Annotated in this window: 49 protein-coding genes (1 of these 49 running past the window's edge); 28 read left to right on the top strand and 21 right to left on the bottom strand. The window is 60.8% G+C overall.

The window, feature by feature from the left end; translation table 11 throughout:
- The 4 genes from BMY45_RS25470 to BMY45_RS25455 form a co-directional block, all read right to left on the bottom strand.
- Window positions 1-802 carry the beginning of a PqiB family protein gene (locus BMY45_RS25470; protein ID WP_092402958.1) on the bottom strand. 857 nt of this gene lie to the left of the window's left edge, so only the first 802 of its 1,659 coding nucleotides appear in the window; it begins with the start codon at window positions 800-802; its stop codon lies off the left edge, out of view.
- On the bottom strand, window positions 783-1,442 hold the full coding sequence (locus BMY45_RS25465; RefSeq protein ID WP_092402956.1) for a paraquat-inducible protein A: 660 nt from the start codon (window positions 1,440-1,442) through the stop codon (window positions 783-785). Before BMY45_RS25465 ends, BMY45_RS25470 begins: the two co-directional genes overlap by 20 nt.
- The gene (locus BMY45_RS25460; protein WP_092402954.1) at window positions 1,439-2,035 is read right to left on the bottom strand and encodes a paraquat-inducible protein A; all 597 of its coding nucleotides are present in this window, start codon (window positions 2,033-2,035) and stop codon (window positions 1,439-1,441) included. The genes BMY45_RS25465 and BMY45_RS25460 overlap by 4 nt, the downstream gene beginning before the upstream one ends.
- A gap of 70 nt (window positions 2,036-2,105) precedes the next feature.
- Window positions 2,106-2,546, bottom strand: a complete 441-nt coding sequence (locus tag BMY45_RS25455; RefSeq protein ID WP_092402952.1) for a CBS domain-containing protein — start codon at window positions 2,544-2,546, stop codon at window positions 2,106-2,108.
- Between the two features lie 310 nt (window positions 2,547-2,856).
- On the opposite strand from BMY45_RS25455, the gene BMY45_RS25450 reads away from it, so the two are divergent.
- Window positions 2,857-5,220 (top strand): DNA polymerase II, encoded by a 2,364-nt coding sequence (locus BMY45_RS25450; protein WP_092402950.1) that lies wholly within the window; start codon window positions 2,857-2,859, stop codon window positions 5,218-5,220.
- A gap of 192 nt (window positions 5,221-5,412) precedes the next feature.
- Here the strand turns inward: BMY45_RS25450 and BMY45_RS25445 are convergent, their stop codons facing one another.
- Together BMY45_RS25445 and BMY45_RS25440 are read right to left on the bottom strand one after the other, a co-directional pair.
- Window positions 5,413-6,234 carry an aldo/keto reductase gene (locus tag BMY45_RS25445; protein ID WP_092402948.1) on the bottom strand — a complete coding sequence of 274 codons (822 nt, stop codon included), beginning with the start codon at window positions 6,232-6,234 and terminating at the stop codon, window positions 5,413-5,415.
- 108 nt (window positions 6,235-6,342) lie between these two features.
- On the bottom strand, window positions 6,343-7,494 hold the full coding sequence (locus BMY45_RS25440; RefSeq protein WP_092402946.1) for an aldose epimerase family protein: 1,152 nt from the start codon (window positions 7,492-7,494) through the stop codon (window positions 6,343-6,345).
- Window positions 7,495-7,790: 296 nt separating this feature from the next.
- Between BMY45_RS25440 and BMY45_RS25435 the strand changes: the two genes are divergently transcribed.
- From BMY45_RS25435 to BMY45_RS25425, 3 genes are all read left to right on the top strand, one after another.
- Complete coding sequence (locus tag BMY45_RS25435) at window positions 7,791-8,540, top strand: hypothetical protein (protein WP_092402944.1); 750 nt, start codon at window positions 7,791-7,793, stop codon at window positions 8,538-8,540.
- 102 nt (window positions 8,541-8,642) lie between these two features.
- The gene (locus BMY45_RS25430; RefSeq protein ID WP_047227884.1) at window positions 8,643-9,428 is read left to right on the top strand and encodes a sulfite exporter TauE/SafE family protein; all 786 of its coding nucleotides are present in this window, start codon (window positions 8,643-8,645) and stop codon (window positions 9,426-9,428) included.
- Between the two features lie 280 nt (window positions 9,429-9,708).
- Window positions 9,709-10,257, top strand: coding sequence for a DUF4174 domain-containing protein (locus BMY45_RS25425; RefSeq protein ID WP_092402942.1), 549 nt, complete (start codon window positions 9,709-9,711; stop codon window positions 10,255-10,257).
- Between the two features lie 21 nt (window positions 10,258-10,278).
- Here the strand turns inward: BMY45_RS25425 and ampC are convergent, their stop codons facing one another.
- Window positions 10,279-11,427, bottom strand: coding sequence for a class C beta-lactamase (gene ampC / locus BMY45_RS25420; RefSeq protein ID WP_092402940.1), 1,149 nt, complete (start codon window positions 11,425-11,427; stop codon window positions 10,279-10,281).
- Window positions 11,428-11,679: 252 nt separating this feature from the next.
- On the opposite strand from ampC, the gene BMY45_RS25415 reads away from it, so the two are divergent.
- Window positions 11,680-12,558, top strand: a complete 879-nt coding sequence (locus BMY45_RS25415; protein WP_092402938.1) for a Dyp-type peroxidase — start codon at window positions 11,680-11,682, stop codon at window positions 12,556-12,558.
- 89 nt (window positions 12,559-12,647) lie between these two features.
- Window positions 12,648-13,394, top strand: a complete 747-nt coding sequence (locus BMY45_RS25410; protein ID WP_092402936.1) for an SDR family oxidoreductase — start codon at window positions 12,648-12,650, stop codon at window positions 13,392-13,394.
- A gap of 150 nt (window positions 13,395-13,544) precedes the next feature.
- Here BMY45_RS25410 and mapR read toward each other — a convergent pair whose 3' ends face one another.
- The 3 genes from mapR to BMY45_RS25395 all read right to left on the bottom strand — a co-directional run bounded on the left by mapR (window position 13,545) and on the right by BMY45_RS25395 (window position 17,022).
- Window positions 13,545-14,954, bottom strand: a complete 1,410-nt coding sequence (gene mapR, locus BMY45_RS25405; RefSeq protein WP_092402934.1) for a GntR family transcriptional regulator MpaR — start codon at window positions 14,952-14,954, stop codon at window positions 13,545-13,547.
- Window positions 14,955-15,109: 155 nt separating this feature from the next.
- On the bottom strand, window positions 15,110-16,522 hold the full coding sequence (gene ccoG / locus BMY45_RS25400) for a cytochrome c oxidase accessory protein CcoG (protein ID WP_092402932.1): 1,413 nt from the start codon (window positions 16,520-16,522) through the stop codon (window positions 15,110-15,112).
- 263 nt (window positions 16,523-16,785) lie between these two features.
- Complete coding sequence (locus tag BMY45_RS25395) at window positions 16,786-17,022, bottom strand: DUF3203 family protein (protein WP_092402930.1); 237 nt, start codon at window positions 17,020-17,022, stop codon at window positions 16,786-16,788.
- Window positions 17,023-17,158: 136 nt separating this feature from the next.
- Here BMY45_RS25395 and BMY45_RS25390 point away from each other — a divergent pair, with 136 nt between their 5' ends.
- Entirely contained in the window at window positions 17,159-17,659 is a 501-nt protein-coding gene (locus BMY45_RS25390) for an MgtC/SapB family protein (protein ID WP_047227772.1), read from the top strand.
- A 61-nt stretch (window positions 17,660-17,720) separates the two neighbouring features.
- On the opposite strand, the gene BMY45_RS28235 is transcribed toward BMY45_RS25390, so the two are convergent.
- Window positions 17,721-17,885 (bottom strand): hypothetical protein, encoded by a 165-nt coding sequence (locus BMY45_RS28235; protein ID WP_177193391.1) that lies wholly within the window; start codon window positions 17,883-17,885, stop codon window positions 17,721-17,723.
- 221 nt (window positions 17,886-18,106) lie between these two features.
- Here BMY45_RS28235 and BMY45_RS25385 point away from each other — a divergent pair, with 221 nt between their 5' ends.
- The 3 genes from BMY45_RS25385 (at window position 18,107) to glgB (ending at window position 25,895) form a co-directional block, all read left to right on the top strand.
- Window positions 18,107-20,104, top strand: coding sequence for an alpha-1,4-glucan--maltose-1-phosphate maltosyltransferase (locus tag BMY45_RS25385; RefSeq protein ID WP_092402928.1), 1,998 nt, complete (start codon window positions 18,107-18,109; stop codon window positions 20,102-20,104).
- A 200-nt stretch (window positions 20,105-20,304) separates the two neighbouring features.
- Window positions 20,305-23,649 (top strand): maltose alpha-D-glucosyltransferase, encoded by a 3,345-nt coding sequence (treS, locus tag BMY45_RS25380; protein ID WP_092402926.1) that lies wholly within the window; start codon window positions 20,305-20,307, stop codon window positions 23,647-23,649.
- 11 nt (window positions 23,650-23,660) lie between these two features.
- Window positions 23,661-25,895 (top strand): 1,4-alpha-glucan branching protein GlgB, encoded by a 2,235-nt coding sequence (glgB, locus tag BMY45_RS25375; RefSeq protein WP_092402924.1) that lies wholly within the window; start codon window positions 23,661-23,663, stop codon window positions 25,893-25,895.
- Window positions 25,896-26,044: 149 nt separating this feature from the next.
- On the opposite strand, the gene gudD is transcribed toward glgB, so the two are convergent.
- Entirely contained in the window at window positions 26,045-27,388 is a 1,344-nt protein-coding gene (gene gudD, locus BMY45_RS25370; RefSeq protein ID WP_047227776.1) for a glucarate dehydratase, read from the bottom strand.
- Between the two features lie 302 nt (window positions 27,389-27,690).
- Between gudD and BMY45_RS25365 the strand changes: the two genes are divergently transcribed.
- Window positions 27,691-28,404 carry a FadR/GntR family transcriptional regulator gene (locus BMY45_RS25365; RefSeq protein WP_092402922.1) on the top strand — a complete coding sequence of 238 codons (714 nt, stop codon included), beginning with the start codon at window positions 27,691-27,693 and terminating at the stop codon, window positions 28,402-28,404.
- A gap of 799 nt (window positions 28,405-29,203) precedes the next feature.
- On the opposite strand, the gene BMY45_RS25350 is transcribed toward BMY45_RS25365, so the two are convergent.
- From BMY45_RS25350 to BMY45_RS25340, 3 genes are read right to left on the bottom strand one after another with little or no spacing between them, the layout of a single operon-like run.
- A complete protein-coding gene (locus BMY45_RS25350) occupies window positions 29,204-30,385 on the bottom strand; it encodes an acetyl-CoA C-acetyltransferase (RefSeq protein ID WP_092402916.1) in 1,182 nt (393 codons plus the stop codon).
- 11 nt (window positions 30,386-30,396) lie between these two features.
- The gene (locus tag BMY45_RS25345) at window positions 30,397-31,062 is read right to left on the bottom strand and encodes a CoA transferase subunit B (protein ID WP_092402914.1); all 666 of its coding nucleotides are present in this window, start codon (window positions 31,060-31,062) and stop codon (window positions 30,397-30,399) included.
- Between the two features lie 33 nt (window positions 31,063-31,095).
- Window positions 31,096-31,794 carry a CoA transferase subunit A gene (locus BMY45_RS25340; RefSeq protein WP_092402912.1) on the bottom strand — a complete coding sequence of 233 codons (699 nt, stop codon included), beginning with the start codon at window positions 31,792-31,794 and terminating at the stop codon, window positions 31,096-31,098.
- Window positions 31,795-32,043: 249 nt separating this feature from the next.
- On the opposite strand from BMY45_RS25340, the gene BMY45_RS25335 reads away from it, so the two are divergent.
- Window positions 32,044-32,946, top strand: coding sequence for a LysR family transcriptional regulator (locus tag BMY45_RS25335; protein WP_092402910.1), 903 nt, complete (start codon window positions 32,044-32,046; stop codon window positions 32,944-32,946).
- Window positions 32,947-33,062: 116 nt separating this feature from the next.
- Here the strand turns inward: BMY45_RS25335 and BMY45_RS25330 are convergent, their stop codons facing one another.
- Window positions 33,063-33,890, bottom strand: coding sequence for an NAD-dependent protein deacetylase (locus BMY45_RS25330; protein WP_092402908.1), 828 nt, complete (start codon window positions 33,888-33,890; stop codon window positions 33,063-33,065).
- A 191-nt stretch (window positions 33,891-34,081) separates the two neighbouring features.
- Between BMY45_RS25330 and BMY45_RS25325 the strand changes: the two genes are divergently transcribed.
- The 7 genes from BMY45_RS25325 (at window position 34,082) to BMY45_RS25295 (ending at window position 40,020) form a co-directional block, all read left to right on the top strand.
- Complete coding sequence (locus BMY45_RS25325) at window positions 34,082-34,345, top strand: hypothetical protein (protein ID WP_092402906.1); 264 nt, start codon at window positions 34,082-34,084, stop codon at window positions 34,343-34,345.
- A gap of 41 nt (window positions 34,346-34,386) precedes the next feature.
- Window positions 34,387-34,581, top strand: a complete 195-nt coding sequence (locus BMY45_RS25320; protein ID WP_092402904.1) for a metallothionein — start codon at window positions 34,387-34,389, stop codon at window positions 34,579-34,581.
- 279 nt (window positions 34,582-34,860) lie between these two features.
- Window positions 34,861-35,175, top strand: coding sequence for a con-10 family general stress protein (locus tag BMY45_RS25315; RefSeq protein WP_092402902.1), 315 nt, complete (start codon window positions 34,861-34,863; stop codon window positions 35,173-35,175).
- Window positions 35,176-35,506: 331 nt separating this feature from the next.
- A complete protein-coding gene (locus BMY45_RS25310) occupies window positions 35,507-36,388 on the top strand; it encodes a manganese catalase family protein (RefSeq protein WP_092402900.1) in 882 nt (293 codons plus the stop codon).
- A gap of 109 nt (window positions 36,389-36,497) precedes the next feature.
- Window positions 36,498-37,427: a ZIP family metal transporter gene (locus BMY45_RS25305; RefSeq protein WP_047227786.1), complete on the top strand. Its 930-nt coding sequence runs from the start codon at window positions 36,498-36,500 to the stop codon at window positions 37,425-37,427.
- A 50-nt stretch (window positions 37,428-37,477) separates the two neighbouring features.
- Window positions 37,478-38,884: a saccharopine dehydrogenase C-terminal domain-containing protein gene (locus BMY45_RS25300; protein WP_092402898.1), complete on the top strand. Its 1,407-nt coding sequence runs from the start codon at window positions 37,478-37,480 to the stop codon at window positions 38,882-38,884.
- Window positions 38,885-39,000: 116 nt separating this feature from the next.
- Window positions 39,001-40,020, top strand: a complete 1,020-nt coding sequence (locus BMY45_RS25295) for a hypothetical protein (protein WP_092402896.1) — start codon at window positions 39,001-39,003, stop codon at window positions 40,018-40,020.
- A gap of 8 nt (window positions 40,021-40,028) precedes the next feature.
- Here BMY45_RS25295 and BMY45_RS25290 read toward each other — a convergent pair whose 3' ends face one another.
- Window positions 40,029-40,223 carry a hypothetical protein gene (locus BMY45_RS25290; protein ID WP_092402894.1) on the bottom strand — a complete coding sequence of 65 codons (195 nt, stop codon included), beginning with the start codon at window positions 40,221-40,223 and terminating at the stop codon, window positions 40,029-40,031.
- Between the two features lie 279 nt (window positions 40,224-40,502).
- Here BMY45_RS25290 and glsB point away from each other — a divergent pair, with 279 nt between their 5' ends.
- Window positions 40,503-41,411, top strand: coding sequence for a glutaminase B (glsB, locus tag BMY45_RS25285; protein ID WP_092402892.1), 909 nt, complete (start codon window positions 40,503-40,505; stop codon window positions 41,409-41,411).
- Window positions 41,412-41,464: 53 nt separating this feature from the next.
- On the opposite strand, the gene BMY45_RS25280 is transcribed toward glsB, so the two are convergent.
- Both BMY45_RS25280 and BMY45_RS25275 read right to left on the bottom strand, forming a co-directional pair.
- Entirely contained in the window at window positions 41,465-41,794 is a 330-nt protein-coding gene (locus BMY45_RS25280; RefSeq protein WP_092402891.1) for a hypothetical protein, read from the bottom strand.
- Window positions 41,795-42,500: 706 nt separating this feature from the next.
- Entirely contained in the window at window positions 42,501-44,447 is a 1,947-nt protein-coding gene (locus tag BMY45_RS25275) for a DNA topoisomerase III (protein ID WP_092402889.1), read from the bottom strand.
- 241 nt (window positions 44,448-44,688) lie between these two features.
- Here BMY45_RS25275 and BMY45_RS25270 point away from each other — a divergent pair, with 241 nt between their 5' ends.
- The 4 genes from BMY45_RS25270 to BMY45_RS25255 all read left to right on the top strand — a co-directional run bounded on the left by BMY45_RS25270 (window position 44,689) and on the right by BMY45_RS25255 (window position 49,267).
- Window positions 44,689-45,096, top strand: coding sequence for a response regulator (locus BMY45_RS25270; RefSeq protein ID WP_092402887.1), 408 nt, complete (start codon window positions 44,689-44,691; stop codon window positions 45,094-45,096).
- Window positions 45,097-45,209: 113 nt separating this feature from the next.
- The gene (locus BMY45_RS25265; protein ID WP_092402886.1) at window positions 45,210-45,731 is read left to right on the top strand and encodes a sigma-70 family RNA polymerase sigma factor; all 522 of its coding nucleotides are present in this window, start codon (window positions 45,210-45,212) and stop codon (window positions 45,729-45,731) included.
- On the top strand, window positions 45,728-46,687 hold the full coding sequence (locus BMY45_RS25260; RefSeq protein WP_092402884.1) for a FecR domain-containing protein: 960 nt from the start codon (window positions 45,728-45,730) through the stop codon (window positions 46,685-46,687). The genes BMY45_RS25265 and BMY45_RS25260 overlap by 4 nt, the downstream gene beginning before the upstream one ends.
- Window positions 46,688-46,789: 102 nt before the next feature.
- Window positions 46,790-49,267 carry a TonB-dependent siderophore receptor gene (locus BMY45_RS25255; RefSeq protein WP_092402882.1) on the top strand — a complete coding sequence of 826 codons (2,478 nt, stop codon included), beginning with the start codon at window positions 46,790-46,792 and terminating at the stop codon, window positions 49,265-49,267.
- Window positions 49,268-49,308: 41 nt separating this feature from the next.
- Here BMY45_RS25255 and BMY45_RS25250 read toward each other — a convergent pair whose 3' ends face one another.
- Together BMY45_RS25250 and BMY45_RS25245 are read right to left on the bottom strand one after the other, a co-directional pair.
- Entirely contained in the window at window positions 49,309-50,931 is a 1,623-nt protein-coding gene (locus tag BMY45_RS25250; protein WP_092402880.1) for an MFS transporter, read from the bottom strand.
- 205 nt (window positions 50,932-51,136) lie between these two features.
- The gene (locus BMY45_RS25245; protein ID WP_092402878.1) at window positions 51,137-52,780 is read right to left on the bottom strand and encodes a GMC family oxidoreductase; all 1,644 of its coding nucleotides are present in this window, start codon (window positions 52,778-52,780) and stop codon (window positions 51,137-51,139) included.
- A gap of 129 nt (window positions 52,781-52,909) precedes the next feature.
- Between BMY45_RS25245 and BMY45_RS25240 the strand changes: the two genes are divergently transcribed.
- From BMY45_RS25240 to BMY45_RS25225, 4 genes are all read left to right on the top strand, one after another.
- A complete protein-coding gene (locus tag BMY45_RS25240; protein WP_092402876.1) occupies window positions 52,910-53,794 on the top strand; it encodes a LysR family transcriptional regulator in 885 nt (294 codons plus the stop codon).
- Between the two features lie 294 nt (window positions 53,795-54,088).
- Window positions 54,089-54,460 (top strand): c-type cytochrome, encoded by a 372-nt coding sequence (locus tag BMY45_RS25235; protein ID WP_092402874.1) that lies wholly within the window; start codon window positions 54,089-54,091, stop codon window positions 54,458-54,460.
- Between the two features lie 115 nt (window positions 54,461-54,575).
- Window positions 54,576-55,874, top strand: a complete 1,299-nt coding sequence (locus tag BMY45_RS25230; protein WP_177193393.1) for a D-arabinono-1,4-lactone oxidase — start codon at window positions 54,576-54,578, stop codon at window positions 55,872-55,874.
- 74 nt (window positions 55,875-55,948) lie between these two features.
- Window positions 55,949-57,157, top strand: coding sequence for a DSD1 family PLP-dependent enzyme (locus BMY45_RS25225; RefSeq protein ID WP_177193392.1), 1,209 nt, complete (start codon window positions 55,949-55,951; stop codon window positions 57,155-57,157).
- The last annotated feature ends 103 nt before the right edge of the window (window positions 57,158-57,260 follow it).

Below are 57,260 nucleotides of genomic sequence, written 5' to 3'. Positions count from 1 at the left end.
CGTTGGGGCTGTATTCCGGTGCCCGAAACGCGATGCCGCCCACCAGCAGCGCCGAGAGTGATTCGGTCTTGACCGCAAAACCGTTGGCCCCGACGTTCACATCCACGCCGCTGACGTTCCAGAATCGGGTGTTTTCGGTGACGTAGACATCGTTGGGCGCATTGACGAATACGTCGATGTTGACCCCTTTGCCATCGGCATCCAGCGCATAGGACACTACTTGGCCCACCGGAATCTTGCGCAGGTACACCGGCGAGCCAATGTCCAGTGAGCCGAGGTCCTGGGAATGCAGGGTGAAGCGCTTGCCCGGTTCACCGTAGGTGATCGGTGGCGGGGCTTCCAGGCCGGTAAAGGACTTGGCACGAACCTTCGACTGACCGGCGTCGGCCCCGATGAAATCCCCCGACAGCAGGGTATCGATCCCGGAAATGCCGCCAGCCCCGATGCGCGGCCGTACGACCCAGAACACCGAGTCCTCATGCGTGAAGGTATCCGCCGTCTTGGCCAGCTTGACCGTAGCGGTGACGTTCTTCTGGTCGTCGCTCAACTGCACGTCGGTGACCTGGCCGATGACCACGTTGCGGTATTTCACCGGTGTCTTGTTGGCGGTCAGGCCCTGGCCGGTCTTGAAGGTAATGGTGATGGTCGGACCTTCCTGCAGCCAGTTATTGACCACCAGGGACAGCCCTACCAGCACCGCGATGATCGGCACTATCCATACCAGCGACACCGTCCAGCGGCGGCTGGTGACGTGGGCGCGACCGGGTGCCGGTTGCTGCCCGTCAGTGGCTTGCGACTTCATCCATGGCCTCCTCGGATGGTGGGGTGTCCCAGATCAGGCGCGGGTCGAAGCTCATGGCCGACAGCATGGTGAACAGCACCACGAGGCCAAAAAACAGGATGCCCGGTCGCGGTTCGATATCGCTCAGTGCCTGGAACTTCACCAGCGCCGCCACCAGCGCCACGACCAGCACGTCGAGCATCGACCAATAACCGATGACTTCCACCAGCCGATACAGTTTCGCCCGCTGAACCTGGGCCCAGGTGCTGCGCCGCTGCACGGTGACCAGCAGCAAGGTCAACACCACGAACTTGATGCCTGGCACCGCGATGCTGGCGATGAAAATGATCAGGGCGATGTCCCAGGCGCCGCCTTGCCAGAATTCGATGACACCACTGATGATGGTGCTGTCGGCGCCATCCCCGAGCATCTGGGTATTCATCACCGGCAGCAGGTTGGCCGGAATGTAGAACACCAACGCCGCCAGCATGTAAGCCCAGGTACGAGTGAGCGTGTCGGGTTTGCGCCGGTGCAGCGGGGCGTCGCAGCGGGGGCAGGTTTCGGGCTCGTCGCTCATGTCACAGGCCAGGCCGCAGCTGTGGCACAGGCACAGGTTCAGGTCGCGGGCCAAGGGCGGGGGAGGCAACGGTTCGCGGTTCATAGGTTGTCCCACAAATCGCGCACGTCGCGTCCGGCGATGCGGATCATCAGCAGACTCAGGGCGGCCAGGGCAAACAGGCCGATGCCCGGCAGCACGTCCAGCAGCCCGGCGAGTTTGATCACCGCCACTAGCGCACCCAACAGGCAAACCTCCAGCATGCTCCACGGCCGCAGGGTTTCCAGGCCGCGCATGCACAGGCTGAACCCCGGCGCTCGTTGGTTGGCGTAGGCATAGGCCAGCACCCAGATCAGCAGAGCCAACTGAAAGACCGGTGCGATGATGATCGCCACCGCGGCCACCAGGGCGATGAAGGTGATGGGGCCCTGGCTCAGCGCCACGATGGAATCCCACAGCGTCGCGCTGTTGCTCAGGCCCTGGAGACGGATGCTCATCACAGGATAGATGTTGGCGAAGGCCCATAACACCGCTGCCGTTACGCTCAAGGCCAGGCGCTGTTCAATGGTCAGGCCGTTGTAGCGCTGGATCACCGCGCCACATCGCACGCACGAGGCTTTCTGATGCGCAGCGAGCACCATCGGCTCGTACACCGCATCACAATGTTCGCAAATGATCAGTCGGTCGGTATCGGCCATCGGGATGCTCGGCAGGAACAACTCCTTCAATATAGAAGGCGGTTGAGATTGAGCAACCCGCCCGAGCGGGTCATTCGCCGCGAATGTATTGCTCCAGTTGTCGGATCAGGTCCGCCTGCTCGGCAATCGCTTCCTTGACCAAGTCACCAATGGACAGCAGACCGACAAGCTTGCCGTTTTCTACCACCGGCAAATGCCGCAGATGCTTTTCGGTCATGATGCTCAGGCAGGCTTCGACATTCTGGTGGGGGTCTATCGTGATCACGGGTGACACCATGATGTCGCTCACTTTCGTGCCGACTGAAGAGCGGCCATGCAGGACCATTTTGCGTGCGTAGTCGCGCTCACTGATGATCCCCAGTACTTCGCCGTTCTTCACCACCAGCAAAGCACCGACGTTTTTCTCGGCCATGCGCATCAGGGCCTGCAGCACCATGTCGTCCGGTGAGATGGTGTGCACTTGCTGGTTTTTCTCGTCTTTGATCCGGAGCAACTGCGCGACGGTTTTCATGGGGAAGCCTCAGGTGTTGTTTTTGCGGGTGGTTTAAGAATCGTAGACCCAACGGCGCAGAGCAAGCGCTAAAGCGGCAGTCAGTCGTCCAAAAGCGTCATTGCCGGTGAGTTCACCACCCAAGTGAGGCCATACACTGTTGGGGCGAGGGGATTTTTCGCCACTGTGGGAGCAAGGCTTGCCCGCGATGCGGGCGCCTCGTTTCCCTGGGAGACTGCGCCGTCTTCATCGCGGGCAAGCCTTGCTCCCACAGATAAATCCCCGCGCCACAGGTAGAATCGCAACTTACGCAAAATTCGAGGTTGCAGCGGTGGATTTACAGCAGGGCTTCGTCCTGACCCGGCATTGGCGCGATACCCCGGCCGGCACCGAAGTCGAATTCTGGCTGGCGACCGACGCCGGCCCCCGTCGCGTGCGCCTGCCGGTGCAACCGTCGGTGGCATTCGTGCCGCAGATTCAGCGCGGTCAGGTCGAAGCCTTGCTGCAAGGGGAGAAGGACGTTGAGTTGCGTCCCCTGGACCTGCTGGATTTCGCGCATCGACCAGTGCTGGGCCTGTATTGCCGGCAACATGCCCAACTGATGCGCCTGGACACAACCTTGCGTCGCGCCGGCGTGGATGTGTTCGAAGCTGACATCCGTCCGCCGGAACGCTACCTGATGGAGCGTTTCATCACCGCGCCAGTCTGGTTCGGTGGCACCGAGGCCGCCGATGGCCTGCTGCTGGACGCCCAGATGAAACCGGCGCCCGATTATCGTCCGCCATTGCGTCTGGTGTCCCTGGACATCGAAACCACCGCCCAGGGCGATTTGTACTCCATTGCCCTTGAAGGCTGCGGCGAACGTCAGGTGTATATGCTCGGCCCGCCCAATGGCGACGATACTGCCGTGGATTTCCAGCTCGAATATTGTGAATCGCGCACTTTGCTGCTCAAGAAACTCAACGATTGGTTTGCCCGTTTCGACCCCGACGCGATCATTGGCTGGAACCTGGTGCAGTTCGATTTGCGCGTGTTGCATGAGCACGCCCGGCGCCTGGCCGTGCCGCTACGCCTGGGGCGAGGCGGGGAGGAGATGCAGTGGCGTGAGCATGGCGCGCGCAACAATCACTTTTTCGCCTCGGCGGCCGGCCGGCTGATCATCGACGGCATTGAGTCGCTGCGTTCGGCGACCTGGAGTTTTCCTTCGTTCAGCCTGGAAAATGTCGCCCAGACGCTGTTGGGAGAGGGTAAGTCCATCGACAACCCGTACCAGCGCATGGACGAGATCAACCGCATGTTTGCCGAGGACAAACCGGCCCTGGCCCGTTACAACCTCAAGGACTGTGAGCTGGTGACGCGGATCTTCGCCAAGACCGAGCTGCTCAAGTTCCTGCTGGAGCGGGCCAGCGTCACCGGTCTGCCGGCGGACCGCAGCGGTGGTTCGGTGGCGGCCTTCACCCACTTGTACATGCCGCTCATGCACCGCCAGGGTTTCGTCGCGCCGAACCTAGGCCAGCGCCCGCCCGAGGCCAGCCCGGGTGGTTTTGTCATGGATTCCCAGCCGGGGCTCTACGAGTCGGTGCTGGTGCTGGACTACAAGAGCCTGTATCCGTCGATCATCCGCACCTTCCTGATCGACCCGGTAGGCCTGATCGAAGGCCTGCGCCACCCGGACGAAAGCCAGTCGGTGCCGGGCTTTCGCGGGGCACGTTTCTCCCGCACGCGGCATTGCCTGCCGGCCATCGTGGCGCGGGTGGCCGAAGGCCGGGAAACCGCCAAGCGTGAACACAATGCACCGCTGTCCCAGGCACTGAAAATCATCATGAACGCCTTCTATGGCGTGCTCGGTTCCAGTGGCTGCCGTTTCTTCGATCCGCGGCTGGCGTCATCCATCACCCTGCGGGGTCACCAGATCATGCAGCGCACCCGGCAGTTGGTCGAAGCCCGGGGGCATGTGGTGATTTACGGTGATACCGACTCCACGTTCGTCTGGTTGCGCCGGGCCCACGGTCAGCAAGAGGCAGCGTCCATTGGCCAGGAACTGGTGGCATACGTCAATCAGTGGTGGCGCGAACACGTGCGTGATGAGTTCGGGCTGGAGAGCGCACTGGAGTTACAGTTCGAAACCCATTTCAAACGTTTTCTGATGCCCACCATTCGTGGCGCGGAAGAGGGCAGCAAGAAGCGCTATGCCGGGTTGGTAACCCGCGCCGACGGCAGCGACGAGATCGTCTACAAGGGCCTGGAAACCGTGCGCACCGACTGGTCGCCGCTGGCCCGGCAGTTCCAGCAGGAGCTGTATGGGCGGATCTTCCACCGCAAGCCTTACCAGGATTATGTGCGCGATTATGTGCAGCAGACCCTGGCCGGAGCGTTCGATGATCGGCTGGTTTACCGCAAGCGCTTGCGCCGGCCTCTGGAAGACTACGAACGCAACGTACCGCCGCATGTGCGGGCCGCGCGACTGGCTGACGAGTTCAACCAGCGCCAGGGCCGGGCGCGGCAGTACCAGAACGGCGGGTGGATCAGCTACGTGATCACGGTCGCCGGCCCCGAGCCGCTGGAAACCCGCAGCGCACCGATCGATTACGACCATTACGTGACCAAACAGCTGCAACCGGTGGCGGACGCGATTCTGCCGTTTGTGGATGACGATTTCTCGACCCTGGTGGGGGGGCAGATGGGCTTGTTCTGACGGATGCGCCAGTGTTGTTGGGAATGCTCCCGCTGGGCTCTGTAGGAGCTGGCGAAGCCTGCGATCTCTTGATCTTTCGCTTGAGACTCAAGTGTCTGGGGAAAGATCGCAGCCTCGTTGCACTCGACAGCTCCTACGGCCCCCAGCGGGAGCAAACTCCCTCGCCACGAAAAGCGCGTCGCTCGGGGCGTGCTAAACCATCGCCAACCGCTGCTTGCCCTCAGGTTGCGGGAACATCAAGTCCAGCGCCGCCAGATCCTGGGGGGCGAGCTTCAGGTTGGCCGCTTCGGCGTTCAGGCGCACATGTTCAGTCTGAACGGCTTTGGGAATGGCAATGACATTGTCCTGACGCAACAGCCAGGCCAGGGCTATCTGCGCTGGGGTTGCGCCATGGCGTTCGGCGATCTGCGTCAAGGTGTGGTCCTTGAGCAGTTGCCCACCCTGGCCGACCGGGCAGTAAGCCATGACTGGCATGCGCTGCTGTTGGCACCAGGGCAACAGGTCGAACTCGATGCCACGCTCCTGCAGGTTGTACAGCACCTGGTTGGTGGCGCAGGCCGGTGACGCCAGTTCTTCAAGGTCCGCGACATCAAAGTTCGACACGCCCCAGCGGCCGATCTTGCCTTCTTCGCGCAGGCGTTCGAACGCTTCGACGGTTTCTTCCAGCGGGTATTGCCCGCGCCAATGCAGCAGATAAAGGTCGATGTAATCGGTGTCCAGTCGCCGCAAGCTGCGTTCGCAGGCCTGGGGAATGCCTTTGCGGCTGGCATTGTGGGGATACACCTTGCTCACCAGGAAAATCTGGTCCCGCAGGCCGGTGATCGCTTCCCCAACGACCTCTTCCGCGCCGCCCTCGGCGTACATCTCCGCCGTGTCGATCAGCGTCATGCCCAATTCGATGCCCAGGCGCAGGGCCGCCACTTCCTTCTTGTGAAGGGACGGTTCTTCACCCATGCGCCAGGTGCCCTGGCCAATCACCGGTACGGCCTCGCCAGCCAGTTCCAGAGTCCTCATGTCTACCTCCTGTTTGCAGAACATCAGACGTGTGGCAGCAGGATAGACCAGGTATTCAAGGTTGATCGTCCCCACCGCGGTGAGAACGATCTTTTCGAAGGGCAGGATTTATTGCGCGGAGAACTTCAACACCATGGTCTGGGTGTAGGTCTGGCCGGGGTCAAGCCGGGTCGACGGGAAGTTCGGCTGGTTGGGCGAGTCGGGGTAGTGTTGGGTTTCCAGAGTGAACGCGCCCCAATGCGGATAGACCTTGCCTTGCTTGCCCTTGACCGTGCCGTCGAGGAAGTTGCTGGTATAGAACTGCACGCCAGGCTCGGTGGTGTAGAGCTGCAAGCGCCGTCCGGACTGTGGATCATGGACATCAGCGGCCAGTTTGCTCACGTCACCCTTGGCGTCAAGCGCCCAGTTGAAATCGAAACCGCCCTGTTTGGGTTCGGCGAATTTGAGCTGCGGGTGATCAGCCTTGATATGGGTGCCGATGGCGGTGGGCTTGGTGAAGTCCATCGGCGTACCGGCCACGGGGGCCAACTCACCGGTGGGGATAAGCTTGTCGGTCACCGGGGTGTAATGGGCGGCGTGCAGTGTCGCGACCTGTTTCAGTATGTCGCCGTTACCGGCACCGGCGAGGTTGAAATAGCTGTGGTTGGTCAGGTTCAGCACCGTGGGTTTGTCGGTGGTGGCTTGGTACTCGATGCGTAATTCGTTCTGTTCATTGAGGCTGTAGGTGACATCTGTTTTCAGTGCACCAGGGAAACCCATCTCGCCATCGGCCGACAGGTAGGTCAGGGTCACGCCCACCGAGTCCTTGCCGTCATGGGGTTCGGCCTTCCAGACGCGCTTGTCGAAACCTTGCGGTCCGCCATGCAGGGAGTTGCTCTTGTCGTTCTGCGGCACCTGGTAACGCTTGCCGTCCAACTCGAATGCACCGCCCGCCAGGCGATTGCCGAAGCGGCCAATGGTTGCGCCGAAATACACATTGCCGTTCTTCTGGTAACCCTGCACATCGTCGAAGCCCAGCACCACATCGGCGGCCTGGCCGTTCTTGTCCGGCACGATCAGTGACTGGAGGATCCCGCCGTACGTGATGACAGTGGCCTCCATGCCGTGGCTGTTGCGCAGTACGAATTTTTCCACTGCGGTACCGTCGTTGGTCTTGCCGAACGCTGCGCGTTCATTGCTCAGGCCGGCGGCCTGGGATGCAGAGGTGGCGATCATCAGAGACACTCCGAGAGCCGTGAGCAGATGTCTGGATTCAAGCATGGTGTGACCTTCCTTCCTGTCTTGTTGTTGTTTGGAACGCGGGTCGAGTCCGGTGTTTAGACGGACAGCGATGAAGGTTTAATTCGCTTAGTAGTCTTTCTATTTGAAAGGCTAGAAGGGATATATAGCCATTAATCGTGATTAATCAATTAAAAAGTCATACTAATTGAGTGATGCGAATCTTTCCCGTCTTTGGGGTTTTCCCTCGTCCATCGCACTTTTACGTTTTTTGCCGCTCTATCCATGGCCAGGAAGCGGCGAGCCCCACCGCCTCCCCAAGCCCAGACCGAGACTCGATGGCCGGTGTTTTTCATTTCGTGATGGTGTCGCGACGTCGCTGTTCAGCGCTGTTGGCCGGCGTGTTGATGTTGCTTGGCAGCGGTTGCAGTCATCAGCAGGGGCAGGACATGGTCACGCAGTTCAGCAATACCAGGCCCCAGGAGCTGCTGCAGACCAGCGTTGACCGCATGGCCACACTGGCGATGCATGACAACCTGCAAAGCCTCTATCTGCTGATGAACAAGCTTTATCTGCGCAACCCCGAAGAGTTGCGCAAGTCCGGGTTTCTCGACGCCCGAGCTGCTGAAAAGCAGGTGCGCCTGGCCATCGAGCAACAACAGCCGTTGCCGACCCTGGGCGGCAAGAAGGACCTGGCCGCCCTGAGCTATGCCATGAGCCCTGAGTTCCTGGGGGATCGGGTGGGGGCGTTCATCTACGCCATTGGCAGCATGCTGGTCACGGCCCATGGCAATCGTCTCGAGTTCTACATGACCGATACGATCGACCCGCGCTTTGTCAGCAACGCGGCGCGCAACATCGAAAAAGCCACTTGGATACTCAGCCAACGACTGGACAAAGACGGCAAACCGCTGCTGTTTTCCAATGAGATTTCGGAGGAGGGCAGCAATCTCAGCTTTGCTGTGGAGTTTGGAAAAATCGTTGCGCGCCTGGACCTGCTCACCCAAATGCTGGACGAGCGCTACCGGCGGATCGGTCTGAACTATGCCCAGAGTCTGCTCTTTCTTAACTTCCTGCCGGTTCAGTAACGTCAGAGGAAAAGGGAATAAAGATAGATCACATCGGTATAGGTGGTTATAAGAAAAATCGCTATGCTCGCGACCAGATTTTATTTCATGCGGTCGCGCTTAATGGATTTCGGTAATGTCGGTTTAGTCATAGCGGGCTTGGTCGTCGGTTTCATCGTCGGGATGACCGGCGTGGGCGGCGGTTCGCTGATGACCCCCATTCTGTTGTGGTTTGGTATCAACCCTGCAACCGCAGTGGGTACCGATCTGCTGTACGCGGCGATTACCAAGTCCGGCGGTGTATTGGTTCACGCCAAAAACCGCAACATCGATTGGGCCATCACCGGCTGGCTGACCTTGGGCAGTGTGCCGGCGGTTGGATTGACGCTGTGGTTTCTCAGCAGTCTGCACAGTTCGCCCGACGCCATGAACGCGATCATCAAGCAAGCCTTGGGTTTTGTGCTGTTCGCCACCGCCCTGGCGATTCTGTTCAAGAAACGCCTCCTGCAATTTGCCCATGATCGTGCAGGCGGTCACTACAATCCCACCGGCTCGCGGCTCAATGTACTCACCGTCGTCACTGGCCTGATATTGGGCGTCATGGTCGCACTGACCTCCATTGGCGCTGGCGCGCTGGGCACCGTCGCACTGTTCATTCTCTATCCATTCCTGGTCACCAAGCGCCTGGTGGGCACTGAAATCGCCCACGCCGTACCGCTGACCCTGGTCGCTGGCCTGGGTCACGCCAGCATGGGCAACATGGACTGGCACATCCTGGGTTACCTGCTGGTCGGCTCGTTGCCGGGCATCTACCTGGGCAGTCACTTGTCGGGGCGCATTTCCGATGAGGTGCTGCGCCCATGCCTGGCAGTGATGCTGGCGATGATCGGGTTCAAGTTGGCGTTCTAACTCACCTCCGCATCAACCAATGTGGGAGCGAGCCTGCTCGCGATGAGGCCGGTACAGCAGAACATCTGCTTGATTGACTGTGCGCCATCGCGAGCAGGCTCGCTCCCAAATAAGTTGTGCCCGACTCCTGTAACGAAATTGTTCATCTCCTGCGCCACGGTTGCGCAATGACCCCTCTGGCCTAAGCTTCAAGGCAGGCAGACGCGGTAATGGGCGACTGTCGCGGAACAATCGCCGCCATGCGCAATCAGTACAGCGTAGATATCAAAAGGAGAGGCGCATGCTCATTCGGTCGTTGACCTTCGCTACCTTGCTGGCCATTGCTGGTCCCTTGTTCGCTGCGGATGGCGACTCACCCTTGGCCGCGGACAAGGGCAAATCCCGCCCCTTGATTGTCATCGCGCCGAGCACCGTCGATCCTGCATGGGTCAGCTTGAAAAAAGCACTGGAGGAACCGGCCGGCAAACAGGGTTTTTCCGAGCGCAACCTGGTGCTTTACACCGTGCTCAACACGATGGGGCAGCGTGACGGCAAAGACCTGGACCCGCAAAGCACCATGGCGCTGATCCGTTCACTCAAGTTGGGGGCCGGTGCCCAGACCAAGATCATCCTGGTGGGCAAGGACGGAGAAAAGAAGCTTGAGCACTCAGGAGCGATTGAGCTGAAGGACATCTTCGACACGGTCGATAAACTGCCTCCAGCAGAAAAGGAAGCGGCGGCGCCAGCCCCGACTCCCGCGCCTGAAGCCGCGCCAGCCCCGGAAGGCAAAGGCGCCAAGGCGGGCAAGGCAGGTAAGCCAATGACTGCGCCGAAGCCGCTGGAGGATTGACCGGGCAGGCGATGGTGGCGCCTATTGTTTCTCCAGCGCCGTCAGGATCTTGTGCGCGGCCTTCACCCGTTCCTCGATCGGGTAGTTTTTGTTTGCCAGTATCACGATCCCCATATCCTTCCCAGGGACGAATGCCGCGTAGGCACCGAAGCCACCGGTCGATCCCGTCTTGTTGATCCAGCTGTCAGCCGGCGCGGGCAAGGGTGGGTCGAGCGGTGCCACTTTTTGTGGCATCAGGGCCATCTGCGGTGTATTGCCGGCTAATAACGCGTCAAGCGTGACCGGGTAGGGATAGAACTCCCAACCCAACCCCTGGGTCATGCCACTGACCTTGTAGAACCCGGTGTGTGTCGTGGTAATGGCCTGCCGCAAATCGGCGTCGAGCTTTTCAGGCCGCAGGTTAGCCTCGATGAAGCGGATCAGGTCCGATGAACTGGTTTTCACGCCATAGGCCTCGGAGTCCAGCGCTCCAGGTCCGACCCGCACAGGCTTGCCGTCCTTCGCGTAGCCTTGGGCGTATCGGCTGAGTTGATCCTTGGGCACCCGCACATAGCTGTGCTTGAGGCCCAATCCCGGCATCAGCGTCTGTTCCATCACCTCATCAAACGGTCGTCCCAGGCTGCGGGCCGCCAGGTAGCCGAACAGGCCGATGCTCGGGTTTGAATAGAGCCGCTGGGTACCGGCCGGGTAGAGTGGTTTCCAGGTCTGGTAGTAGCCGAACATCCGGTCCGGATGGTCCGCTTCGCCAGGAAACTGCAACGGCAGGCCACCCGGCGTGTAGGTGGCAAGGTTGAGCAGGCTGATGCCTTGCAGCGCGCTGCCGCTCAGCTCGGGGGCGAAGCGACCGGCCGGGTCCGACAGGGACAGCTTGCCTTGGGCCTGGGCGTAGGCACCGAGGGTGGCGGTGAAGGTCTTGCTGACCGAGCCGATCTCGAACAGCGTCTGGTCGGTCACTGCCTGCTTCGTGTCCTTGGAGGCCACCCCGTAATTGAAGTACTGATGTTCACCGTTGTGAGTGATTGCCACGGCCATGCCGGCGATGTCCTGTTGTTTCATCAAGGGCTGGATCACGGCATTGACGGTGTCTTCAACGCGTTCCTGGGCAAAGCCCGTTGTCGTTCCACAGGCCAGGAAAAAAACGCCCGTGAGTATCGATTTGGCGATGTGCATGTCTGACCGTTCTCCATGAGTCCTGAGGATGCCAGCCGCTCTGCCAGCAGCTTTGGGGGCACTCAATCTAGGGCGTTTTCGGTTGTCCGGCAATCGGGAGTCTGCCGATCCGAACCGGGTTGCGAGTCATCTGACCGGGTTGAAAGAGACTTCCTACAAAAATCTTTGGCTTCCGGGCTTCGACAGCCCCATGGCGAACCACACAAACCACCGGTCGCCGGGTAAACTTGCGCTCTTTCTAAAGGAGTCCACATGAGCTACTACCAGCCCGGCATTCTCGCCACCCCTGTTCCGCCTCAGGCCCGTCACTTGTTTTTTGCCCTGGAATCGGTCGAGGCGCTGCCGGCTGCGATCGATAAGCTCTTGTTGCAAGTCGACGATCGAGTGGTGATCGGTTTTGGCGAGTCACTGGTCCAGGCGCTGGGCGCGCAGGTCGAAGGTCTGCGGGCGTTTCCGGCCCTGGCCGGCGTAGGCGTGGACAACCCTTCGACCCAGCACGCGCTGTGGTGCTGGCTACACGGCGAAGACCGTGGCGAGCTGCTGCACCGCAGCCGTGCCATCGAGGCTGCTCTGGCCCCGGCGTTGCGCCTGGTGCAGATGAATGAAGCCTTCCGCCACATGACCGGCCATGACCTGACCGGTTATGAAGACGGCACTGAGAACCCTCACGATGAAGCGGCCATCGCCGCGGCCCTGGCTCAGGGTGTCGATGGGGTGCGCGGCGGCAGTTTCGCGGCGATCCAGCAATGGCAACACGATCTGGATGGTTTCGCCGCCATGCAGCCCCATGAACGCGACAACATCATGGGCCGGCGCCTGAGCGACAACGAGGAAATCGACGATGCCCCGGCGTCGGCCCACGTCAAACGCACCGCCCAGGAAAGCTTCGCCCCAGAAGCCTTCGTCGTACGCCGCTCCATGCCGTGGATTGAAGGGGATCGCGCCGGTCTGATGTTCCTGGCGTTCGGTTTCTCCCTCGACGCTTTCGAGGCCCAACTGCGGCGCATGAGCGGCCTTGAGGACGGCATCACCGACGGCCTGTATCGCATGAGCCGGCCGATCACGGGGGGCTACTACTGGTGCCCGCCGTTGCTGGATGGACGTCTGGATCTACGGGCTTTGGCCCGCTGAGCCAAGCGCAAGCACAACGGCTTGTGCAAAAGCGCAGCGTGAACGCTATTCTTGGGCCGCACGTCTATCCGTGAATGGGGAGAGCAAACGTGGATAAAGTCATCGTCATCACCGGTGGCGGGCGCGGGATCGGGGCAGCCACGGCGCTGTTGGCTGCCGACCTGGGCTATCGGATCTGCATCAATTACCAGTCCGATGAAGGCGCCGCGCAGGATGTGCTCGGACAGGTCCGGGCCAAGGGCGCCCAGGCGATTGCCGTGCGGGCGGATGTCAGTATCGAAGACGAAGTGGTCGCGCTGTTCGACCGTGTGGACGCTGAGTTGGGCCGCGTCACCGCTTTGGTGAACAATGCCGGCACGGTCGCCCACAAGTCCCGGCTTGACGAAATGTCCGAGTTTCGCATTCAAAAGATCATGAAGACCAACGTCCTGGGGCCGATCCTGTGCGCCAAGCACGCGGTGCTGCGCATGTCGCCCAGGCATGGCGGGCAGGGTGGCAGTATTGTGAACGTCTCCTCGGTGGCTGCCCGCCTGGGCGCGCCGGGCGAATATGTTGACTACGCGGCCTCCAAGGGCGCGTTGGACACATTCACCATTGGCCTGTCCAAGGAAGTGGCGGGGGAAGGAATCCGCGTCAATGCGGTTCGCCCAGGTTATATCTATACCGATTTCCATGCCCTCAGCGGCGACCCGGACCGGGTCAGCAAGCTGGAGTCGGCGATTCCCATGGCCAGGGGCGGCCGCCCCGATGAAGTGGCTGAAGCGATTATCTGGTTGCTGTCGGACAAGGCTTCGTATGCGACGGGGACGTTTGTGGATTTGGGGGGCGGGCGTTGAGCTTTGAAATATAAGTTGTCTGTTCTACCGCCATCGCGAGCAGGCTCGCTCCCACAGTGGGTTTGCGGCGAGACGAATCTCTCAGCTACTCAGCAGATCTCATGTGGGAGCGAGCCTGCTCGCGATGGGGCAATAACAGACAACCCCATATCAAAACGACCGAATAATCCGCCCCAACGTCTCCATGGCTTTCTCCGACACTTCGGTCCACGGGCTGCCGTAGTTCAAACGGATACAATTGCCGAAACGCCGGGTCGGTGAAAAGATCGGCCCCGGAGCGATGCTGATGCCTTGGGCCAAGGCCATCTGGAACAGTTTCAGCGAGTCCATCTGCTCTGGCAGTTCCAGCCACAGGAAATACCCACCCGCCGGCTGGCTGACGCGGGTCTGGGTGGGGAAATAGCGGGCGATGGCGGCGAGCATGGCGCTTTGCTGTTCTTCCAGGGCGTAGCGCAGTTTGCGCAGATGGCGATCATAACCACCGTGTTGCAGGTAATCGGCGATGGCCGCCTGGGCTGGCATCGAGGCGCACAGTGACGTCATGAGTTTGAGCCGTTCGATCTTCTGTGCGTAACGCCCGGCGGCGACCCAGCCGATGCGATAGCCTGGCGCCAGGCTCTTGGCGAACGAACCGCAATGCATCACCAGCCCTTCGGTGTCGAACGCCTTGGCCGGCTTGGGTGCCTGCTGGCCGTAATAGAGTTCTGCGTACACGTCGTCCTCGATCAGCGGCACCTGATGACGGCGTAACAACTGCACCAACGCCTGTTTTCTTTCCTCGGGCATGGTGGCGCCCATGGGGTTCTGGAAACTGGTCATGCACCAGCATGCTTTGATCGGGTGGCGCTCCAGCGTCTGCTCCAATACATCCAGGTCGATGCCGTCGCGCGGGTGCACCGGAATTTCCACTGCCTTGAGCTTGAGCCGCTCCAGCACTTGCAGGCTGGCGTAGAACGCCGGCGCCTCGATGGCCACCAGGTCGCCGGGCTCGGTGACGGCTTGCAGGCACAGGTTCAAGGCTTCCAGGGCGCCATTGGTGACCAGCAGTTCTTCCATGGGCAGCATCAGCCCGCCGACCATGTAGCGCAGGGCGATCTGTCGGCGCAATTGCGGATTGCCCGGTGACATGTCCGTAACCACCATTCGAGGGTCCATGTCCCGCGTTGCGCTGGACAGCGAGCGGGACAGTCGTTGCAGGGGAAACAGGGTCGGGCTGGGGAACGCCGAACCGAACGGTACGGTGGCCGGATCCTTGATCGAGTCCAGCACCGAAAATACCAGCTCGCTGACGTCGACTTCGGTGCTGTCGTGCACCTGGGGGCTGATCACCGGTTCGGCGAACGGATTGGGGGCATGGGCGTTGACGAAGTAGCCGGAGCGCGGACGAGCCCGGATCAGGCCACGACGCTCCAGCAGGTAGTAGGCCTGGAACACCGTGGACGGGCTGACGCCGTAGGTCTGGCTGGCATAACGCACCGATGGCACACGCTGCCCTGGGCCCAGCACGCCGGAGCGGATCAGTTCAGCGATGTCATCGGCGAATTTCTCGTAGCGTTTCATGGTGGGCCTAGTCTTAAGTGACACATGATTTGCGTTTTTTCAAACCGTGGGAGCAAAGCTTGCTCGCGATGCAGGCGACACGGATCAACAGTAAGGTCGCGTCATCGTTCTTCGCGAGCAAGCTTTGCTCCCACAAGCCCGCGGCATCTTAAGCCTCAACGATTTATCGGCGCCACAAAGCGGCTCGTGGCCTCACTGAACGTCCCAGGCTCGTCACTGTCGATCACCTTGAAGATCATCTCCCGGGAGCCGCTACGGGGCCGTTCGCTGAGCATTGCCACCGACACCGGTACGTCGAGGATTTCCCCCGGCGCCAGGCTCAAGTGCGTTCTGCCCTGCAGGACAAAACCTTCGGCGTCCGCCAGGGACAGCTGATAATCCTGGCGCTGCTGGGTCTTGTTGATGATTTTCAGGCTGTAGATGTTCTCGATCTGGCCCAGGCTGTTTTCGCGGAACAGCCCGCGGTCCTTGGTCACGTCCAGGGACACCATGGGGCGTTCTGCCAGTGCCACGACCAATGCGCCGATCATCACCAGCAGCACGGCCGTGTAGCCAACCAACCGGGGCCGCAATAGGTGAGTCCTGCCGCCTTGCAACTGGTGTTCGGAGGTGTACTTGATCAGGCCACGGGCGTAACCCATCTTGTCCATGATCGAGTCGCAGGCGTCGATGCAGGCGGCGCAGCCGATGCACTCCATTTGCAGGCCGTCGCGAATGTCGATGCCGGTGGGGCAAACCTGCACGCACATCTGACAATCGATGCAATCGCCCAAGCCGACATTGGCCGGGTTCACTTCGCGCTTGCGCGGGCCACGGATTTCGCCACGGGCCGTGTCATAGGAAATGGTCAGGGTGTCTTTGTCGAACATCACGCTCTGAAACCGTGCATAGGGGCACATGTGCATGCACACCGCTTCACGCAGCCAGCCGGCATTGAGGTAGGTAGCGCCGGTAAAGAACAGCACCCAGAACAGGCTGACACCGGCCATTTGCAGGGTCAGAAGTTCTTCGGCCAGGGGGCGGATCGGCGTGAAATAGCCGACAAAGGTCAATCCGGTGAGCAGGCTGATTGCCAGCCACAATGTATGTTTGGCTGAGCGACGCAGCAGTTTGTTCAAGCTCCAGGGCGCCGCCTGCAGCTTGATCCGTTGGTGCCGTTCGCCTTCGGTGATCTTCTCGCACCACATGAAGATCCAGGTCCAGGAGCTCTGCGGGCAGGTGTAGCCGCACCATACCCGACCGGCAAACACAGTGATCGCGAACAGGCCGAAGGCGGCGATGATCAGCAGTGCCGACAGCAGGATGAAATCCTGGGGCCAGAAGGTCGCGCCGAAAATGTGGAATTTGCTGTCGGCGAGGTCCCAGAGCACCGCCTGACGGTCGCCCCAGTTCAGCCATACGGTGCCGAAAAACAACAGGAACAGAACCCCCGCACCGCCGATGCGCAAGCTGCGAAACAAACCGGTAAAGCTGCGGGTGTGGATCAGGTTATCGGTGGTCCGGGTCTTTATCTTCGTCGGCGCGGGGTCGAAGTGTTGTATCAACTGGACGGGGATTCTTTCGCTCATGGTCGGTCGTTCCTCAGCCTGTAACTGGCTGACGCACTATGACCACCGAACTGTTTACATAACAGACTCAGGTATCTCGATAAAAACCGGATCAGATGCCGTGAGGCCCCGGCCCTGCGACACTTTGATGCAGTCGGGGTCAGACGAATAAATCTTTATGGCGAGGATCTCAGTGGGAGCAAAGCTTGCTCGCGATACAGGCTCCTCGGTGCCACGGACACCCAGCTTTTTCGTCGCGGGCAAGCCTTGCTCCCACAAATCAATCAGATAACCGAATCGCTATCGGTAGCCCTGAGGTGCTTACGTTCATCGGCCGCCCCGGCCCCGGTCAGGGCATCGGCTTCGGCCTCGGTGATGTAGACCCGACCACCGTTGAGTTCAACCGCCGACATGGCTTTGTCCGGGACAGTGATAACGGTCAGCTCGCTGGCGGGCCGTTGTTCCTGGAACTCGTCGGTGTCGAAAGAGCAGATTTGGTTGCTATCGATACTTACACTCATGGTCAAGCTTCCTTCTGGATGTCCTGAACGTTAGGCGCTGGTCCGCGACCGGGGTTCGTTACGTCTGATCAGCGGTCGAGCGCACCTCTGGCCAGGCTTGCGGTCCATCGTTTATCGACTGGAAAGAGGACCGTCCATGGACGCTTGGTGGCATGAAGTCTGGATCACCCTGCAATCGGAGTTCGCCGATATCACCGATGCACAGCAGATGACGCGAGTCACCGTGCGCCTGCTAATGGCTGCGTTGTTGGGCGGCATCCTGGGTTTCGAGCGCGAACACAAGGGCAAGGCCGCCGGGGTGCGGACCCATATGCTGGTGGCCTTGGGGGCGGCGCTGTTTGTGCTGGTGCCGCAGATGTCCGGTTCCGAGGCTGATGCCATGAGCCGTGTGGTGCAAGGGGTCATCGCCGGCATCGGCTTTCTTGGCGCGGGCACTATCCTCAAGGGCAACGATGGTGATGAAAGCCACGTAAAAGGCCTGACCACTGCCGCCGGCCTTTGGATGACCGCCGCCATCGGCGTCGCCGCCGGGCTGGGGCGGGAATCGACGGCAGTGCTCAGTACGGTGTTGGCGCTGGCGATCTTCAGCGTGATGCCGCTGATTGTCCGGGCGCTGGAGAAGGAGGAAAAACCGTGACCGCGATCAGCCAGAACACATAACCCAGTGTGGGTTTTTTGTTACCCACTAGGCTGTTGGTTCAAACCCGCTCCGGCGGCGCCTCGCTCGGTGGGTCGCCCAACGGCGGCTGGGGATCGAGCGGCGGGTCTTGTTCCGGAATCGGTTCCGGCTCAGGGCCGGGTGGCGGCAGGGTGGGGTCGTCAATGTTGGGGTCGGGGGTTTCAGCCGGGATGGGAATATTCATCAGGACGGGTCTCCGTGACGCACATGGCTTGAGTCGTGCTTAACCTTGTTGACCACCTTGCGCCTGGTTTGATCCCGCTGTCATCAGGGCAAATCACTCTGAACTTTTAACCGTGGGTTCGGTTCGGAGTTTAAGTGAGTTTTTTCAGGGATCCATTTTTTCAAGGACTACTGGGCCTTTACCGCCACAACGTCCATGGGGCGTAAAAGGAGCGATGCTCGATGACTGCTGAACACCCGACTGACCTGTCGTACAACCCGCACTTGCCACTGTCCCAGGCCCTGTTACTGCCACGTATTGCCATTGAAAGCACCATGCCGGTCATCGAGGGTGGGCAATTCGCCGCCAAGGCCGTGGCCGGGCAGGACGTAACGGTGACCAGTAAAGTGTTCGCCGATGGCCATGACAAACTGGCCGTGCATATTCTTTGGCGCGCGCTGAAGGACGAGTCCTGGAACAGCGCGGTCATGACCGAGCTGGGCAATAACGGCTGGCAAGGCCAGTTCAATGTGCCTGAGCAGGGCTTTTATGTGTTTCGCATCGAGGCCTGGATCGATCAGTTCGCTAGTTTCCGCTATGAGCTGGAAAAAAAATTCGCTGCCGGGGTGCCCATCAGCCTGGAATTGCAGGAAGGACGCAATCAGGTGCAGATGGCGGCCGAGCGTAGTGAAGGTGAGCTGAGGGAGCAGTTGACCGCGTTGCACCATGAGCTCTCCGGCTTGTTACCCGCCGAGCAGGTAGCATTGTTCCTGGCGCCGCGCAGTGCCGCTCTCATGTCCCAGGCCGATCATCGGCCCTACTTGAGTCTCAGCCCGCAATACCCTCTGGACGTCGAGCGCAAGCTGGCCGAGTTCGCCAGTTGGTACGAACTGTTTCCCCGCTCGATCACCGATGATCCCCAGCGGCATGGCACCTTCAATGACGTGCATTCGCGTCTGGCCGTGATCCAGGACATGGGTTTTGATGTGCTGTACTTCCCGCCGATCCATCCCATCGGTCGCAGCTTTCGCAAGGGGCCGAACAACTCCCTCACCGCCGGTCCTGACGATCCGGGCAGCCCTTATGCCATCGGGAGCGAGGAGGGCGGTCATGAGGCGATTCACCCGCAGTTGGGCTCGCGCGAGGATTTCCGGCGTCTGGTGGCGGCAGCGGCCGACCACGGCCTGGAAATTGCCCTCGACTTTGCCATCCAGTGTTCCCAGGACCACCCGTGGCTCAAGCAGCATCCGGGCTGGTTCAGCTGGCGGCCGGACGGCACGATCAAATATGCGGAAAACCCGCCGAAGAAATACCAGGACATCGTCAACGTCGATTTCTACGCCGCGGATGCGATTCCCAGCCTGTGGCTGGAACTGCGGGACGTGGTGGTGGGGTGGGTCAATGAAGGCGTGAAGATCTTCCGTGTCGACAATCCCCACACCAAGCCGTTGCCGTTCTGGCAGTGGTTGATTGCCGATGTGCGGGCCCAGCACCCTGAAGTGATGTTCCTCGCCGAAGCCTTCACCACGCCGGCCATGATGGCGCGCCTGGGCAAGGTCGGTTATTCCCAGAGCTACACCTATTTCACCTGGCGCAATACCAAGACCGAACTGGCGACGTATTTCACCGAGCTCAACCAGTCCCCGTTACGCGAGTGCTACCGGCCGAACTTTTTCGTCAACACGCCGGACATCAACCCGGCGTTTCTCCATGAGTCGGGGCGCGCCGGGTTTCTGATCCGCGCGGCCCTGGCGACCATGGGCTCGGGCCTGTGGGGCATGTATTCGGGGTTTGAGTTGTGCGAATCGGCGCCAGTGCCGGGCAAGGAGGAGTACCTCGACTCGGAAAAGTATGAGATCCGCCCCCGGGACTTCACCGCGCCGGGCAACATCATTGCCGAAATCGCCCAGCTCAACCGCATCCGCCGGCAGAACCCGGCGCTGCATACGCACCTGGGCCTGACGATCTACAACGCCTGGAACGACAACATCCTGTATTTCGGCAAACGCACCGCCGACGGCAGCAATTTCATCCTGGTGGCCGTGAGTCTCGACCCGCACAACCCGCAGGAGGCCAACTTCGAATTGCCGCTGTGGGAGATGGGGCTGCCGGACGATGCCCAGACCCAGGGCGAGGATTTGATGAGCGGGCATCGTTGGACGTGGTATGGCAAGTACCAGTTCATGCGCATCGACCCGGCGTACCAACCGTTCGGGATATGGCGGATCAGCGCCTCTTGAGGCGTGCCTCCTGTAGGAGCTGGCGAAGCCTGCGATCTTTGCTCTGGCGCTTGAGTTTCAAGCGAAAAGACAAGATCAAAAGATCGCAGGCTTCGCCAGCTCCTACAGGGAATGCAGCCGAGCGGGGATAAAGCCCCTCGCCACAAAAAGACCTCACAAGCCTGTTTCAGCGGCTTTACAGAATTTCTCAGGAGTTGCAAATGGCGAAGAAACCCCGGTCTGCCACCTTTATCAAAGACCCGCTGTGGTACAAGGACGCGGTGATTTATCAGGTCCACGTCAAATCCTATTTCGATTCCAATAACGATGGGATCGGTGATTTTCCTGGACTGATCGAAAAGCTCGACTACATCGCCGATCTGGGTGTCAACACCATCTGGCTGCTGCCGTTCTATCCTTCGCCCAGGCGCGATGATGGTTACGACATCGCCGAGTACCGAGGCGTCAGCCCCGACTACGGCACCATGGCCGATGCGCGGCGTTTCATCGCTGAAGCCCACAAGCGTAATCTGCGGGTGATTACCGAGCTGGTCATCAACCACACTTCCGACCAGCATCCATGGTTCCAGCGCGCGCGCAAAGCCAAGCCGGGTTCGAAGGCGCGGGATTTCTACGTCTGGTCCGACGACGACCACAAATACGATGGCACGCGGATCATTTTCCTCGACACCGAAAAATCCAACTGGACCTGGGATCCGGTGGCCGGCCAATACTTCTGGCACCGTTTTTACTCCCACCAGCCGGACCTCAACTTCGACAACCCCCAAGTGATCAAAGCCGTCCTGTCGGTGATGCGCTACTGGCTGGACATGGGCATCGACGGCCTGCGCCTGGATGCGATCCCGTACCTGATCGAGCGCGACGGCACCAACAACGAGAACCTGCCCGAGACCCACGACGTCCTCAAGCAGATCCGTGCCGAGATCGATGCCAACTACCCCGACCGTATGCTGTTGGCCGAGGCCAACCAGTGGCCGGAAGACACCCAGTTGTACTTCGGCGATGTCGACGCCCAGGGTTTGAACGGTGACGAATGCCACATGGCGTTCCACTTCCCGCTGATGCCGCGCATGTACATGGCGCTGGCCCAGGAAGACCGCTTCCCCATCACCGACATCCTGCGCCAGACCCCGGAAATTCCGGCCAATTGCCAATGGGCGATTTTCCTGCGCAACCACGATGAGTTGACCCTGGAGATGGTCACCGACAAGGAGCGCGATTACCTGTGGAATTACTACGCGGCCGACCGTCGAGCGCGGATCAACCTGGGGATCCGTCGACGTCTGGCGCCGCTGATGGAGCGCGACCGCCGCCGTGTCGAGTTGCTCAATAGCCTGCTGCTGTCGATGCCTGGCACGCCGACCTTGTACTACGGCGATGAAATCGGCATGGGCGACAACATCTACCTGGGCGACCGCGACGGCGTGCGCACGCCGATGCAGTGGTCCATCGACCGCAACGGTGGTTTCTCCCGCGCCGACCCGGCCAGCCTGGTGCTGCCGCCGATCATGGACCCGCAATACGGCTATCAGTCGGTCAACGTCGAGACCCAGGCCGGCGATACTCATTCATTGCTTAACTGGACCCGGCGGATGCTGGCGGTGCGCAAGCAGTCCAAGGCCTTTGGCCGTGGCACGCTGAAGATGCTGTCACCGAGCAACCGACGGATCCTCGCTTATACCCGCGAATACACCGGCCCCGATGGCAAGCACGAAATCATCCTGTGCGTGGCCAACGTGTCTCGTAGCGCCCAAGCGGCCGAACTGGACCTGTCGGCCTATGCCGGCATGGTTCCGGTGGAGATGCTGGGGGGCAACGCCTTCCCGCCCATCGGCCAGCTGAATTTCCTGCTGACCCTGCCGCCATATGGTTTCTACTGGTTTGCCCTGGCCACAGAAAACCAGATGCCGAGCTGGCATGTGGAGCCGGCCCAGAGCTTGCCCGACTTCACCACGCTGGTGCTGAAGAAACGCCTGGAAGAGTTGCTCGAAGCACCGTCGCGCACCACGCTGGAGCAGACTATCCTGCCGAGCTGGCTGCAAAACCGTCGCTGGTTTGCCGGCAAAGACAGCGCGATCGAGAAGGTCAATATTGTCTATGGCGTGCGTTTCGGCGATCCGCAGCATCCGGTGCTGCTGAGCGAGATCGACGTCACCAGCGCTGGCCAGACACTGCGTTATCAACTGCCCTTCGGTCTGCTGGCCGAGGACCAGGTGGGCGCGGCGTTGCCGCAGCAACTGGCGCTGTCCCGGGTCCGCCGGGTGCGTCAGGTCGGTTTGATCACCGATGCGTTCAGCCTGGAAAGTTTTGTGCGGGCGGTCCTGCAAGGCATGCAGGCCGGTACAGTGCTGCCTTGCAGCGAGGGCGAGTTGCGCTTTGAGCCCACCGAAGGCCTGGCCCCATTGAACCTGGGAGATGAGCCGGAGGTGCGTTACCTGTCCGCCGAGCAGTCCAACAGTTCAGTGGTGGTGGGCGGCAGTGTCGTACTCAAATTGATCCGCAAAGTGGCGTCGGGCGTACACCCGGAGCTGGAAATGAGCGCCTACCTGACCGCCGCAGGTTTCAGCAATATTTCGCCGCTGCTCGGTTCGGTGATCCGCCGTGACAACGAGGGCGAAGATGCGCTGTTGATGATCGCCCAAGGCTACCTGAGCAATCAGGGCGACGCCTGGGAATGGACCCAGAACAACCTCGAGCGCGCCCTGCGTGATGAGTTGGCCGATGCCGTGTCCGAGCAGGAACAGCACTACAACGCCTTGGGCGAACTCAAGGACTTCGCTGGCATGCTCGGCCAGCGCCTGGGGGAAATGCACGAGGTACTGGCCCAGGCCACCGATGATCCGGACTTCGCGCCCCAGGCCACCAATGTCAAGGAAGCCCAGGCCATCGGCAAGGATGTGGCCGCGCAGGTAGAAAACGCCTTACGCCTGCTCAAGCAGAACCAGGGCCAATTGAATCCGGCGGACCAGGCCTTGGTCGCACGCTTGCTGGAACACAAGAAGACCGTTCTGGCGCACATCCAGGAACTGGCCGGCAAGGCTGTCGGTGGCTTGCGCATCCGCGTCCACGGCGACCTGCACCTGGGGCAGGTACTGGTGATCAAGGGCGACGCCTACCTGATCGACTTCGAGGGCGAGCCGGCACGACCACTGCATGAGCGCCGCGGCAAACACAGCCCGTACAAGGACGTCAGCGGCGTGCTGCGCTCCTTCGATTACGCAGCCGCCATGGCGATCCACCTGAACACCGTCGACAGCACCGCCGACGCCGACGCGGCGCGGCAACGGGTGGCTGATCGTTATTTGAAAGAGGCCCGTCAGGCATTTGTTGAGGCATATCGGCTGGCGGCAGCTAGTCTTGCCCATGAGTGGAAGGATGCTGAAGGCGAAGACGCCGCACTGGCGTTGTTCGGCCTGGAGAAGGCGGCCTATGAAGTGGCCTATGAAGCCGAGAATCGCCCCGCCTGGCTGCCCGTGCCATTGCACGGTCTGTACGGGTTATTGAGCGGGCTGAAACCCTTTTCCGACTTAGCCGGACCGATTTAGTGGAGAGAATCATGAGTGTCTCGAACAAAGAACCACAGGGGCAGGCCAAAGAGTCGTTGCTGCCGTCCCCCCATGACATCGACGCGCTGGTGCGCGCAGAACATCAGGACCCGTTTTCCATCCTCGGGCCCCACGGCGATGGCGCCGGCGGGCAGTTCATCCGGGCGTACCTGCCCGGCGCCTTGAGCGTGCAAGTACTGGCCCGTGATGGCGGCGAAGTACTGGGCGATTTGCAGCTCAGCGAAACCCCGGGTCTGTTCGTCGGCCATTTCGACCGCGCCCAGCCCTACTTGTTGCGCACCCGCTGGGCCGGCGGTGAGCAGGTGGCCGAAGACCCCTACAGCTTCGGGCCACTGCTGGGGGAAATGGACCTTTATCTGTTTGCCGAAGGTAATCATCGCGACCTCAGTTCCTGCCTGGGCGCGCAGTTGACCACGGTCGATGGTGTCGACGGCGTGCGCTTTGCCGTATGGGCACCGAATGCGCGGCGCGTCTCGGTGGTGGGCGATTTCAACGTCTGGGATGGGCGTCGGCATCCCATGCGCATCCGTTATCCGTCCGGGGTGTGGGAGTTGTTCATCCCGCGGCTGGGCGCGGGCGAGGGTTACAAATACGAAATCCTCGGCGCCCACGGCATTCTGCCGCTCAAGGCTGACCCGGTGGCGCTGGCCACCCAAATGCCGCCGGATACCGCGTCCAAGGTCGCCTCGCCGCTGAAAATCGAGTGGCAGGATGAGCAGTGGATGCAACATCGCCGCGAGCGGCAGTTGCCGGGCGCGCCGTTGTCGATCTATGAATTGCACGCCGGTTCCTGGCAGTGCGAAATCGACGAGGCGGGAGAGGTTGCCCGGCAATACACCTGGCATGAAATGGCCGAACGGCTGATTCCCTACGTCAAGGACCTGGGGTTCACCCACATCGAGCTGATGCCGATCATGGAGCATCCGTTCGGGGGCTCCTGGGGTTACCAGCCGCTGTCACAATTTGCCCCGACGGCGCGTTTCGGCTCGCCGGGCGATTTCGCTGCCTTCGTCAATGCCTGTCACCAGGCCGACATCGGCGTGATTCTCGATTGGGTGCCAGCGCATTTTCCCACCGATACCCACGGCCTGGCACAGTTTGACGGCACCGCGCTGTACGAATACGGCAACCCGCTCGAAGGCTTCCACCAGGATTGGGACACCCTGATCTACAACCTGGGGCGCACTGAGGTACATGGTTTCATGCTCGCTTCGGCGCTGCATTGGTTAAAGCATTTTCACATCGACGGTTTACGTGTGGATGCCGTCGCCTCGATGTTGTATCGCGACTATTCACGCAAGGCCGGCGAGTGGGTGCCCAATCGCCACGGTGGACGGGAGAACCTGGAAGCCATCGATTTTCTGCGGCACCTCAATGACGTGGTGGCGCTGGAAACCCCCGGTGCATTGGTGATCGCCGAAGAATCCACCGCCTGGCCGGGCGTCAGCCAGAGCACGCAACAGGGCGGCCTGGGTTTTGCCTATAAGTGGAACATGGGCTGGATGCACGATTCGCTGCATTACATCCAGCAGGACCCGGTGTACCGCGCCCACCATCACAACGAACTGAGTTTCGGCCTGATGTATGCGTGGTCCGAGCGCTTTGTCCTGCCGATTTCCCATGACGAAGTGGTGCATGGCAAACGCTCGTTGATCGACAAGATGCCCGGCGATCGCTGGCAGAAATTCGCCAACTTGCGGGCTTATCTGAGCTTCATGTGGGGCCATCCCGGCAAGAAGCTGCTGTTCATGGGTTGCGAGTTCGGCCAATGGCGCGAGTGGAACCACGACCAGCAGTTGGACTGGTATCTGTTGCAGTACCCGGAACACCGTGGGGTGCAGAAGCTGGTGAGCGACCTGAACCGTCTCTATCGCGAAGAGCCGGCGCTGCACGATCAGGATGATGCGCCTCAGGGTTTCCAGTGGCTGATTGGTGACGATGCGGTCAACAGCGTCTACGCCTGGTTGCGTTGGAGCAAGGAAGGCCGGCCGGTGCTGGTGGTTGCCAACTTCACGCCCGTGCCGCGCGCGGCCTACCGCATCGGCGTACCGTTTGCTGGGCGCTGGGTGGAATTGCTCAACAGTGATGCCGACACCTATGCCGGTTCCAACTACGGCAACAGCGGCGGTGCCTTCACCGAAGAAGTGGCCAGCCATGGCCAGGCGCTGTCGCTGGAGCTCAACTTGCCGCCATTGGCGGTGTTGATTCTGCGGCCGGAGGGTTAGTCGCGGGTCCTATCACGCAGTGACCCTGTGGGAGCGGGCTTGCTCGCGAAAGCGGTCTGACAGTCGACATCAACGGTGACTGTCAGGCCCCCTTCCCGAGCAAGCCCGCTCCCACAATATGGGCTCACCTACAGAGATTCGGTGATCGTTCAGCGCACCAGGCACGGCTGCTTGTTGTTGAACGTCCAGCCCGGAATCAGGTACTGCATTGCCACCGCATCATCCCGCGCGCCAAGTCCCATGCCTTTGTACAGTTCATGAGCCTTGGCCAATTGGTCGGTGTCCAGTTCGATCCCCAGTCCCGGTTTTTTCGGCACCTGTACGCAGCCACCCTGGATCTGCAACGGCGCCTTGGTCAGCCGCTGCCCATCCTGCCAGATCCAGTGCGTGTCGATCGCCGTGATGTCACCCGGTGCGGCCGCAGCTACGTGGGTGAACATCGCCAGGGAAATGTCGAAGTGGTTGTTGGAGTGCGAGCCCCAGGTCAGGCCCCATTCGTTGCACATCTGCGCCACTCGAACCGAACCTTGCATGGTCCAGAAGTGTGGGTCGGCCAAGGGAATGTCCACCGACTGCAAGGTGATGGCATGGCCCATTTCGCGCCAATCGGTGGCGATCATGTTAGTGGCGGTTTTAAGACCGGTGGCGCGACGGAATTCGGCCATCACTTCACGGCCCGAATAACCATTCTCCGCGCCGCAGGGGTCTTCGGCGTAAGCCAGGACCTTGTGCTGGTCGCGGCACAGGCGGATGGCCTCCTTGAGTGACCAGGCGCCGTTCGGGTCCAGGGTGATACGTGCCTGGGGGAAGCGTTCGGCCAGGGCGGTGACCGCTTCGATTTCTTCGTCGCCCTTGAGCACGCCGCCCTTGAGCTTGAAGTCCTGGAAGCCGTAACGCGAATGAGCGGCTTCGGCCAAGCGCACCACGGCGTCGGCGTCCAGGGCTTTTTCGTGGCGTACGCGGAACCAGTCGTTGTCGGCGTCCGGCTCACTGCGGTAGGGCAGGTCAGTTTGCTGGCGATCACCGACATAAAACAGATAACCCAGCATCTTCACTTCATCACGCTGCTGGCCTTCGCCGAGCAGGGCGGCGACCGGTACATCCAGGTGCTGGCCCAGCAGGTCCAGCAACGCCGCTTCCAGGCCGGTGACCGCGTGGATGGTGATGCGCAGGTCGAACGTCTGCAAGCCACGACCACCGGCATCCCGGTCGGCGAAGGCCTGGCGTACGGTGTTGAGAATTTTCTGATAGGTGCCGATGGGGCTGCCGACTACCAGCGAGCGGGCATCTTCGAGGGTCTGGCGAATGCGCTCGCCGCCGGGCACTTCGCCCACGCCGGTGTGGCCGGCGTTGTCTTTGAGAATGACGATGTTGCGGGTAAAGAACGGGCCATGGGCGCCACTGAGATTCAGCAGCATGCCGTCATGACCGGCCACCGGCACGACCTGCATGCTGGTGATGATGGGGGCTTTGGTGGCTTCTTGGGTCTGCATGTTTTTCCCACTCGTTGTTTTTATGCGGGGCATCGCAGGAGGGCGATGTTGATAGACATCATACAACTTGATTTTTTTATCTTACAAGGGAGGCTGGTCGGTTTTTTTGGATGGTTTGCCTTAAAAACTCGGAAACACCTTTATTTGCTGGATTTTTTGGCAAGGAAAAGAACATGCGGGAGATCAGTTTAGCGCTGGCGGAACCGTTCGATGACTGAGATGATTGCACTTGTCATACAAGCTAAGGGGCGTGGAGTTTTTACCTCACGACCCGCCTGCTCCGTTTCGAGGACCCACCGCCCATGCAGCCAGACATCGAGGCAACGCCGCGCAAACGCACCCACAACCTGGCCCATGACTTGGTGGCTCAGCTGAGCCAGAGCATTTTGCTGGGGCAGTTGAAACCGGGGGAAAAACTGCCGTCCGAAGGTGCCATTGTGCAGGCCCATGGGGTCAGCCGCACGGTAGTGCGCGAGGCGATCTCCAAGCTGCAGGCCTCGGGGCTGGTGGAAACACGCCATGGCATCGGTACCTTTGTGCTGGAGCAGACCGGTGAGCCGGGCCTGCGGCTCAATGTCGACACCGCCGCCGGTGTGCGGGGGATTCTGGAACTGCGCCTGGGCCTGGAAACCCAGGCAGCGGCCCTGGCAGCCGTGCGCCGCAACGAACGCCAACTGCAGCAGATGCGCCAGGCCCTGGATGATTACCAGCGGTTGCTCAGCAATAACGACAGTTGCGTCGACGCCGACCGGCGCTTTCATTTGCTCATTGCGCAAGCCACGGACAACACCTGTTTTGTTGAAATCATGCAGCATCTGGGCAGTGAGATGATTCCCCGAACCCGAGTGAACGTGGTCGAGCGCGGTCAAGCAGACTTGGGCAAGCTGGCTCAATTGGCCAACCTTGAGCACGAGGCGATCTTCAATGCCATCAAACGCCAGGACCCGGACGCCGCCCGCGCCGCCATGTGGCTGCACCTGACCAACAGCCGCGACCGCTTTGGCGCGGGGACCTGAAGGCTCATCGTCGCCTGACCCACCGCCTTCGCGAGCATGCTCGCTCCCACAATGGATCGATGGTGTTCTTCGATTTGTGCTCAAAACCCAATCCCCCTGTGGGAGCGGGCTTGCTCGCGAAGGGGCCGGCACATTCAGCATCGATGCAAGCTGACCCACCGCCATCGCGACAAGCCCGCTCCCACAATGGATCGATGGTGTTCTTCGATTTTGTGCTCAAAACCCAATGCCCCGGTGGGAGCGGAGCGGGCTTGCTCGCGAAGGGGCCGGCACATTCAGCATCGATGCAAGCTGACCCACCGCCATCGCGAGCAGGCTCGCTCCCACAGTGGACCTATGGTGTGCTTCGATTTTGTGCTCAAAACCCAATGCCCCCGTGGGAGCGGGCTTGCTCGCGAAGGGGCCGGTACATTCAGCATCGATGCAAGCTGACCCACCGCCATCGCGAGCAGGCTCGCTCCCACAGTGGACCTATGGTGTGCTTCGATTTTGTGCTCAAAACCCAATGCCCCCGTGGGAGCGGGCTTGCTCGCGAAGGGGCCGGTACATTCAGCATCGATGCAAGCTGACCCACCGCCATCGCGACAAGCCCGCTCCCACAATGGATCTGTGGTGGACGCCAATCTTGCAACCGCCCGAGATCCCTGTGGGAGCGAGCCTGCTCGCGATGAGGCCGGTACATTGTGCTTAGAACCAGCAGGCAAAAAAAACCGGCGCAACCCAGGTTGCGCCGGTGGTGTTGCCAGTGGATGGGCGGATGTTCGTGGGTCCGCGCATTCACTGTCAGGCTCTTTGCCGCTTACGCTCGTTCCAGCGCCAAGGCCACGCCTTGGCCGCCGCCGATGCACAGCGTGGCGAGGCCTTTTTTGGCGTCGCGCTTGATCATTTCATGGAGCAACGACACCAGCACCCGGCAACCCGAAGCACCGATCGGGTGGCCCAGGGCGATGGCGCCGCCATTGACGTTGACCTTCTCCATGTCCCATTTCAGCTCTCTGGCCACGGCCAGTGACTGGGCGGCGAAGGCTTCGTTGGCTTCGATCAGGTCCAGTTGGTCCAAAGACCAGCCGGCCTTGTCCAGGCAGCGGCGGGTGGCCGACACCGGGCCGATGCCCATGATGGCCGGGTCAACGCCGGCATTGGCATAGGCGCTGATTTTCGCCAGGACCGGCAAGCCCAGTGCCTTGGCTTTTTCGGCGCTCATCATCAGCACGGCGGCGGCGCCATCGTTCAGCGACGAGGCATTGCCGGCGGTCACGCTGCCGTCCTTCTTGAACGCAGGCTTGAGCTTGCCCAGGGATTCGGCGGTGGTGCCGGCCCGGGGTTGTTCGTCGGTGGCGAAGGCCACAGGATCGCCTTTGCGCTGGGGAATCAGGAGCGGCGTGATCTCATCGGCAAACCGGCCACCCTCAATCGCCGCCACGGCCTTCTGCTGCGAAGCGGCGGCAAAGGCGTCCTGCTCTTCGCGGCTGATGTCGTATTTGGCCACCAGGTTCTCGGCGGTGATGCCCATGTGGTAATCGTTGAACGCGTCCCAAAGACCATCGGTAATCATGCTGTCGATCATCTGCGCATGGCCCATGCGCAGGCCAGTGCGGGCAGCAGGCAGCACGTACGGGGCTAGGCTCATGTTTTCCATGCCGCCGGCAATGATCACTTCGGCATCGCCACAGCGGATCGCCTGGGCGCCCAGGTGCAAGGCCTTGAGCCCCGAGCCGCAGACCTTGTTCAGGGTCAGTGCCGGCACCGCGTGGGGCAGGCCAGCGAGGATCGACGCCTGGCGTGCCGGGTTCTGCCCGCTGCCTGCGGTCAACACCTGGCCAAGGATCACCTCGTCAACCTGCTCACCCGAAAGACCCGTCTGTTCCAGCAACCGACGAATCACCGCGGCACCGAGTTGCGGTGCGGGAATGGAGGCCAGCGAACCCTGGAAACTGCCAATGGCGGTACGGGTGGCGGCGACAATCACGACTTCTTGCATCGAATCTCTCCTCACTGGGCAGCGAACTGCATTTCAGGCACGTGGTCCGGCACGATCAGTTTGCCGGCCGTCTTGGCAACGATTTCCTCGACGCTGACGCCTGGGGCACGTTCTTTGAGAATGAAGGCACCGTCCTGGATCTCCAGGTAGGCCAGGTCTGTCAGCATGCGCTTGATGCAGCCGGCACCGGTCAGCGGCAGGCTGCATCGGGGCAGCAGTTTCGACTCACCGTCCTTGGACGCGTGAGTCATGGTGACGATGATGTTCTCGGCACCGGCCACCAGGTCCATCGCGCCGCCCATGCCCTTGACCAGCTTGCCAGGGATCATCCACGAGGCAATATTACCTTCCACGTCTACCTCGAAGGCGCCCAGCACGGTCAGGTCGATGTGCCCGCCACGGATCATGGCAAAGGATTCGGCCGAAGAAAAGATCGAGGCTCCGATGCGCGCGGTGACGGTCTGCTTGCCGGCGTTGATCATGTCGGCATCGACCTCGGCTTCGGTAGGGAACGCGCCCATGCCGAGCAGGCCGTTTTCCGACTGCAGCATGACTTCCATGCCTTCGGGGATGTAGTTGGCGACCAGGGTCGGAATGCCGATGCCCAGGTTCACGTAGTAGCCGTCCTGCATTTCGCGGGCGACGCGTTGAGCCATTTGTTCGCGGGAAAGTGCCATGTTGTTATTCCTTCATTCGGGCTGGGGGCGGGGTCACTTGCGCACGGTGCGCTGTTCGATACGCTTTTCGAACGTGCCGCAAATGATCCGGTCGACGTAGATGCCTGGGGTATGGATCTGCGTCGGGTCCAGCTCGCCGGGTTCAACGATTTCTTCGACTTCCACCACGGTGATCTTGCCGGCCGTGGCCGCCAACGGGTTGAAGTTCTGGGCGGTGTGACGATAGACCACATTGCCGAAATGGTCGGCTTTCCAGCCTTTGACGATGGCGAAGTCGCCCGTGATGGATTCTTCCATCAGGTACTGACGGCCATGGAATTCACGCACTTCTTTGCCGTCGGCCACGGGCGTGCCGACCCCGGTGGCGGTGAAGAACGCCGGAATGCCCGCGCCGCCGGCGCGCATTTTTTCGGCGAGGGTGCCTTGGGGAGTCAGCACGACTTCGATTTCGCCGCTCAGCAGCTGTTTTTCGAAAAGAGCGTTTTCACCGACGTAAGATGCGACCACCTTGCGGATCTGCCGATCTTCCAGCAATACGCCCAGACCGAAGCCGTCAACGCCGCAGTTATTGGAAACCACGGTGAGGTCGCGGATACCCTTGCGCTTGATCTCGCCGATCAGGTTTTCCGGGATGCCGCAGAGGCCGAAGCCGCCGGCGATCACCGTCATGCCGTCTTGCAAGCCTTCCAGCGCTTCTTCGTAGCTACTCACACGTTTGTCGAAACCTGCCATAGACACCTCTTTTATTCTTGATGGGGTCGCAATGAAATGCAGTGTTGCGCCAAGTCATATATTTGTTAAGTTGATTTTTAGATTTGATTGATTGATAAAACTCAATAATTGCCTCCCTCTGTAGGCGCTTTGTAGGAGCTGTCGAGTGCAAACGAGGCTGCGATCTTCCCAAAAACACTTGAATCCCAGGCAAAAGATCAAAAGATCGCAGCCTTCGGCAGCCCCTACGCAACCGGACACAGGACGCCCATGACCCTCAAGCAAATCCGCGCTTTTCTCGCCGTGGCCCAAAGCCTGAGCTTCGCTGTGGCCTGCGAGCGACTGCACCTGTCCCAGTCGGCCCTGAGCCTGACCATCAAGGCTCTGGAAGAAGGCTTGGGCGGGCGTCTGTTCAGTCGCAATACCCGTAACGTTGCGCTGACGCCCGAAGGCGAATCGCTGCTGCCCCTGGCCCGGCGCCTGATTGCCGACTGGGACAATGCCGAGGATGAAATGCGCCAACGCTTCACCTTGCAGCGGGGGCGCGTCACATTGGCGGCGATGCCGTCCTTTGCCGGTAACCTGCTGCCGCCGATCCTCAAGACCTTTCGCGCCCGTTATCCGAATGTCAACGTCACGGTCAACGATGTGATCAATGAACAGGTGCTGGAAATGGTTCGGGATCGACACGTCGAACTGGGGGTCGCGTTCGAGCCGATGCAGAGTTCGTCGCTGGCTTTTACCCCCTTGTATCTGGACCGCTTCGTCGCGGTGGTGCCGCTGGACTCGCCACTGGCGCAGCGCAGTGAGATCCAGTGGCAGACGCTGCTGGAACAGCCGTTTATCACGCTGCAAAGGCCCTCCACCGTGCGGGTGATGCTGGAGGAGCATTTGCAAAGCCGCGGCATGAAACTGCCGGTGGAATTCGAGAGCCATCAGTTGGCAACGGTTGGACGGATGGTCGCCAGCGGGTTGGGGGTCAGTGCGGTCCCGGCGCTGTGTATTGGACAGATGCATGAGCTGGGCGCCCGCTGCATCACTTTGAGCGATCCAGTGATAGAACGGGCCATCGGTGTGCTGACCAAGCCGGGGCATGAACTGTCGGCGGCGGCGCAGGCGTTGTTCGATACGTTCAGGGATCAGGACATCGGTGCGCAGTTGACGCCGAAGTAACCACAATCTCCTGTGGGAGCGGGCTTGCTCGCGAAGGCGGTAGATCAGTCGGTATCTGCGTAGCTGACACACTGCTTTCGCGAGCAAGCCCGCTCCCACAGGGGTAGTGCATGGTGTCAGATCAATAGTGGCAACAGTTGCTCACAAGGCTCTTCAAGCTTCAGATCCAGCAACTCATCGGCCCGTGTCTTGCCCCGGTTGATCGCCAGCAGCGGCTTGCCCTGTTCCTTGATCGCCCGGCACAGGCGAAATGCCGACCAGGCCATCAGTGAGGAGCCCACCACCAGCAGGCCGTCGGCTTCCTGAACGGCTTCAGTGGCGCGGGCCGCGGTGGCGGCGGCGACGTTTTCGCCGAAAAACACCACGTCGGGTTTCAAGCGCTCGCCGTCGCAATAAGGGCAGCGGGGCACCTGGAAGCGTGCCTCGAACGCGGCATCCAGCAGGGTATCGCCATCCGGCGCTTGAACCGCGTCGACACCGGCCAGGTAAGGATTCTGCGCTTGCATCAACAGCTGGATCTGCTGGCGCTCACTGCGCTGCTCGCAATCCAGGCACAACACCCGATGCAGGTTTCCGTGAAGTTCGATCACGTCGTGGCTGCCAGCCTGGTCATGCAGCGTGTCGACATTCTGGGTGATCAGGCCGCTGATGCGTTGCTGTGCCTGCAACAGCGTCAACGCCTCGTGGGCGGCGTTCGGCCGGGCCTGGCGAACCCGCGGCCAGCCCAGCATCGCCCGCGCCCAGTAGCGCCGCCGTGCTTCGGGTTTGGCGAGGAACTCCTGGTACATCATGGGTTGCCGACCCCGTCGCACACCTTCGCTGTCCCGGTAGTCGGGAATGCCCGACGGGGTGCTGATGCCAGCGCCGGTAAGCACCAGGAAACGGCGCCCGGCCATGTGCTCCAGCAATTGATCGATCGGTTGACGGTGAAAATCGTCGGGCATAGATGTCGCTCCGCTGGCCTGAAGTCGTTGAGGTTAGCACCGTGGTTCGTCGAGAGGGCTGTGGGAATGCCTTTCGTCGCACTGCGTTGTTGTTTCTTCAAACTTTCTCCGGTTGCGCGACATCCACCTCTATGTACGGCACTCAAAACTGTCGTGTTGCATGCCGTGTCGGCACCGAGAAGAGGAGGCGTATGAAACAGACCACCGGTGAAGTACGGGCCATCAATCGACAGAGGGCAATGGTCGGTGTGTATGTCGAGCAAGAAGACAACCACACAGTCCTTGAGCTCGGTTCAGCCAATGACATCGATATTGGCGACGTCATGGAGTGGGACAGTGGCAAGGCCTTGGGCACCCAGTCTTATCGCAACCTGACCAAAGGCTGGACCGCCGAGGTCTATGTGGCGAACCATGGCGTTGCGGCGGCGAACCTTGAGGTTCAATTGCTGGTGTGATCCTGACGACAGCGTTAAAACCGGAACCCAGGAGAACGAACATGAGCGAATTAAAGTGCGGTTGCCCCGATTGCCAATGCGATGTGGACCCGCAACAGGTGTTCAATCACGATGGCGAGGCCTATTGCAGTCAAGCCTGCGCCGAGCAACATCCTAACGGTGAACCTTGTCCGGCAGCGGATTGCCATTGCGAACGCAGCGGCAAGAATGGCGGGCCAGACGTGGACGGCAATTAACTGGATGACGCGCTGGAGGAAATGTTTGCGGCCAGCGATCCCATTTCACCCTGAATATTAATTCGGCTATTGGTCTTCTTAACAGTGGCATCGCGCAGAGTCTTTCCATTGCATCGGGCGCCATTTGTTTTAGCGGACGTTGCAACCCTCAGTCAGCGCGTTGGATTGCATGAGCCGTTCGTCGCCGTTTGCAAGATATGTTTAAAACCTTGTCGGCGCCAGGTTTTCCGAATACTACGAGCCAACAGGTTCGCAACATCAACTAACGAGGTGAATGAAATGGCTAACACAGGAAATAAGAATCCTGGCAATTTCGCTAACGATCGTGAAAAGGCATCGCAAGCCGGGAAGAAGGGCGGCCACGCGTCGGGGGGTAACTTCGCGAATAATCCGCAACGAGCATCCGAGGCCGGGCGCAAGGGAGGGCAGGCTTCGGGCGGAAATTTCGCCAATGACCCAGAACGAGCAGCCGCAGCAGGCCGAAAAGGTGGCCAGGCCTCGGGCGGCAATTTTGCCAAAGACCCTGAGCGGGCCTCCGAGGCCGGTCGAAAGGGCGGTCAAGCATCCGGCGACAACGTTACCAGCGACCGCTAGTCAGTTTTCGAAACAGGTCGAAAAGGCCCTGGAAACAGCCAGGATGATGGGCGCAACGCTGAACACCCAAGATGTTACGGGCCCTGTGTTAATCGCATGGGGTCTGCCGGATTTATATATAGCAAGATCGCGGTAATGAATATCTTCATGCGTGAGGGGACTGTAAGTTGTTCAGTTGCCTGGCGTTTCTGCGAGTGCGAGTTACCGATTACCGTTCGTCTCGTTTATTAAACATAAAGATAAATTTTAACTGTTTAACTTCTTCAGATTCTCTGTGGGCCTGCCCCCGGCAGTGTTCCCCTGAATTGTGTCCTGAACGAGGAGTTTTATCATGTTTCTACATAACAAACGACTGCAGTACACCGTGCGTGTCGCCGAGCCTAACCCAGGGCTGGCTAACCTGTTGCTTGAACAGTTCGGCGGTGCCCAGGGCGAGTTGGCGGCGGCGTCGCGCTACTTCACCCAGGCCCTGTCCGAGGATGATCCCGGCCGCAAGGATCTGTTGATGGACATTGCCACCGAAGAGCTCAGTCATCTGGAGGTGATCGGCTCGATCATCGTGATGCTCAATAAAGGCGCCAAGGGCAGAATGGCCGAGGGTGTGGAAAAGGAAGGCCAGTTGTACCGGGACATCAACGGCGCCGGCAACGACTCTCACATCACCAGCCTGCTTTATGGAGCCGGTTCCCCGCTGACCAATTCGGCCGGTGTACCTTGGACAGCCGCTTACGTCGACACCATAGGCGAGCCGACAGCGGACATGCGGTCCAACATCGCCGCCGAGGCACGGGCGAAAATCATCTATGAGCGTCTGATGAATCTCACCGATGATCCTGGGGTAAAAGAAGCGCTGGGCTTTTTGATGACCCGTGAAATCGCGCACCAGATGTCCTTCGAAAAAGCCCTGCACTCGATCCAGCCAAATTTCCCTCAAGGTAAATTGCCAGGCATGCCAGAGTTCACCAACGTGTACTTCAACATGTCCCAAGGCGAGCCTACGGTGCGTGGCCCATGGAACCAGGGCGATGAGTGGGAATTCGTCGAGAACCCAACGCCGGCGGTGGATGGCGGTGATGGTCTGGCGAGTGTGCAACTGAGTAAAAAAGACGAAGCGCTGCTGATGGACATGAAGGCGCGGACAATGTCCAACCCGGAAAGCGACCCCATGACAGGTGCCGACTTGGGTTCAGGGATGCAAGGTGACAAACTGTAGGAAATCGGCGAGGGGGCCTGGCTCCTTCGCCTGAACATTGCGTTTGATCGTACCCCTCGTTGCGGGAACGATCGGACATGACCTGTCGCAAAACCAGTAAGGATATTCGATGGACCAGCCCACCTCCCGGATCCGATCGCCCTGGCGTACCTGGCTGGATCCTGTGCAAAACAACCTGCTGCTGGGGGTGAGCTTCTGGCTGGGGCTGGCGGTGATCGCCGCGTTGTTGCTCTACAGCGGTTACAACGCATTGGTGGGGGCCGATCGGCACAACCTGGGCTACGCCGTTCTGGGCGGCACCGCCGGTTTCGCCGCCACGGCCCTGGGCGCGTTGATGGCGGTGGTGTTGCGTGATATCTCCTCGCGGACCCAGGACATCATGCTTGGTTTTGCCGCGGGCATGATGCTCGCCGCCAGTTCGTTTTCGCTGATCCTGCCGGGTATCGAAGCGGCACAAAGTATCGTGGGCAATCAACTGCTCGCCGCGTTTGTCGTTGTGGTCGGCCTGGGTCTGGGCGTGCTCCTGATGATCGGCCTTGACCGTTTCGTGCCCCACGAACATGAAGTGAGTGGCCGGCGCGGTCCGCAATCGGAACGTATCAACCGTGTCTGGTTGTTCGTGCTCGCCATCACCTTGCACAATTTGCCCGAGGGCATGGCCATCGGCGTCAGTTTTGCTAACGGTGATCTGAGGGTCGGCATGCCCCTGACCACTGCCATTGCGATCCAGGACATCCCCGAAGGACTTGCCATCGCCATGGCGCTGCGGGTCACCGGGATCAGTGCGCTGCGTGCTGCGCTGATCGCGGTGGGCTCGGGGCTGATGGAGCCGCTGGGCGCGGTGATTGGGCTGGGCATGTCCTCGGGCGTGGCCGTGGCGTATCCCATCAGCCTGGGGTTGGCGGCGGGGGCCATGATCTTCGTGGTGTCCCACGAAGTGATTCCGGAAACCCACCGCAACGGCCACGAAACGCCAGCCACGCTGGGGTTGATGATGGGGTTTGCGGTGATGATGTTCCTCGACACGGCACTGGGTTAGCACCCCCCGAACACTGCACCCACGAAGGTGTTTAGCGCGGGAGACAGCATATGCAACACCGGGTCACGTTTACCGGGCATCTGATCTTCATCGGCTTTGGCTCCATTACCCGGGCCACGCTGCCGTTGTTGTTGCGCCAGGATCATCTCCCGGTCAATCAGATCACGGTCATCGCGCCCGTGATCGAGAAAAATATCTGGTTCAAGGAGCGGGGCATTTGTTTTGTCCGCAAAGCGCTGACTGAACACACCTTCACTCAAACCCTGGACCGCCTCATCAACCCCGGCGACTTCATCGTCAACCTGTCGGTGGAAGTCAGTTCGCTGGCCCTGATGACCTATGCCTTCGGCAAGGGCGCGCTGTACCTGGATACCTGCATTGAGCCTTGGGCCGGTGGCTACGATGACCCTTCATTGGATTTATCGCATCGCACCAATTACGCGTTGCGCTACCAGATGCTGGGCCTGCGCAAAAAATTGGGCAATGGCCCGACCGCCGTCGTGGCCCATGGCGCCAACCCCGGCTTGATCAGTCATCTGCTCAAGGCTGGCCTGGTGGAACTGGCGGTGCAATTGAACCATCGCTTACCACAGAACCGCGAAGGCGTGGACTGGGCCAGGCTGTGCATGGAGACAGGCATCAAGGTGATTCATTTTGCCGAGCGCGACACCCAGCGCTCCAGCCGACTCAAGCAGGACGATGAGTTCGTCAATACGTGGTCGGTGGAAGGCCTGATCAGCGAAGGCCACCAACCGGCCGAGTTGGGCTGGGGCACCCACGAACGCACCTGGCCAACGTCTGCCAGGCGCCACCGCTTCGGCAGTCGCAATGCCATCTACCTCGAGCGCCCGAGCGCCACCGTGCCGGTCAAAACCTGGACTCCGTTGGGTGGGCCGTGCCTGGGGCTGATGATCACCCATCACGAAACCGCCTCGACCGCCGACCTGCTGACACTCAAGGACCAGCAGAAACTGATCTATCGCCCCACACTGCATTACGCCTATCACCCGTGCAACGATGCCTTGCTGTCCATCCATGAGTTGATCGGTCGAGGCTGGCAGAGCCAGCATCAGCAACGCATTCTCAATGGTGAAATCGACAGCGTTGGAGCCGATGCGCTGGGCGTCTTACTGATGGGGCATGAACTCAATGCCTACTGGTTCGGCTCGGTATTGACCATCGATGAAGCCCGGGCGCTCTTGCCCTTCAACAATGCCACCAGTTTGCAAGTGGCGGCGGGGGTTTTGTCGGGGATTGTCTGGGCGGTGGAAAACCCGGATCGCGGCATCGTCGAGCCAGAGCAAATGGGCTACGAACGTGTGCTGGAAGTGGCCAGGCCTTACCTCGGCACCCTGGTGGGCAAGCAGACCGACTGGAGACCGACCGGAGTGGTGCCTAAGTCCTCCCAAGACGCAGCAGCGGATGATTGGCAGTTCGAGCATTTCACGCGTTTTTGACCCGCCATCGCGAACAGACCCGCTCCCACATTGGTTTTGTGTGTTTCCTCCAAGCCCATGTTCCTCGCGACCTATACTCAACCCCGTGGATGACTTGACCTCGGGATGGCGCAACCGTGCTGCGTTCGCTGATGCTGGCCGTTTTGTTGGTTCTGGCGGGGTGCGCCACGTCGCCGCGCGAGCAGCAGGTCGCCACCGTGGCGGTTTCCCAGGACACCTGGCGGCGGGTTGACCGGCAGATCGTCGCCGCGTCGAAAAGCGCTATCGAACAGGCCGGGCTCTACGCGCGCGGTTCGATGGAGCATTGGCGCCGGCTCGTGTACGAGCGCACCGAGATTCAATTCATCCCCTGGTTCAGCAGCTACTGGACCCAGGAATGGCTGGCGGTGAAGGTCAGTTGGTATGCCGCCAGTGCCGAAGGCGAAGAGGACTCGGCGGCCAGGCGCCTGGCGGTTTATCTGCAAGAGCAGTACCGCGAGCAGGTGCTGGCACCTGTGGCGGTGGAAATCGACCCCGAGGCGATCAGGGCCAACGCGACAGGCTATTACGTACGCCTGCTCAATCAACAGGTCCAAGTGATTGCCCGGCAGCACCGAATCCCGCCGGAGCTGATGAATCGGCGCCTGCACGGCATTCCCGCTGTCAGCTTGGGTCCGCCAGCGGCGCGTAACGCCTCGTTATATGAGATGGCGTATACCAAGCCACTCAATACATTGCCGGCGTACGCCGCGTTGATCGACCACGTCAACAAGGCCGCCGTGACAGGTTCGGGGCCATCGGATGCGGTCATCGCTACGGTGGCACAACGCACCAGTGAAAAGATCGAAGCGCAATTCGCCACGCGAGGTGCGGCCGGTGCGGCGGCAGCTGTGGCCGGGAAAGCGGCGGGGGCGTTGATTTCAGTTGGCGTGGCGGGGATTCGCGCGATCATTCATGAGGGCGAGCGCCCGGAAATGGAAACACAAATCCGCAAGAGCCTGAGCGCCGCGTTCGACGAAGCCTGGTTCCAGTCGCTCAAGCATCCCCTCAGCGGGGTGATGGCACCGGTGTACTACCTGGCCGAGGAAATCGAAGGCAGCCTGGTGGCGGCGGACTTGGCCAATCGGGCAGTGGAGTTGCCGCTCATCAAACCGTGACGGACGGCTCATTCTGCCCCGAGGGTGACGCGGCAACCCTTGCGATGACGGATCTGTTCATCCGAGGGCCGCTCCTTGATGAATTCAAAGCGCGGCTCACCTTCGCTGTAAATCACCAGCCAGCCCCATTCCAGTTCTTTTTCATCCTGCCCGGGCCTGGGGGGCGAGGCCCACCAGGGCTCTTTCTGCATGATCTGTCGCATCGATGTCTCCTGCCGATTGATCCCTTCAACTATAGACCGCTCGATTTGATGACAAGCGCCCGTGAAATCTCTTGAATTGTGTGGGAGCAAGGCTTGCCCGCGAAGCAGGCGATTCGGTTCCAGGCAGACCGCGTGAGCTTCAGCGCGAGCAAGCTTTGCTCCCACGGATCGTCTCGCAACAGATGTTGCTGGTCTATTGAGTGTGCTCTGATCGCAACCATCAGCGTCTAGCGTCTGTATCCCCGCACTCGAACGGGGAATGACTGGACCCATGCGCATATGCAAGCATTGTTGAACGAGATCCTCGATGCGGTTCGCCCCCTGATCGGTCAGGGCAAGGTGGCCGACTACATTCCAGCACTTGGCACCGTTGCGGCCAACCAGTTGGGCATCGCCGTCTACGGCAACGACGGCGAAATGTATTGCTCAGGCGACGCTGAAACGCCATTTTCGGTGCAGAGTATTTCCAAGGTCTTCAGCCTGGTACAGGCCATCGGCCATTCCGGCGAGACAATCTGGGAGCGATTGGGCCATGAGCCCTCCGGCCAGCCCTTCAATTCCCTGGTGCAGCTGGAATTCGAACGCGGTCGGCCGCGCAACCCGTTCATCAACGCTGGCGCCTTGGTGATCTGCGACATCAATCAGTCGCGTTTTGCCGCACCAGCCCTGTCGATGCGTGATTTCGTACGGCGCCTGTCGGGCAATCCACAGGTCATGGTGGACGGCAAGGTCGCAGAGTCGGAATACCAGCACCGCGCCCGTAATGCCGCGATGGCTTACCTGATGCAGTCCTTCGGTAATTTTCATAACGACGTGGAAGCGGTGCTGCGCAGCTATTTCAGTCACTGCGCGTTGCGCATGAGCTGCATCGATCTTGCTCGGGCGTTCTGCTTCCTGGCCAACGACGGCTTCTGCAAGCACAGCGGCGAACAGATACTCAGTGCTCGCCAGACCCAGCAGGTCAATTCCATCATGGCCACCAGCGGGCTGTACGATGAGGCCGGCAATTTTGCCTATCGCGTTGGCCTGCCGGGCAAGAGTGGGGTGGGCGGCGGGATTGTCGCGGTGGTGCCGGGGCGTTTTACGGTGTGCGTCTGGTCGCCGGAACTCAATGTCGCCGGCAATTCCCTGGCGGGCATGGCGGCGCTGGAATTGCTCAGTCAGCGGATCGGCTGGTCAGTGTTCTAACGCACAAAAAAGGCCCGTTCCTGAGCAGGAACGGGCCTTTGTCTTAAGCGCGATCAGCACAAGCGGTCGATGACCTGCACTTTGGAGGTGTTTTGCATCGACTGCCAGGCCTGAGTCAGCGTTTGCAGCACGCTGCCAATGAAGTCTTTGTCGGCTGCGGCCTTCTTGCCAACATAACCTTGGCCGCGGCGGTACATCTTCAGTCGGGCACACAGGTCTTGCTGGTTTTTCTCGAATTCGTCTTCCTGGGTGAACGGCGACAGGCAATCCATGTGGACTTGGCCATTCTTGCTGATCCACAGGATATGGCTGTCCAGGGTGTCCTTGTGCGCTGCGAATATGCGAGCCAGTTCATCAATAGATGGTTGATTATTCAGATTCATGTGTAAGCCCCTTGACCATTTGGTTGATCTGTCTGGTGGTTCGCAAAAACTTCGCTTCTTTCGGTAAGCGCCTGCCCAGTGCTGTATGGCTAGCACCGAAACCAGGCCGTCAGCATCCGGCCGTCAAACGTCGACGGGGTCGTGCATCGGTTGTGTAGTGTTATCGAAGGGCTGCTACGCAAATGCGCTACAACGAAGAGAAACAGCGAAAAACCTTCAGGCATTGTCAACTTTCGAGGGTCGACCACGCGCGTCATGAGGATCTTCGCCGACGTGTCTCGTCCTTGTCACCGGACGGTCATGCCAGGTCAGCACCTTCAATCTGCCTTGTGGGCAGTCCCTTATCCAAAAAACAGCTCGGCGGTCAGACGAGCTTGCTCAAGCATTTACCTGTACTCCCGATCGGGGAGACGTCTGCATCATGCAAGGCCAAATCGGAGGCGTCAACGGTTTTGTAGTGATTATTTTTGGTCACTACATATTGTCGGACAAAATGGTTTGGGTATGAAAAATTGGCGAAAGGGTGTGTAGGGCGGTCGTTGTGGCGAGGGGATTTATCCCCGCTGGGCTGCGAAGCAGCCCCAAGTGAGTCGACTCAATCTGCCTGATACACCGAGGTGTTGGGGTTTAGGGCCGCTTCGCGCCCCAGCGGGGCGGTGCGACGTTTCGCTAAATCCCCCTCGCCACAGGGAGATTCTCGCCACGCTCAGGTCGCCTTGGCTTTGCTCGTCTTGCGCGGTGTACCGCCGGCCTTGCGCTTGGCCGGCTTGCGCTTGTTCTTCCACGGCGTTGCGCCTCGCCCGGCAGGGCTGGCCGGGCCGTTGATGGTCAGGCTCATGCCCTGGCAGCGGGCGATGTGTTTGCTCATCCAGGCGGCCTGGCGGGTCACGAACTCTTCCAGGCTCATCTCACCGCTTTGTACCATGTCCAGCGCCTGCTCCCAGATGGCGGTGGTGCCGGGGTCGGCGATGGCGCGGGGCACCGCATCGATCAGGCTGAAGGCCGCCGGTGTGGCGGACAGGGCCTTGCCGTTTTTCACCAGGTAACCGCGGTCGAGCAGGCCCTGGATGATCGAGGCCCGGGTTGCTTCGGTGCCGATGCCGGTGGTGTCCTTGAGCTTTTGCTTGAGCAGCGGATCCTCCACCAGTCGGGCAACGTTCTTCATCGCCTTGATCAGGTCGCCCTCGGTGAACGGCTTGGGGGGCTGGGTCCACAGGTCCTTGGGTTTGACCTCGTCCACGGTGCAGTCGCGACCTTCGACCAGGGCCGGCAAGGTTTGTGGTACCGGTGCTTCACGGCCTCGTGCCGGGGCCAGCGCTTCGGGCAGGGCGCGTTTCCAGCCGGGTTCGACGATTTGCTTGCCCACGGCCCGCAATGCCTGGGCGGCGCAGTCGAAGTCGGCCTGGGTTCGGTCGTATTCGTGGTTGGGCAGGAACTGGGCCAGATACCGCGCCCGTATCAGCGTATAGACGGCCCGCTGCTTGCCGGCGAGCTTGTCGAGGTTCTTCGCCGCAGCGGTAGGGATGATGCCGTGGTGGGCGCTGACCTTGGCGTCGTTCCAGGCCCGGGATTTGCGTTGTGGCTGCAAGTGCTCGCGCAGCGGCGCAAGACCCGGGTCGGCCTGGGCGAGGGCGGCGAGGATGGCCGGAGCTTCGCAGTGCTGGCTCAAAGGCAGAAAACCGCAATCGCTGCGCGGATAGGTGATGAGCTTGTAGGTCTCGTAGAGCGACTGGGCAATGTCCAGGGTTTCCTGGGCGCCGAGGCCGAGTTTCTTCGAGCAGACTTCCTGCAGGGTGCCCAGGTCGAACGGCAACGGCGCCACTTCGCGCAAGCGCTCGGTACGCACTTTCATCACCCGGGCGGTGGCGGCGTTGCCCATGGCCTGGGCGGCGTCCCGGGCGAGGGCCTGGTTCAAACACCGTTCCTGGTCGTCGCAGGCATCCGGGTCGGCGCGCCACTGAGCGGTGAACACAGTGCCGTCGTGGCGCAGTTGCACGTCGATGGCCCAATAGGCGACCGGCACGAAATCGGCGATGCTGCGGTCGCGATCCACCACCAGTCGCAGGGTGGGTGTCTGCACGCGGCCCACCGGCAGCACGCCCTGATAACCGGACTGGCGCCCCAGCAGCGTGAACAGTCGGCTCATGTTCATGCCGATCAGCCAGTCGGCCCGGGAGCGGCCGAGGGCCGAATGGTAGAGGTTGAAGGTTTCGGCGCCCGGCTTGAGTGCTGCCAGGGCCTTGCGGATCGACGCTTCGTCTAGGGCCGACAGCCACAGCCGCTGGATCGGCCCACGGTAGCGGCAATGCTCCACCAGTTCCCGGGCGATCATTTCGCCCTCGCGGTCGGCGTCGGTGGCGATGACCAGTGTCTTGGCTTCCCCCAACAGGCGCTTGACCGCCTTGTACTGGCTCGCGGTTTTCGGTTTGACGGTCATTTTCCACTGCGTCGGCACGATAGGCAGGTCTGCCAGTACCCAGCGCTTGTAGCGGGCATCGTAGGCGTCGGGCGGGGCGGTTTCCAGCAGATGGCCGATGCACCAGGTGACTGTGATGTTCGCGCCCAGCCAGCAACCATCACCGCGCCGCGTGGCACCGAGTACGGCTGCGATGTCCTTGGCCTGGGACGGTTTTTCACACAGGTACAGCTGCATAGCGCCCTTTTCCTAAGCAGATTTCATGGGGCTGTAGCATGGTCATGGATGGGCGTCGGAGCAAGTTTTATCTGTATGGATATACAGATAAAGCGTTGCGATGCGTTGCTCCAGGGCGGTTATCGCAACGTTTGGCGGTGTATTTGCACGCAGAATGAATTTCTCGCCAGGGCATCGCTCATAACTTGCAGAGCGGTTGAAACCGCAAAGAACGTTTATGGGGTCAAGGAGAGTCACTTACATGAATTCGATGCCAAAGGGCAACGGACAGGCGGCCGCGCGTTTGATTCTCGTCGTTGAAGATGATCAGACCATTCTGGAGTTCCTGTGTGAGATCCTGCAGGACGAGGGCTTTGCCGTGGAGCCCCGGGAAAGCGCCGACGCGGCGCTGGAATTCCTCGAGCAGAGTGCTGACGATGTGGACTTGTTACTCACCGATATCACCATGCCCGGCAAACTGAACGGCGCGGACCTGGCCAATTTGACCGGCGACCAGTGGCCACAGATACCCTTGTTGATCATGTCCGGTTTCGAAACCCCGGAAAGCGCTGGGATCAAGCACCACGCCTCGTTCATCGCCAAGCCCTGGGCGCTGGGGCAGATGCTGGATCTGGTGGAAAGTACGGTGAAAAATCACTCTGTGCACTGAGCAATGCCAAGAGGATGAGTTGGCAGGTCCGGTACCGTGCATGTTTGGGTTGCAAGCGGCGATGTGCTCCATGACAATGCGAGTCATTATCAGTCGCGAATTATTCCATTGCCATGCCCGCCACCGATCTGTCCTTACGCAGTGCCGTCGACGTTCTGTACAGTGATCATCACAGTTGGCTCCAAGGCTGGCTGCGCAAGCGCTTGGGCAATGCTTTCGATGCCGCGGACCTGACCCAGGATACCTTCGTGCGCGTCATCAAGGCTCGCTCCGCGTTGGATATTCGTGAGCCGCGACCGTACCTGTCGATGATCGCCAAGGGGCTGTTGATCGATTTGTTTCGCCGCCGCTCGTTGGAACAGTCCTACCTCGAAGCCTTGGCCTCCATGCCGCAAGAGCAGCACCCGTCGCTGGAAGAACAGGCCATCCTGCTCCAGGCCCTGATGGAGATCGACCGCTTGCTGCTGGGGTTGGGGCCGCGAGTCAGGCAGGCGTTCATCCTGTCGCAGTTCGACGGCCTGACCTATCCGCAAATTGCCGAGCGCTTGGGCGTCAGCGTACGTACGGTGAATAACCACATGGCCAAGGCCATGGAACATTGCTGCCTGATGCAGATTCAATTGCAACTTTCATGAACCTGCCGGCCGAAGAGTTGCAAGCCATCCGTGTGGCGGCGCAGTGGTACGCCCGGCTTCATTCCGGCATCACGACCGACGCGGATCGAGCCGGGTGGAATGCCTGGCTGAGCGCAGACCCGCTGCATAGCCAGGCCTGGCAACGAATGACAGCGGTGGCTGAACAGATGGCGAGTGTGCCGGGCGCCCTGGCGGCACCGACCTTGAGCGAACGCCACAATCGATCCCGTCGCCAGGTGTTGCGCAGCGTCTTGTTGCTCACCTCCGCCAGCGGTTTGGGTTGGTTGGGCTGGCGCAGCCAGGCTACGCAGAACCTGCTTTGCGATTACCGCACCGCGGTGGGCGAGCGCCGTGAGTTTCAGCTGGCGGACGGCAGCACCGTGCTACTCAACACCGACACCTCGGTCAATGTTCGTTTCGATGGGCGCCAGCGGCTACTGGAGCTGTTGTGGGGGGAGATCCTCGTCACGACGGCGATCGATCCCTTGCAGCGGCCTTTCAAGGTCATCACCGGTCATGTCGAAGTGCTTGCGCTGGGCACGCGTTTTATCGTCCGAGGCCAGGCGTGGGGCGGTGAGGTGGCGGTGCTTGAGAAAGCGGTCGAGGTGAGTCTCTCGGCGATTGGCTCGAGGATGCGCGTCGAGGCCGGCCAGCGCCTGGATTTCAATGACCGGTCGCTGGGTACGCTGCGCGGCAACGATGTGTCGGTCGGTGCCTGGCAGAAGGGAAGCATCATCGCCATCGACCGTCCTCTGGCGGCGCTGCTGGACGAACTGTCGCGTTACCGCAACGGCGTGTTGCGTTGTGATCCGGTCATTGCCGACTTGAAGGTTTCCGGGGTGTTTCCCGTCGATAACACCGATCTCGCCCTGGCGGCGCTGGAGAGTGGCTTTTCGTTAGGCGTGACCCGCTACAGCCGATTCTGGGTCCGGGTATCGAGTGGCGATCAGCGCTGACGCGGCGGCGCGATAAAAAAGAATGCGCTCCTGCACTTTTCATCTCCATCGTTCGGCTCTTCCTCAGTGAGTTTTTATCGACCGTTTTGGGGGAGGGGAAGCATGTCTTGGGTAAGCGCGCCAGGTCGTCTGGTGTTTGCAGTGAAAATCGGCTTGCTGGCAGCCGTGACCGGCAGCGTCGGGGTCGTGAATGCCAGTCCGGCTCCAGGTGCCTCGGCGCAGCAGCGTTCGGTGCAGACCTACGATATCGGGGCCGGCAGCCTGGTGGATGTCCTGACCCGGTTCTCCAGCGCCGCCGGTGTCGCCATTTCGTTTGATGCCCGGCAACTCCAGGGCCTGCAATCGCCCGGCCTGAGAGGTTCGTTCGGCGTGGGCGATGGGTTTGGCCGCATTCTTGGCGGTAGCGGCCTGCAAGCCGACCTCCAGGCCAACGGCACGTACGTGCTGCGCCCCGTGCCCGCCAACGGTTCAGCCATGCAACTGGAAGCAACCACCATCGAGGCGCAGATGCTCGGCGCGACCACCGAGAACAGTGGCTCCTACACGACGGGGGCGGTCACGATCGGCAAAGGCGAGCACTCCCTGCGCGAGACGCCGCAATCGGTGACAGTGATCACTCGCAAGATGCTCGACGACCAGAACCTGAACACTATCGATCAAGTGATGGAAAAAACGCCCGGCATTACCGTCTACGACTCGACCATGGGCGGCAAATATTTCTATTCCCGTGGGTTCCGGATGTCCGGTCAATATCAATACGACGGTGTTCCGCTGGACATGGGCAACAGCTATGTCCAGGCCGACAGTTTCAGCAGTGACATGGCGTATTACGACCGGGTCGAAGTCCTGCGCGGTGCCGCCGGGATGATGAAGGGCGCGGGCGGCACGTCCGGTGGCGTCAATTTTGTCCGTAAACGCGGTCAGGCCGCGGCCCAGACCGAACTCAGCCTCTCGGGCGGCACCTGGGACAACTACCGTGGGCAGGTCGATACCGGTGGCCCGCTGAATGACTCCGGCACCCTGCGGGGCAGGGCGGTGATCGCCGAACAGAGCCGGCATTATTTCTACGATGATGCTCGGCGCAAGGACCAGATTTACTACGGTGCCCTGGACTTCGACCTGACGCCCGACACCACCCTCGGCCTGGGCCTGGCCTATGAGGACGTCGATGCGAGTCCTTGCTGGGGCGGGCAGCCGCGTTACAGGGATGGCAGCGATTTGAAACTCAGTCGTTCCACTTGCCTGGATCCGTCGTGGAATACCTGGCGCAGCCAGCGGACCACGGTGTTCAGCGATCTCAAGCACCAGCTCAATGACGACTGGGCCGTGAAGGTGGCCGGTGTTTATACGAAAAACACCCAGGACATCAAATACGCGTTTTCGTCCGGGGCAGTGACACCGGGCGTCTCGACCACCAACGTGCTGGGCAGCATGTACGACTATGATCAAGTCGATTACGGCCTCGACGCCTACCTGGACGGCAAGTTCGACGCCCTCGGGCAACAGCATGAGTTGATTGTCGGCTTCAACGCCAGCCGTTCGGACAAGGATGATTTTTTCTCGGTCGCCTTCCTGCCGCAGCAACAGAACGTATTCGATCCGGATCGACACATTCCGGAGCCGGATGACAGTTATTTCATCGAGAACTCAACACGCGGTGGTCCGGTGAAAACCGTCACTCGGCAACAAGGCCTGTATTCGACCCTGCGCCTGAAACTGGCGGACCCGTTGACGTTTGTCGTGGGCAGCCGGGTGAGTTGGTACAACTCCAAGACCGACTCGGTGTTCATCACCGGCGGTTCGGAACACGCCAAGAGCACGGAGACAGGCCAGGTCACCCCGTTTGCCGCCGTGTTACTGGACCTCAACGAACACCTGACGGCCTACGCCAGTTACTCGGACATTTTCACGCCCCAAGGCAACTATCGTTCCGAAAGCGGTTCGGCGCTCAAGCCCCTGGTGGGTGAAAGTTATGAGCTGGGGATCAAGGGTGAATGGTTCGAGGGACGCCTGAACAGCGCTTTCAACCTGTTCCGCACATTGCAGAAAGACCAGGCCCAGACCGACTACAACTCAAGCTGTGCGTCTTCGGACGGTTACTGCTATGAGAACGCCGGCAAGGTTCGCGCCCAGGGTTTCGAAGCCGAGATCAGTGGCGAAGTCATCGAGCGCCTGCAGCTGCTTGCCGGTTACACCTACACCCAGACCAAGACCCTCAACGACATTGACACCCGCCTCAATGGTGGCTCGTTCAACAGCTATGTGCCGCGTCATGTGCTGCGTCTGTGGGGCGATTATGCCCTGGGTGGGGCGTTCGAACGGTTCAGCGTCGGTGTGGGGGTCAATGCCCAAAGCGACAATTTCCGGGTATCGCCGGCAACGGGGGAGAAGATCACCCAGGCCGGTTATGCCGTGTGGAACGGTCGCGTCGGCTACCGCATCGATGACACCTGGTCGTTGGCCCTCAACGGCAACAACCTGTTTGACAAGCGCTACTACAGCACCATCGGGACCGAGAACTTCGGTAACTATTACGGTGAGCCGCGCAACTTCACCATGACCCTGAAGGCGCGCTTCTGAACCGCTGGCGAGGGAACAAACTCCCTCGCCACGGTTTTGCCTCAGTTTTTATCCAGGTCCACGTTCCGGGTTTCGCGCAGGCAAATCATGCCCACCACCAGGCTCACCCCGGTGATCACCACGGGGTACCACAGCCCGTAGAAAATGTCCCCGGTGTAGACCACCAGGGCAAACGACACAGTGGGCAGGAAACCGCCGAACCAGCCGTTGCCAATGTGGTAGGGCAGGGACATGGAGGTGTAGCGGATGCGGGTCGGGAACAGTTCGACCATCAGCGCCGCCAGTGGGCCGTAGCACATGGCTGAAATGATGATCAGCGCCACGATCAGCGCCACGATCATCGGCCGGTTGATCTGCTGGGCGTCGGCCTGTTGCGGGTAGCCTGCCAGGGTTACTGCGCCGCGCAGGGCAGCTTCGTCGTAGCCGTCAAGTTTCACATCCCCGATGCTGACTTGCACATCACTGCCGGCTGGCGCCGCGACACTGCTGTAGGGCAGGCCTTGCTTGACCAGGAAGGTCTTGACCTTGTCGCATGGGCTATCGAAACGCGCCTTGCCTACCGGGTCGAACTGGAAGGTGCACGTGGCCGGATCGGCGATCACGGTGATTGGCGCCTGACGGCTCGCCAGGTCAATGGCCGGGTTGGCGTAGTGGGCCAGTGTCTTGAAGATCGGAAAGTACAACGCCGTCGCCAGCAACAGACCGATCATCAGCACCGGTTTGCGTCCGACCTTGTCCGACAGCCAGCCAAAAAAGATGAAGAACGGCGCGCCGATCACCACACTGACGATCAGCAAACTGTTAGCCAGGGCCGGGTCCATCTTCAGGAACTGGGTAAGGAAAAACAGCACGTAGAATTGCGCGGCGTAGAAGGTCACCGCTTGGCCGGCGTTGATGCTGAAAAGGGCGATCAGCACCACCTTCAGATTTTCCCATTTGCCAAAAGACTCTCGGATCGGCGCCTTGCTGGACTTGCCTTCTTCTTTCATTTTCAAGAAGGACGGCGACTCATGCAGGCTCAGGCGAATCCAGGTGGAGATGCCCAGCAACACGATCGACAGCAGAAACGGAATGCGCCAGCCCCACACTTCGAACTGATCGCCGGTGAAGTAGCGACAGCCCAGTACCACCAGCAGCGAGAGCAGCAGGCCGAGGGTGGCGGTGGACTGAATCCAGCTGGTGTGGAAACCGCGCTTGCCCATCGGCGCGTGTTCGGCGACGTAGGTGGCAGCGCCGCCGTACTCACCGCCCAAGGCCAGGCCCTGGAGCATGCGCAGCACCACGAGGATGATCGGTGCGGCAATGCCGATGCTGGCGTAGTTGGGCAACAGGCCGACGCAGAACGTCGCCACGCCCATGAGAATGATTGTGGCCAGGAAGGTGTATTTGCGTCCGATCATGTCCCCCAGCCGTCCGAACACCAATGCGCCGAAAGGCCGCACAATAAAGCCAGCGGCGAACGCCATCAGCGCGAAGATGAATGCCGTGGTGTCGTTGACCCCGGCAAAGAACTGCTTGCTGATGACCGCCGCCAGAGCGCCATAGAGGAAAAAGTCGTACCACTCGAACACCGTCCCCAAGGACGAGGCAAAGATGACTTTCTGGGTTTCCTGGCTGGTGCCGGCGCTGCGCGTGGCTTCCAGGGACTGAACATGTTCAGACATTTGGGTATCCCTCACAGTGATTGTTTTTGTTGTTCCACTGTCGACGCCGGTACAGCGTCTCCTGTTTTGATACGTTCCCTTTGCTTACACATTCTCCCCTGTGGGAGCGGGCTTGCTCGCGAAAGCGGTGTATCAGCTACCGATGATGTTGACTGGCACACCGCATTCGCGAGCAAGCCCGCTCCCACAGAGACTTACTTGTTCTTCAGACCGCGGCCGGTTCCTTTTGGGGCGTGGTGCTGCGGATGTCCGCCTCGAGGATCATCTGCGCGGCCTTCTCGGCAATCATCAGCGTTGGCGAGCAGGTGTTGCCCGAGGTGATGCGCGGCATGATCGAGGCGTCGACGACGCGCAGGCCGTTGATGCCGTGGACCCGCAGTTGCGCATCCACCACCGCGTCGCGGTCCTGGCCCATGCGGCAGGTGCCCACCGGGTGGAAAATCGTCGTGCCTATACGGGCGGCGGCCTGGTGCAGTTCTTCCTCGGTTTGCAGGCTTGGTCCTGGCAGGTATTCCACCGGCTTGAAGGCGCTCAATGCCGGGGCGGCGACGATGCGTCGGGTCAGGCGGATGGCGTCGGCAGCGACCCGCAAGTCTTCGGGATGGCTCAGGTAATTGGGCTGGATCAGCGGCGCCTCGTGCGGGTCGACCGAGCGAATGTCCACCCGGCCACGGCTCTGCGGACGCAGGTCACAGACCGACGCAGTGAACGCCGGGAAACTGTGCAGTGGTTCGCCAAAGCGTTCCAGCGACAAGGGCTGCACGTGGTATTCGAGGTTGGCCGAGGTCTGTTCCGGCCCCGAGCGGGCGAACGCGCCGAGTTGGCTGGGGGCCATGGACAGCGGGCCGCTGCGATCATAGAGGTAGCGCAGCCCCATGCCCATCTTGCCCCATAAAGTACCGGCGATCTGGTTCAGGGTACGGGCGTTTTCCAACTGGTAGATCAGCCGCAGTTGCAAGTGGTCCTGCAAGTTGCCGCCCACACCGGGCAGCTCATGAACCACGCCAATGCCCAGGCGTTGCAACAGGTTGCGCGGGCCGATCCCCGAGCGCTGCAAAATACCCGGCGAGCCGACGGCGCCGGCGCACAGCATGATTTCCTTGCGCGCCTTGAACGTCATGCCTTTGCCTTGCCAACGGGCGCTGACGGCGTGGGCCCGGTTGTCACGCAACAGCACGCGGTCGACTTCGACATCGGTCATTACCGTGAGATTGGGGCGCTGGCGAACCGGTTTGAGGAAGGCCTTGGCCGCGTTCCAGCGCACCCCGGCTTTCTGGTTGACCTGGAAGTAGCCGCAGCCTTCGTTGTCGCCGCCGTTGAAGTCGTCGACGCTAGGGATACCGCTCTGTTCGGCGGCGGTGCGAAACGCATCGAGAATCGGCCATGACAGGCGCTGGCGTTCGACCCGCCATTCCCCGGCGGCGCCATGGAACTCGGAGTCTCCGGCAAAATGGTTTTCGCTCTGTCTGAACAACGGCAGCACGTCTTTCCAGGCCCAGCCAGGATTGCCCTCGGCGGCCCAGCTGTCGTAATCCGCGGCCTGGCCGCGCATGTAGATCATGCCGTTGATGGAGGAGCAGCCACCCAGCACCTTGCCCCGCGGGTAACTCAGTGCGCGCCCTTGCAAACCCGGTTGCGCCTCGGTCTTGAAGCACCAGTCGGTGCGCGGGTTGCCGATGCAGAACAGGTAGCCGACCGGGATGTGAATCCACGGATAGTTGTCGCGTCCGCCGGCTTCGAGCAACAGCACCCGGTGTTGCGCGTTGGCGCTAAGCCGGTTGGCCAACAGGCATCCGGCAGGGCCGGCGCCTACTATCACGTAATCGTATTCATCGACGACAGGTTGCATTCGCGACCTCATTTTTGTTCTTGTGGGATGCATCCTAGTTGTTAGGTTTCGTCAAAAGAATGTTAGTTTTTGCGCAACCGCTGTGCGTTTTTAAACAGTCCTGTCTTCAGGCGTGTTCAAGGATGGCCCATGTTCGACTGGAATGACCTGCGCTACTTTCTGGAACTGCAACGCAGCGGCCGTTTGCTCACGGCCGCACGACGCCTGAACACCACCCATGCCACCGTGGCCCGGCACATCGAAGCCATCGAGAAAAGCCTGGGCACCGCGCTGTTTGTCCAGCATGCCCAGGGGTATGAGCTGACCCCCGCCGGCGAATCGTTGCTCAAGCACGCCGAAGCCATGGAAAACGTGGCGCTGCTGGCTCAGGAGGACATCACCCAGTCCAGCGCGCCCTTGGGCAAGATCCGCGTGGGGGTGACGGAAGGGCTGGGCATCATGTTTTTAGCCAGTCGCATGGACGGTCTGTTCCAGCGCTACCCGGGGCTGGAGGTGGAGTTGGTGGCGGTGCCGCGTTTTGTCAGCATCCTCAACCGCGAAGCGGAAATCAGCATTCACCTTGAACGCCCGGTGGCCGACCTGCTGGTGACCCGCAAACTGACCGACTACAGCCTGGCGCTTTACGCCAGCCAGGCTTACCTGGACCGCTCGCCACCGTTGCGCAGTCGCGAAGACCTGGCCCGGCATGCCTGGATCGGGTATGTCGACGATCTGCTGTTCAGCCAGGAACTGATGTTTCTCAACAGCTTTTGCCGCAACCCTCGGGTGGTGTTCCACAGCACCAGCGTCATCGCCCAGCAACAGGCCGCACGCTCGGGATTGGGGATTGCCGTACTGCCTTGCTATATGGCCAGCAACGACCCGGCCCTGGTCCCCTTGTTGCCCGATGAAACCATCCGCCGCAGTTACTGGATCAGCACCCGCCGCGAACTGCACAAATCCGTGCGCCTGCGGGTGCTCTGGGATTACGTGGTGCAGTTGTGCGAGCACGAGCAGGGGCTGCTGCTGCCCTGATCTTGTTATGCCGTGGTGTTGGAGCTGCCGAAGGCTCGGGCCGCGTTCGGACGATCTTTTGATCTTGGTCTTTCGCTTGAGATTCAAGCGGTAGGGGAAAGATCGCAGCCTCGTTGCACTCGACAGCTCTTACGGGCGCACACCGGGGAGCAGCGGGTTGGGCAAGCGCTGGCCGCCCAAGTCCCCTTTTCTGGCCCCCAATGACCTCAAGCCAACGCGCGGGCGTGCCTTAGTGTGAGTCTGTCTGACCCATCACAACAAAGGCGTGCTCATTGCGCCACCAAGAGGGGCCCCATGTTGGTACCAACGTCTTCAGCCTGGACTCACGCCGCGGCGATTCTTTCGCTTGGCGTATTGCTCGCCGGTTGCGGCGAAGAGGCCACAACGAGCCCGCCCAGGGCCTTAACGAGTGTGCCCGCCGACGGAGCGCTGGCACACATCTACGACAGCAGTTGCAAGCTCTGCCACGCCAACCCCGGCGCCGGAGCGCCCCTGACCGGCGACGCCAACGCCTGGGCGCCGCGCGTGGCCCAGGGCAGCGACACCCTGCTTGATCACACGATCAACGGCTACAACGGCATGCCGCCGATGGGCCTGTGCATGCACTGTTCCGAAGAGCAGTTCCTGGCCCTGATCGGCTTCATGTCCGGCCAGCCATTGCAATGACCAACAGGGGGACGACGGCATGACGATGGACTATTCACGGCGCCAGTGGCTGCAACGGGCCGCCGCTGTCGCGGCCTTCACGGCGCTGGGCAGCCAGGGCGCCCTGGCCGAGTTGATGCGCGCCCCGCGACTGATCCCGTGGCGCAATTGGTCCGGTGCGCAAAGTTGCCTGCCGGCAGCGCGTCTGGCTCCCAAGAATCTGGATGAACTGGTGCAAATCGTGGCCCGCGCCGAGGGGCGGATTCGTCCGGTGGGTTCAGGCCATTCCTTCAGCGCCCTGGTGCCCACGGACGGGACTTTGCTGTCGCTGAGTTTTTTCAGCGGTCTGCTGGATCACGACGTCTCCAGCCTGCAGGCCGAGTTCGGTGGCGGCACGCCCATGTCGCGCATGGGGCCGGCACTCAAGGCCGTCGGTCAGGCACTGCCGAACATGGCCGACGTGGATTACCAGACCCTGGCCGGGGCCATCGCCACCTCGACCCACGGCACCGGCAAGGCATTCGGTTCGTATTCGGCGCAGGTGGTCGGGCTGCAACTGGTGACGGCCGGCGGCGAGGTGCTTGATTGCGATGCCAACCGCCACCCCGAAGTATTCAAGGCTGGGCGGGTCTCACTGGGCGCGCTGGGGCTGGTGACCCGTGTGCGTTTGCAAAACCGCCCCGCTTATCGGCTGCGCGAGCGCCAGTGGGTGGCGAAAACCGAAGAGTTGCTCGAGGACCTGGACACCCACACCCGGGACAACCAGCATTGGGAAATGCAGGTGGTCACCCATTCCGACTATGCGTTGTCGATTGCCTTGAACGAAACCACTGATCCGGTCACTGCACCGGTGAGTCCCGAGGAGGAGGGCGGCAACGAATTCGTCACCCTGATCGAAAAGCTCGACAAGTATGGCAGCGACTTTCCGACGATCCGGCGAACCTTGCTCAACAGCCTGCGACTGCTGGCCGACTTCGATGAGCGGGTTGGTGATTCCCACGACATCTACGCCAACGTGCGTACCGTGCGCTTCAACGAGATGGAGTATTCGGTGCCGGCTGAACACGGTCCGGCCTGCCTGCGGGAAATCCTCAAGCTGATCCGCGACAAAGACCTGCGCACCTGGTTTCCCATTGAATACCGCTACGTGAAGGCCGATGACATCGCCCTGAGCATGTTCGAAGGCCGTGACAGTTGTTCGATTTCCGTGCACCAGCATTACCAGATGGACCATCACCATTTCTTCGCCGCCATCGAGCCGGTCTTCTGGAAATACCAGGGTCGCCCGCATTGGGGAAAACTGCATTCCTTGAACGCCAGGACGCTCCAGGCGCTTTACCCGCGCTGGAATGAGTTTGCCCAGGTGCGCCAGGCCCTGGACCCTGGCGGAAAATTCCTCAACGGGCATCTTTCAACGATTCTGGGAGCGAGCTGATGGGGTTCAATCGTCGAAGTTTCCTGGCCGGGACAGTGGGTGCCGGGGTGTTACTGGCCGGCGTCGGGGCCTGGCTGCGGCCGCGGGACCAGGGCGGGCCGTACAGCGATTATTTCCGCCAGTTGAACCGGGAACTCAAGGCCCACGGTCCCATGCGACCGGTGATGCTGATTGACCTGGACCGACTCGATCACAACATCGACGTGGTAATGGCCTCGGTCCGGCGCGCCGGCAAACAGCTGCGCTTGGTGGAGAAGTCCCTGCCATCGCCGGGGCTGTTGAACTACATTGGCCAGCGAGCCGAGACGCGACGGTTGATGTCGTTCCACCAACCGTTTCTCAACCATGATGCGTTGCAGTTCCCCACGGCTGATATTTTGCTGGGCAAACCTCTGCCGGTGCGTTCCGCCGCGTTGTTCTATGAGCTTCACAAAGGACCCTTTGATCCGTCACACCAGTTGCAGTGGCTGCTGGACACGCCTGAACGGCTTGAGCAATACCGGCTCCTGGCCCAGGGGCTTGGTACTCGCTTGCGGATCAATATCGAACTGGATGTAGGCCTGCACCGGGGTGGGGTAGCCGACGATGCCACGCTGGAGGCGATGCTCAAGCTGATCCGGGCGAACCCGACGCACTTGGAGTTCGCCGGGTTCATGGGCTACGACCCGTTCGTGGGCATGGGCGTGCCCGAAATTCTCGCCACACCTGAAGCGCTGCTGGCGCGGGTCATGGCGATCTACAACACACGGGTGGACTTCGTGCGTTTGCGCTATCCCGATCTCTGGCGTCCTGGCCTGACCCTCAACACCGCCGGCAGCCCCAGCTATCGCTTGCACGAACGAGAGAAACTGAGCAGTGAAGTCTCGGTGGGCACGGCCATGCTCAAACCCAGTCACTACGACCTGCCATCGTTGAACGAGCACGTTCCGGCGGCCTACATCGCCACGCCGGTCTTGAAGCGCACCGGCCCGGTCAACATCCCGGCACTGGACGACAAGTCGCGGATTTTTTCCTGGTGGGACGTGAACCAGCGCGGGACTTTTTTCATCTACGGCGGCAACTGGATGGCCGATCTCGAATCACCCCCCGGCTTGAAGCACAACGACCTCTACGGGCGCAGCTCCAATCAGGAAATGGTCAACGGTTCAGAAACGGTGGGCCTGGCGGTGGAGGACCAGGTGTTCCTGCGACCGACCCAGAGCGAGTCGGTGCTGTTGCAGTTCGGTGATCTGCTGGCCGTGCGTGGAGGGCGGATAGTCGAGACCTGGCCGGTCTATAGCTGATCGCGGATCCTGTGGGAGATTCTATGGTTGAGGGGAAGCCCTCAAGCCGCTTTTGGTTGGTATTCGCTTTGCCCTTTCAGCAGAGCGAATACGATCCGGGCAA

The organism is Pseudomonas sp. NFACC39-1, assembly GCF_900110355.1.
GTDB classification, from domain to species: Bacteria; Pseudomonadota; Gammaproteobacteria; order Pseudomonadales; family Pseudomonadaceae; genus Aquipseudomonas; species Aquipseudomonas tehranensis.
The sequence above is the reverse complement of the archived record's forward strand: the minus strand, read 5'-3'. Positions and strand labels throughout refer to the sequence as shown.

Excerpts from the sequence above, each read along its gene's own strand:
- ccoG (WP_092402932.1), bottom strand. The coding sequence starts at position 16,522 with ATGAGCGAAAGAATCCCCGTCCAGTTGATACAACACTTCGACCCCGCG.
- BMY45_RS25320 (WP_092402904.1), top strand. The coding sequence starts at position 34,387 with ATGAGCGAATTAAAGTGCGGTTGCCCCGATTGCCAATGCGATGTGGAC.
- BMY45_RS25250 (WP_092402880.1), bottom strand. The coding sequence starts at position 50,931 with ATGTCTGAACATGTTCAGTCCCTGGAAGCCACGCGCAGCGCCGGCACC.
- BMY45_RS25385 (WP_092402928.1), top strand. The coding sequence starts at position 18,107 with ATGACTGCTGAACACCCGACTGACCTGTCGTACAACCCGCACTTGCCA.
- BMY45_RS25365 (WP_092402922.1), top strand. The coding sequence starts at position 27,691 with ATGCAGCCAGACATCGAGGCAACGCCGCGCAAACGCACCCACAACCTG.
- BMY45_RS25435 (WP_092402944.1), top strand. The coding sequence starts at position 7,791 with ATGGCCGGTGTTTTTCATTTCGTGATGGTGTCGCGACGTCGCTGTTCA.
- mapR (WP_092402934.1), bottom strand. The coding sequence starts at position 14,954 with ATGAAACGCTACGAGAAATTCGCCGATGACATCGCTGAACTGATCCGC.
- BMY45_RS25350 (WP_092402916.1), bottom strand. The coding sequence starts at position 30,385 with ATGCAAGAAGTCGTGATTGTCGCCGCCACCCGTACCGCCATTGGCAGT.
- BMY45_RS25465 (WP_092402956.1), bottom strand. The coding sequence starts at position 1,442 with ATGAACCGCGAACCGTTGCCTCCCCCGCCCTTGGCCCGCGACCTGAAC.
- BMY45_RS25425 (WP_092402942.1), top strand. The coding sequence starts at position 9,709 with ATGCTCATTCGGTCGTTGACCTTCGCTACCTTGCTGGCCATTGCTGGT.
- BMY45_RS25310 (WP_092402900.1), top strand. The coding sequence starts at position 35,507 with ATGTTTCTACATAACAAACGACTGCAGTACACCGTGCGTGTCGCCGAG.
- BMY45_RS25235 (WP_092402874.1), top strand. The coding sequence starts at position 54,089 with ATGTTGGTACCAACGTCTTCAGCCTGGACTCACGCCGCGGCGATTCTT.
- BMY45_RS25240 (WP_092402876.1), top strand. The coding sequence starts at position 52,910 with ATGTTCGACTGGAATGACCTGCGCTACTTTCTGGAACTGCAACGCAGC.
- BMY45_RS25390 (WP_047227772.1), top strand. The coding sequence starts at position 17,159 with ATGGACGCTTGGTGGCATGAAGTCTGGATCACCCTGCAATCGGAGTTC.
- glsB (WP_092402892.1), top strand. The coding sequence starts at position 40,503 with ATGCAAGCATTGTTGAACGAGATCCTCGATGCGGTTCGCCCCCTGATC.
- BMY45_RS25305 (WP_047227786.1), top strand. The coding sequence starts at position 36,498 with ATGGACCAGCCCACCTCCCGGATCCGATCGCCCTGGCGTACCTGGCTG.
- BMY45_RS25275 (WP_092402889.1), bottom strand. The coding sequence starts at position 44,447 with ATGCAGCTGTACCTGTGTGAAAAACCGTCCCAGGCCAAGGACATCGCA.
- BMY45_RS25260 (WP_092402884.1), top strand. The coding sequence starts at position 45,728 with ATGAACCTGCCGGCCGAAGAGTTGCAAGCCATCCGTGTGGCGGCGCAG.
- BMY45_RS25300 (WP_092402898.1), top strand. The coding sequence starts at position 37,478 with ATGCAACACCGGGTCACGTTTACCGGGCATCTGATCTTCATCGGCTTT.
- BMY45_RS25430 (WP_047227884.1), top strand. The coding sequence starts at position 8,643 with ATGGATTTCGGTAATGTCGGTTTAGTCATAGCGGGCTTGGTCGTCGGT.
- ampC (WP_092402940.1), bottom strand. The coding sequence starts at position 11,427 with ATGCACATCGCCAAATCGATACTCACGGGCGTTTTTTTCCTGGCCTGT.
- BMY45_RS25345 (WP_092402914.1), bottom strand. The coding sequence starts at position 31,062 with ATGGCACTTTCCCGCGAACAAATGGCTCAACGCGTCGCCCGCGAAATG.
- BMY45_RS25230 (WP_177193393.1), top strand. The coding sequence starts at position 54,576 with ATGCGCGCCCCGCGACTGATCCCGTGGCGCAATTGGTCCGGTGCGCAA.
- BMY45_RS28235 (WP_177193391.1), bottom strand. The coding sequence starts at position 17,885 with ATGAATATTCCCATCCCGGCTGAAACCCCCGACCCCAACATTGACGAC.
- BMY45_RS25255 (WP_092402882.1), top strand. The coding sequence starts at position 46,790 with ATGTCTTGGGTAAGCGCGCCAGGTCGTCTGGTGTTTGCAGTGAAAATC.
- BMY45_RS25460 (WP_092402954.1), bottom strand. The coding sequence starts at position 2,035 with ATGGCCGATACCGACCGACTGATCATTTGCGAACATTGTGATGCGGTG.
- BMY45_RS25325 (WP_092402906.1), top strand. The coding sequence starts at position 34,082 with ATGAAACAGACCACCGGTGAAGTACGGGCCATCAATCGACAGAGGGCA.
- treS (WP_092402926.1), top strand. The coding sequence starts at position 20,305 with ATGGCGAAGAAACCCCGGTCTGCCACCTTTATCAAAGACCCGCTGTGG.
- BMY45_RS25445 (WP_092402948.1), bottom strand. The coding sequence starts at position 6,234 with ATGAGGACTCTGGAACTGGCTGGCGAGGCCGTACCGGTGATTGGCCAG.
- gudD (WP_047227776.1), bottom strand. The coding sequence starts at position 27,388 with ATGCAGACCCAAGAAGCCACCAAAGCCCCCATCATCACCAGCATGCAG.
- BMY45_RS25270 (WP_092402887.1), top strand. The coding sequence starts at position 44,689 with ATGAATTCGATGCCAAAGGGCAACGGACAGGCGGCCGCGCGTTTGATT.
- glgB (WP_092402924.1), top strand. The coding sequence starts at position 23,661 with ATGAGTGTCTCGAACAAAGAACCACAGGGGCAGGCCAAAGAGTCGTTG.
- BMY45_RS25455 (WP_092402952.1), bottom strand. The coding sequence starts at position 2,546 with ATGAAAACCGTCGCGCAGTTGCTCCGGATCAAAGACGAGAAAAACCAG.
- BMY45_RS25415 (WP_092402938.1), top strand. The coding sequence starts at position 11,680 with ATGAGCTACTACCAGCCCGGCATTCTCGCCACCCCTGTTCCGCCTCAG.
- BMY45_RS25315 (WP_092402902.1), top strand. The coding sequence starts at position 34,861 with ATGGCTAACACAGGAAATAAGAATCCTGGCAATTTCGCTAACGATCGT.
- BMY45_RS25340 (WP_092402912.1), bottom strand. The coding sequence starts at position 31,794 with ATGGCAGGTTTCGACAAACGTGTGAGTAGCTACGAAGAAGCGCTGGAA.
- BMY45_RS25245 (WP_092402878.1), bottom strand. The coding sequence starts at position 52,780 with ATGCAACCTGTCGTCGATGAATACGATTACGTGATAGTAGGCGCCGGC.
- BMY45_RS25440 (WP_092402946.1), bottom strand. The coding sequence starts at position 7,494 with ATGCTTGAATCCAGACATCTGCTCACGGCTCTCGGAGTGTCTCTGATG.
- BMY45_RS25265 (WP_092402886.1), top strand. The coding sequence starts at position 45,210 with ATGCCCGCCACCGATCTGTCCTTACGCAGTGCCGTCGACGTTCTGTAC.
- BMY45_RS25280 (WP_092402891.1), bottom strand. The coding sequence starts at position 41,794 with ATGAATCTGAATAATCAACCATCTATTGATGAACTGGCTCGCATATTC.
- BMY45_RS25290 (WP_092402894.1), bottom strand. The coding sequence starts at position 40,223 with ATGCGACAGATCATGCAGAAAGAGCCCTGGTGGGCCTCGCCCCCCAGG.
- BMY45_RS25395 (WP_092402930.1), bottom strand. The coding sequence starts at position 17,022 with ATGAGTGTAAGTATCGATAGCAACCAAATCTGCTCTTTCGACACCGAC.
- BMY45_RS25335 (WP_092402910.1), top strand. The coding sequence starts at position 32,044 with ATGACCCTCAAGCAAATCCGCGCTTTTCTCGCCGTGGCCCAAAGCCTG.
- BMY45_RS25330 (WP_092402908.1), bottom strand. The coding sequence starts at position 33,890 with ATGCCCGACGATTTTCACCGTCAACCGATCGATCAATTGCTGGAGCAC.